At 40.2% G+C, this 57671-nt stretch carries 50 protein-coding genes and 4 pseudogenes (1 of these 54 running past the window's edge); 16 read left to right on the top strand and 38 right to left on the bottom strand.

What is annotated here, in order from left to right:
* From H6G08_RS21540 to H6G08_RS21520, 5 genes are all read left to right on the top strand, one after another.
* Positions 1-7146: the end of a DUF4347 domain-containing protein gene (locus tag H6G08_RS21540; RefSeq protein ID WP_190546595.1), read on the top strand. 16449 nt of this gene lie to the left of the window's left edge; 7146 of the gene's 23595 nt are visible here — the last part of the coding sequence; its start codon lies beyond the left edge, outside the window; its stop codon occupies positions 7144-7146.
* 633 nt (positions 7147-7779) lie between these two features.
* The gene (locus tag H6G08_RS21535) at positions 7780-8505 is read left to right on the top strand and encodes a helix-turn-helix domain-containing protein (protein ID WP_190546593.1); all 726 of its coding nucleotides are present in this window, start codon (positions 7780-7782) and stop codon (positions 8503-8505) included.
* Positions 8399-11149: a peptidase domain-containing ABC transporter gene (locus H6G08_RS21530; protein ID WP_190546590.1), complete on the top strand. Its 2751-nt coding sequence runs from the start codon at positions 8399-8401 to the stop codon at positions 11147-11149. Before H6G08_RS21535 ends, H6G08_RS21530 begins: the two co-directional genes overlap by 107 nt.
* Before the next feature lie 112 nt (positions 11150-11261).
* Entirely contained in the window at positions 11262-12785 is a 1524-nt protein-coding gene (locus H6G08_RS21525; RefSeq protein ID WP_190546588.1) for a beta-barrel domain-containing protein, read from the top strand.
* A gap of 64 nt (positions 12786-12849) precedes the next feature.
* The gene (locus H6G08_RS21520; protein ID WP_190546586.1) at positions 12850-13587 is read left to right on the top strand and encodes a peptidylprolyl isomerase; all 738 of its coding nucleotides are present in this window, start codon (positions 12850-12852) and stop codon (positions 13585-13587) included.
* 279 nt (positions 13588-13866) lie between these two features.
* Here the strand turns inward: H6G08_RS21520 and H6G08_RS21515 are convergent, their stop codons facing one another.
* The 13 genes from H6G08_RS21515 to H6G08_RS21455 all read right to left on the bottom strand — a co-directional run bounded on the left by H6G08_RS21515 (position 13867) and on the right by H6G08_RS21455 (position 20235).
* Complete coding sequence (locus tag H6G08_RS21515) at positions 13867-14028, bottom strand: hypothetical protein (protein ID WP_190546584.1); 162 nt, start codon at positions 14026-14028, stop codon at positions 13867-13869.
* 168 nt (positions 14029-14196) lie between these two features.
* Positions 14197-14361, bottom strand: a complete 165-nt coding sequence (locus H6G08_RS21510; RefSeq protein WP_190546582.1) for a hypothetical protein — start codon at positions 14359-14361, stop codon at positions 14197-14199.
* A 46-nt stretch (positions 14362-14407) separates the two neighbouring features.
* Entirely contained in the window at positions 14408-14560 is a 153-nt protein-coding gene (locus H6G08_RS21505; RefSeq protein WP_190546580.1) for a hypothetical protein, read from the bottom strand.
* 476 nt (positions 14561-15036) lie between these two features.
* Positions 15037-15195 (bottom strand): hypothetical protein, encoded by a 159-nt coding sequence (locus H6G08_RS21500; protein ID WP_190546578.1) that lies wholly within the window; start codon positions 15193-15195, stop codon positions 15037-15039.
* A gap of 43 nt (positions 15196-15238) precedes the next feature.
* Complete coding sequence (locus tag H6G08_RS21495; protein ID WP_190546576.1) at positions 15239-15394, bottom strand: hypothetical protein; 156 nt, start codon at positions 15392-15394, stop codon at positions 15239-15241.
* Positions 15395-15755: 361 nt separating this feature from the next.
* On the bottom strand, positions 15756-16370 hold the full coding sequence (locus H6G08_RS21490) for a PEP-CTERM sorting domain-containing protein (protein WP_190546574.1): 615 nt from the start codon (positions 16368-16370) through the stop codon (positions 15756-15758).
* 327 nt (positions 16371-16697) lie between these two features.
* Positions 16698-16889, bottom strand: a complete 192-nt coding sequence (locus H6G08_RS21485) for a hypothetical protein (protein ID WP_190546619.1) — start codon at positions 16887-16889, stop codon at positions 16698-16700.
* A gap of 14 nt (positions 16890-16903) precedes the next feature.
* Positions 16904-18160 carry a nif11-class peptide radical SAM maturase 3 gene (locus tag H6G08_RS21480; RefSeq protein ID WP_190546572.1) on the bottom strand — a complete coding sequence of 419 codons (1257 nt, stop codon included), beginning with the start codon at positions 18158-18160 and terminating at the stop codon, positions 16904-16906.
* Positions 18161-18335: 175 nt separating this feature from the next.
* Positions 18336-18686 (bottom strand): Nif11-like leader peptide family natural product precursor, encoded by a 351-nt coding sequence (locus H6G08_RS21475; RefSeq protein ID WP_190546570.1) that lies wholly within the window; start codon positions 18684-18686, stop codon positions 18336-18338.
* A 102-nt stretch (positions 18687-18788) separates the two neighbouring features.
* On the bottom strand, positions 18789-19094 hold the full coding sequence (locus H6G08_RS21470; protein ID WP_190546568.1) for a Nif11-like leader peptide family natural product precursor: 306 nt from the start codon (positions 19092-19094) through the stop codon (positions 18789-18791).
* Positions 19095-19114: 20 nt separating this feature from the next.
* Complete coding sequence (locus tag H6G08_RS21465; protein ID WP_190546567.1) at positions 19115-19435, bottom strand: Nif11-like leader peptide family natural product precursor; 321 nt, start codon at positions 19433-19435, stop codon at positions 19115-19117.
* 88 nt (positions 19436-19523) lie between these two features.
* Positions 19524-19961 carry a nitrogen fixation protein gene (locus tag H6G08_RS21460; RefSeq protein WP_190546565.1) on the bottom strand — a complete coding sequence of 146 codons (438 nt, stop codon included), beginning with the start codon at positions 19959-19961 and terminating at the stop codon, positions 19524-19526.
* Positions 19962-19992: 31 nt separating this feature from the next.
* Positions 19993-20235, bottom strand: a complete 243-nt coding sequence (locus H6G08_RS21455) for a hypothetical protein (RefSeq protein WP_190546563.1) — start codon at positions 20233-20235, stop codon at positions 19993-19995.
* Positions 20236-20945: 710 nt separating this feature from the next.
* Here H6G08_RS21455 and H6G08_RS21450 point away from each other — a divergent pair.
* From H6G08_RS21450 to H6G08_RS21440, 3 genes and pseudogenes are all read left to right on the top strand, one after another.
* Positions 20946-21833 (top strand): phosphate/phosphite/phosphonate ABC transporter substrate-binding protein, encoded by an 888-nt coding sequence (locus H6G08_RS21450; RefSeq protein ID WP_190546561.1) that lies wholly within the window; start codon positions 20946-20948, stop codon positions 21831-21833.
* Positions 21793-23709 carry a sensor histidine kinase gene (locus tag H6G08_RS21445; RefSeq protein ID WP_313942336.1) on the top strand — a complete coding sequence of 639 codons (1917 nt, stop codon included), beginning with the start codon at positions 21793-21795 and terminating at the stop codon, positions 23707-23709. The genes H6G08_RS21450 and H6G08_RS21445 overlap by 41 nt, the downstream gene beginning before the upstream one ends.
* A gap of 431 nt (positions 23710-24140) precedes the next feature.
* Positions 24141-24371, top strand: a pseudogene (locus H6G08_RS21440) (WD40 repeat domain-containing protein); the annotation flags it as partial.
* Between the two features lie 233 nt (positions 24372-24604).
* On the opposite strand, the gene H6G08_RS21435 reads toward H6G08_RS21440, so the two are convergent.
* From H6G08_RS21435 to phnG, 11 genes are all read right to left on the bottom strand, one after another.
* The gene (locus H6G08_RS21435) at positions 24605-25069 is read right to left on the bottom strand and encodes an AMP-binding protein (RefSeq protein WP_313942335.1); all 465 of its coding nucleotides are present in this window, start codon (positions 25067-25069) and stop codon (positions 24605-24607) included.
* Positions 25070-25167: 98 nt separating this feature from the next.
* Entirely contained in the window at positions 25168-26304 is a 1137-nt protein-coding gene (gene phnM, locus H6G08_RS21430) for a phosphonate metabolism protein PhnM (protein ID WP_190546559.1), read from the bottom strand.
* A gap of 443 nt (positions 26305-26747) precedes the next feature.
* Entirely contained in the window at positions 26748-27473 is a 726-nt protein-coding gene (phnL, locus tag H6G08_RS21425; RefSeq protein ID WP_190546615.1) for a phosphonate C-P lyase system protein PhnL, read from the bottom strand.
* Between the two features lie 69 nt (positions 27474-27542).
* Complete coding sequence (gene phnK, locus H6G08_RS21420; protein ID WP_190546557.1) at positions 27543-28316, bottom strand: phosphonate C-P lyase system protein PhnK; 774 nt, start codon at positions 28314-28316, stop codon at positions 27543-27545.
* Positions 28317-28375: 59 nt separating this feature from the next.
* The gene (locus tag H6G08_RS21415) at positions 28376-29230 is read right to left on the bottom strand and encodes an alpha-D-ribose 1-methylphosphonate 5-phosphate C-P-lyase PhnJ (RefSeq protein WP_190546555.1); all 855 of its coding nucleotides are present in this window, start codon (positions 29228-29230) and stop codon (positions 28376-28378) included.
* A gap of 66 nt (positions 29231-29296) precedes the next feature.
* Positions 29297-29857, bottom strand: a complete 561-nt coding sequence (locus H6G08_RS21410; RefSeq protein WP_190546553.1) for a phosphonate degradation HD-domain oxygenase — start codon at positions 29855-29857, stop codon at positions 29297-29299.
* 178 nt (positions 29858-30035) lie between these two features.
* The gene (locus H6G08_RS21405; protein ID WP_190546552.1) at positions 30036-31241 is read right to left on the bottom strand and encodes an alpha-D-ribose 1-methylphosphonate 5-triphosphate diphosphatase; all 1206 of its coding nucleotides are present in this window, start codon (positions 31239-31241) and stop codon (positions 30036-30038) included.
* A 133-nt stretch (positions 31242-31374) separates the two neighbouring features.
* Positions 31375-32631: a carbon-phosphorus lyase complex subunit gene (locus H6G08_RS21400; protein ID WP_190546613.1), complete on the bottom strand. Its 1257-nt coding sequence runs from the start codon at positions 32629-32631 to the stop codon at positions 31375-31377.
* A gap of 49 nt (positions 32632-32680) precedes the next feature.
* Complete coding sequence (locus H6G08_RS21395; RefSeq protein ID WP_190546550.1) at positions 32681-33142, bottom strand: GNAT family N-acetyltransferase; 462 nt, start codon at positions 33140-33142, stop codon at positions 32681-32683.
* Between the two features lie 57 nt (positions 33143-33199).
* Positions 33200-33805, bottom strand: coding sequence for a phosphonate C-P lyase system protein PhnH (gene phnH / locus H6G08_RS21390; protein ID WP_190546548.1), 606 nt, complete (start codon positions 33803-33805; stop codon positions 33200-33202).
* Positions 33806-33857: 52 nt separating this feature from the next.
* A complete protein-coding gene (phnG, locus tag H6G08_RS21385) occupies positions 33858-34313 on the bottom strand; it encodes a phosphonate C-P lyase system protein PhnG (protein ID WP_190546546.1) in 456 nt (151 codons plus the stop codon).
* Positions 34314-34546: 233 nt separating this feature from the next.
* Between phnG and phnF the strand changes: the two genes are divergently transcribed.
* The 3 genes from phnF to H6G08_RS21370 all read left to right on the top strand — a co-directional run bounded on the left by phnF (position 34547) and on the right by H6G08_RS21370 (position 36044).
* Complete coding sequence (phnF, locus tag H6G08_RS21380) at positions 34547-35275, top strand: phosphonate metabolism transcriptional regulator PhnF (RefSeq protein WP_190546544.1); 729 nt, start codon at positions 34547-34549, stop codon at positions 35273-35275.
* A 120-nt stretch (positions 35276-35395) separates the two neighbouring features.
* On the top strand, positions 35396-35764 hold the full coding sequence (locus H6G08_RS21375; RefSeq protein ID WP_190546542.1) for a four helix bundle protein: 369 nt from the start codon (positions 35396-35398) through the stop codon (positions 35762-35764).
* Positions 35721-36044: a hypothetical protein gene (locus tag H6G08_RS21370; protein WP_190546541.1), complete on the top strand. Its 324-nt coding sequence runs from the start codon at positions 35721-35723 to the stop codon at positions 36042-36044. The genes H6G08_RS21375 and H6G08_RS21370 overlap by 44 nt, the downstream gene beginning before the upstream one ends.
* Here the strand turns inward: H6G08_RS21370 and phnE are convergent.
* The 3 genes from phnE to phnC form a co-directional block, all read right to left on the bottom strand.
* Positions 35982-36755 (bottom strand): phosphonate ABC transporter, permease protein PhnE, encoded by a 774-nt coding sequence (phnE, locus tag H6G08_RS21365; RefSeq protein ID WP_190546611.1) that lies wholly within the window; start codon positions 36753-36755, stop codon positions 35982-35984. The two genes, H6G08_RS21370 and phnE, sit on opposite strands and share 63 nt — an antisense overlap.
* Before the next feature lie 205 nt (positions 36756-36960).
* Positions 36961-37983, bottom strand: coding sequence for a phosphonate ABC transporter substrate-binding protein (phnD, locus tag H6G08_RS21360; protein WP_190546539.1), 1023 nt, complete (start codon positions 37981-37983; stop codon positions 36961-36963).
* Positions 37984-38099: 116 nt separating this feature from the next.
* Positions 38100-38897: a phosphonate ABC transporter ATP-binding protein gene (gene phnC / locus H6G08_RS21355; protein WP_190546537.1), complete on the bottom strand. Its 798-nt coding sequence runs from the start codon at positions 38895-38897 to the stop codon at positions 38100-38102.
* A 678-nt stretch (positions 38898-39575) separates the two neighbouring features.
* Between phnC and H6G08_RS21350 the strand changes: the two genes are divergently transcribed.
* The 4 genes and pseudogenes from H6G08_RS21350 to pstB form a co-directional block, all read left to right on the top strand.
* Entirely contained in the window at positions 39576-41198 is a 1623-nt protein-coding gene (locus tag H6G08_RS21350) for an iron uptake porin (protein WP_190546535.1), read from the top strand.
* A 427-nt stretch (positions 41199-41625) separates the two neighbouring features.
* Positions 41626-42318: pseudogene (locus H6G08_RS37630) on the top strand (site-specific integrase); the annotation flags it as partial.
* 45 nt (positions 42319-42363) lie between these two features.
* A pseudogene (locus H6G08_RS37625) lies at positions 42364-42843 on the top strand (IS1634 family transposase); the annotation flags it as partial.
* Positions 42844-43077: 234 nt separating this feature from the next.
* Positions 43078-43782: pseudogene (pstB, locus tag H6G08_RS21340) on the top strand (phosphate ABC transporter ATP-binding protein PstB); the annotation flags it as partial.
* A gap of 514 nt (positions 43783-44296) precedes the next feature.
* Here pstB and H6G08_RS21335 read toward each other — a convergent pair.
* The 8 genes from H6G08_RS21335 to groES form a co-directional block, all read right to left on the bottom strand.
* Positions 44297-45175: a bile acid:sodium symporter family protein gene (locus H6G08_RS21335; RefSeq protein WP_190546533.1), complete on the bottom strand. Its 879-nt coding sequence runs from the start codon at positions 45173-45175 to the stop codon at positions 44297-44299.
* Positions 45176-45284: 109 nt separating this feature from the next.
* A complete protein-coding gene (locus H6G08_RS21330) occupies positions 45285-46586 on the bottom strand; it encodes a sulfatase-like hydrolase/transferase (RefSeq protein ID WP_242046225.1) in 1302 nt (433 codons plus the stop codon).
* Positions 46570-47103: an SUMF1/EgtB/PvdO family nonheme iron enzyme gene (locus H6G08_RS21325; RefSeq protein ID WP_242046224.1), complete on the bottom strand. Its 534-nt coding sequence runs from the start codon at positions 47101-47103 to the stop codon at positions 46570-46572. Before H6G08_RS21325 ends, H6G08_RS21330 begins: the two co-directional genes overlap by 17 nt.
* Before the next feature lie 510 nt (positions 47104-47613).
* Complete coding sequence (locus tag H6G08_RS21320) at positions 47614-48261, bottom strand: HAD-IA family hydrolase (RefSeq protein WP_190546531.1); 648 nt, start codon at positions 48259-48261, stop codon at positions 47614-47616.
* 214 nt (positions 48262-48475) lie between these two features.
* Entirely contained in the window at positions 48476-48817 is a 342-nt protein-coding gene (locus H6G08_RS21315; protein WP_190546529.1) for a 4Fe-4S binding protein, read from the bottom strand.
* Positions 48814-50511, bottom strand: a complete 1698-nt coding sequence (locus H6G08_RS21310; RefSeq protein WP_190546527.1) for an FAD-dependent oxidoreductase — start codon at positions 50509-50511, stop codon at positions 48814-48816. The genes H6G08_RS21315 and H6G08_RS21310 overlap by 4 nt, the downstream gene beginning before the upstream one ends.
* Positions 50512-50919: 408 nt before the next feature.
* Positions 50920-52560, bottom strand: coding sequence for a chaperonin GroEL (gene groL / locus H6G08_RS21305; RefSeq protein ID WP_190546524.1), 1641 nt, complete (start codon positions 52558-52560; stop codon positions 50920-50922).
* 112 nt (positions 52561-52672) lie between these two features.
* The gene (groES, locus tag H6G08_RS21300; RefSeq protein WP_190546522.1) at positions 52673-52984 is read right to left on the bottom strand and encodes a co-chaperone GroES; all 312 of its coding nucleotides are present in this window, start codon (positions 52982-52984) and stop codon (positions 52673-52675) included.
* A gap of 316 nt (positions 52985-53300) precedes the next feature.
* On the opposite strand from groES, the gene H6G08_RS21295 reads away from it, so the two are divergent.
* On the top strand, positions 53301-54068 hold the full coding sequence (locus H6G08_RS21295) for a sulfite exporter TauE/SafE family protein (protein ID WP_190546520.1): 768 nt from the start codon (positions 53301-53303) through the stop codon (positions 54066-54068).
* 720 nt (positions 54069-54788) lie between these two features.
* Here H6G08_RS21295 and H6G08_RS21290 read toward each other — a convergent pair.
* The 3 genes from H6G08_RS21290 to H6G08_RS21280 all read right to left on the bottom strand — a co-directional run.
* The gene (locus H6G08_RS21290) at positions 54789-55958 is read right to left on the bottom strand and encodes an LLM class flavin-dependent oxidoreductase (protein WP_190546518.1); all 1170 of its coding nucleotides are present in this window, start codon (positions 55956-55958) and stop codon (positions 54789-54791) included.
* Positions 55959-56050: 92 nt separating this feature from the next.
* A complete protein-coding gene (locus tag H6G08_RS38250) occupies positions 56051-56431 on the bottom strand; it encodes an LLM class flavin-dependent oxidoreductase (protein WP_313942352.1) in 381 nt (126 codons plus the stop codon).
* Positions 56432-56977: 546 nt separating this feature from the next.
* The coding region (locus tag H6G08_RS21280) for a class II aldolase/adducin family protein (RefSeq protein ID WP_190546516.1) at positions 56978-57671 on the bottom strand (694 nt) is incomplete at its 5' end.

Raw genomic sequence — 57671 nt, 5'->3', positions numbered from 1 at the left:
AAACAATTACTTTCCATCGCTACTGCTGAAGATGTAGCTGGTGTTACCTACCAAATTTATGAATACATTGGTAGCAACGCCACAGGTGTAGATATATCTCAAGGCAACTTCAGCAACAATAATTTATGGAAGAAACTGACACCTGACTTTATTACCCAAAGTACACGCACTTCTCCCCAATCTGTTCAAATTAGTAATGGCAAAACTGTTTTAGTACAGTACGCTGATCAAGACTACGGACTCTATAAATATATTGGTTCTACAGCGACTTTAGATTTAGCTAATCAAAGCTATGAAACACCTAGTTTGTGGCAAAAGGTAACTACAAGCCACGCCACTAACGATAACGGGACAGCTTTACAAGTAATTCCTAACACCACAGTTGTTAGAGATAGGAATTTTATTTACCGCTATGTAGGTGCAACTACTACAGGTGTTAATCTCTTGGGAAGAGATTACGCCAACGATAGTAATTGGCAAGATATTACCTTCAGCCAAAACGCCAATGAAAATCGTTTTGATAGTAGCTATACAACGGTTGTTGAAGTAATTCCTAACGTCACCTTGGTTCGAGATGGTAATACTATTTACCGCTATGTCGGCTCTAGTAAAGTCAATCTGAAACCATCAGCGGTGAACTATGCTAATAATCCTGATTGGCAAGTTGACAATACTTTTGAATTAATCGAAAACTTTGTTCAAAATACCAGCCAAAATCGCTTTGAAAGTAACTTCCGCAACCAGAATAAGACCTTGCTCACTGGTCAATTGGTAGAAGATAGATTTAACGTCACTCATTTAACAGTCCAACTCCGAGATGATGTCAACCTACAAGCTACTGATGCAGTTACCATTGATGCTGGTAAGGGTGTTGCTGTTGAAGCTACTGGGACATTGCAAATCAATCATGTTAAATCTGGCGGCGATGTCAGTTTACAAGTAGCTGGGGCAATTACTGACCTGAATACAGATGCTACTGCGGCAATTACTAGCTTTGGTGACTTGGTTCTCAAATCTGAGGGAGCAATTAATAGCACAACAACCAACCCCTTACGCATCCAAGTTGCCTCATCTGGTAGATTGAGTGCTGAAGCTGTGGGTGATATTAACATCCAACAGGTAGCTACAGATGCCACCATTAATAATCAATCTCAAACTATTTCTGACCTGTATGTATCGAGAGTGACTGCTGGTGGTAGTGTTTCTATTCAGGTAGCAGAAGGGGATATGACTGTTGGTAAGGTGTCTGCGGGTAATTCTGTAGACCTGAGAGCGCAGAGTGATATTTTCGATGCCTTTAATGATACCAATGCTACGGTAGTTAATATCTTTACTGGTAATGTAACTGCACCAGCAACGGGTAATGTTTACCTGCAAGCAGGCGGAGATATTGGTACTAGCGGTAACTTCCTTGATGTAGAAATTAAAGCTGGTAACTTTAGCGCATCCGTTGGTAACGATGTCTTCTTACACAGTGTTGCTTCTCTAAATGTTGCCGATATCGTCTCTACTGCTGGTGATGTCAACTTAGATGTGGATGGGGATGTGAAGATTGACCCAATTACAGCCACAAGCGGTACAGTCACAATTAATGCCGATGGCTCAATAATTGATGCCCTGGATGATGACAACAGCGAAATTAATGCTGTGAGTATCAAGTTGACGGCTGGTGGCGCGATCGCTAGTGCAGCTAACCCCTTTGATATTGATTCATCCAATGCTACACCGGGAACTGTTACAGCTACAGCCAACGGTGGAGTTTACTTAATTGAAACCGACGGCGATCTGCGAGTTGACTCGATCAAGTCCCAAACCGCAGATGTCACACTCTTAGCTAAGAATGGCTCAATTCTGGATGCTAACGGTGATGCAGTTAATATTGAGGGTGTCAACATCAACCTCACTGCTACAGCTGGCAGCATTGGCGAAGTCACCAACGATTTAGAAATCGATTCCGCAAAACCAACAGATGGTAAACTCAAAGCCACAGCAACCAACAATATCTACATCACGGAAATTGTTAGCGGACTGAATATTAACAGTGTAGATGCTGCCCAAGGTGATGTTCGTCTAACTGTCAAGGAAACCGCCGCCACAGGTGAAGACTTACTCCTTGATGGTACTGCCCAAGTCACCGCCGCCAATGGTTCTGTCATCCTGCGGGTTGGCGATAACATCACGACTGATGCTAATAGCCTGATTTCTGCCCAGCAAAATATCACTATCCTTGGTGATTACAGCAATGCTGACACAGTCGGAACTACTGTTAGCTTGAATGGTCAAATTATCGCTGCCAACGTCTTAATTCAAGGTGAAGCTAATGCAGATTCAATTACTCTGCGTCTCCAAGAATTAGTCGGTAATACTTCGGTACTTGGCGGTAACGGCAACGACCAGATAATTGTAGACCGCCTGCCATCCCTAGATAAAACCCGCCGCGATCAAAGCAGCCGAAACAACCTTACTCTGGATGGTCAAGCAGGCAGCGATAATTACACCGTCAACATTACAGGCAGTGATACCGACTACATTATTAATGTCTTCGACACTGGTGCTGATACGCTTGAGGATAAATTGACTGTCTTCGGTACCAGCGTTGCAGATAATTTCCTCCTGCGGGCGGCGGAAGATAGAGTAAATGGTGTTGCTTTTGTCGCCGCGCTCCACGGAAATCCATTTGTTGATGTGGAACGAATCAATTACACCCTGAAACTAGAAAAACTCAACGTTAACACCCAGGATGGCGATGATACCGTCACCTTAGATGATAACTGGGCAGAAACTACTATCAGTGGTGGTAGCGGTAACGACAACTTCCAAGTCGGACAAATCTTCAAGTCGCAACGAGATGCTGCCGCCGGAGTCGCTGCCAAAGATGTATTTGAGACAGTTCAAACAACTCGCGGCTACTTAAGTAACGGTGTCAGCTTTACTACTACCCTGGATGGGGATGCGGGTAATGATACATTTACTGTCTACCGCAACAAAGCAGTACTCAACCTCAATGGCGGCGATAATGATGACCTGTTTGTGATTCGCGCCTTTGCGGAAGAAGGTTCTAGTGATAATAATGTCACGGCTGGTCAGGGCGTAGACAATATTCAATACGTTGTCAATGCCCCAGTTAACCTCAACGGCGGTGATGGTAATGATACCCTGAAGGTTATCGGTACAGAATTTGCTGACAAATTTGTGGTAACAGCTAACGCTATCTCTGGCGCGGGACGGACAGTTAATTACACGAATATTGAGACGGTAATTATTGACGGTGCGGAAGGTGACGACGAATTCTATGTTCTGTCTACCAATACAGGAGTTGTCACCAAGCTATTCGGCGGACTGGGTAGCGATCGCTTCAGCTTGGGTGGCGATGCGCCAACAGTCGCGGCTGGAACTAACTCGTTACCAGCGCAAGAAGGTTCTCACAAAGTTGATGGTATCCAAGGTCAACTAATTATTGACGGCTACGGTGGCGAAGGGTCAACCTCCTTGGCTGAACCTGTACTGCTTCCCAATGAAACGAATTTACTCGCTTCTACAGGAAAGGTAATTGCTTACTCAGCCGCTAATAACACCATGACTGTGGCGACAGCAGATGTACTCAGTCTCCTGAATGACTTAATTGGCAAAACTTTAGAAATCAGCCGAGGTAATGGACTACGGCGATTCTGGCGGATTATTGGTGTAACTCAAAACAGCGATCAAACTGTACTAACGCTGCAAAACCCCTCACTACCTGACCCAAGTTGGGGAACACCCGATGCTAACACTGAATATGCCATCAACAATCTGTCACCTAATTTCTTCGTCAATGAAGATGAAACCTTGGATGTGGTGACTGCATTCAATGATGGCAGCACTGCCAATACTTCCGGCAACTTGACAGCAAATACCCTCACTGGACTGGGAATGGGTGCAACTGGAGTAACTTACAACAACTTTGAGGTTGTAGAAGTACTGCTTGGTCAAGGTAACGACCAATTAACAGTTGCGAAAACAGCAGACGGCGCAATGACCGCCATTCACGGTGGCGGTGGTGATGACACCATTACGGTGAGCGATCGCGGTGGACTCGATTCCAGAGGAAAGGATGCACCACTGGCTATCTTTGGCGATACCACTCAAGATGGTAGTCGTTACACCGACACAGCAAACCAAGTTAACCCAGGCTTTGCTTACAGTTTCAGCAACCCAGGTAACGATATTATCAACGCCTCAGTTTCCACAAAGAATGTCAGCATCTACGGTGGTGCAGGTAATGACAGCATTACAGGTAGTCAAGCAGGTGACCAAATTGCAGGCGGTTCCGGCGATGACAACATCAACGGCCAAGGCGGCGCTGACCACATCTACGGTGATGCTGGTTTCAACCTTGATACCGCCACCAGGGAATTAACTGTGCCAAACGTCAATTCTAGCGTTAACACCTCCCGCGATGCCCTCACAGTCGGCAATGACAGTATTGATGGCGGTAGCGGCGACAACATTATCTTGGGCGACTACGGTATTATTACTCAAACAACAGGAACATCCAGAATCCTTAATACTGGCAATGTCATCCAGGTAGAAACTGCTAATTCCGCCAGTGGTGGCAATGACACAATTGCTACAGGCACTGGTGAAGATATTGTTCTCGGCGGTAATGGTAACGACACCGTAAATGCTGGTGATGGTAATAACATCGTCATCGGTGACAGTGGGAAAGTAACAATTCCTGCTGGTAATGTCCATCGCATTGAAACTACTGATAGCAATCTTGGCGGCGGTGACACAATTACCACAGGAAGCGGTGAAGATATTGTTCTCGGCGGCTTTGCTAGCGACAACATTACCACAGGCACAGGTAATGATATTGTTCTTGGTGACAACGGCTACGTTAGCTACGTAGAAACTGATAATGACCCAGCCGATATAGACCGCATTAAGACAACCAATGTCAAGGATGGCGGTAACGATACCATTAACTCTGGTGCTGGCAATGATTTTGTCTTCGGTGGTGTTGGCAATGACCAAATTAATGCAGGCGATGACAACGACCTAATATTTGGTGATAACGGTGTGGTTGAAGGTGACGTTAACGCCAATTTCCTACCACTCTCCACACTGACTAAACCATTTACCTTTACTTCCATCGACACCGCCAACACAGATGCAGCCGGAAATTCCTTGGGTGGAAATGACAGCATCTTGGCTGGGGCTGGTAAGGATATTGCGATCGCTGGTCAAGGCAATGATACAGTCTCCGGTGAAGCAGGTGATGATGACATCATTGGCGGACACAATGTAGCTGGCGGAAATGATGGTAATGACATCCTAGATGGTGGTACAGGTAACGATGCGATCGCAGGTGATAACGCCTCAATTCTCCGCCGTGGTGATGCCCTCAGTCCGCGTATCCGCACCCTCAACGGTCAAGTCATCTATGATGCTAATGGTACAGCCCAAGTCAACGGCAGTTCACAAATCAACCCCACAGGTGTGGAAGAACGGACAATTACACTGTTTGATCACTCCGACACCCCAGTTGCCAACACCTTTGGTAATGACAGCATTGCAGGTGGCGCACAACATGATGTCATCTTCGGTCAACTGGGCGACGATACCATTCAAGGTGATGGTGCAGTTTCCCTGAACACAACTACCGCCTCTGTAGAAGATTTCGCTGGTGTTGGTACTGATGGCGACGACTACATCGAAGGTAATGGCGGTAAAGATTTAATCTTCGGTAACCTGGGTCAAGATGATATTGTCGGCGGCAGTTCTAACCTGTTTAGCTTGACTGCGCCAACCCAGCGACCAGATGACGCTGATACTATCTTTGGTGGTGCTGGTACTGACATTGCCCGCAATGACTTGGGCGATCAATCAGCCAACGGTCATGCCCGCGATGCAGATTACATCCTCGGTGATAACGGTAATATCCTGCGTTTAGTTGGCAATAACGGTCAATTCCTCACCTTCAGCTATGACTTCTATGGTTCCCTGAAGCTAATTCCCCGGGCGATACAATTGCTGGATTACACTCAAGGTGGTGCAACTAGCGATCGCGGTACGGCTGATGTGTTGCACGGTGAATCCGGTGATGATGTGATTCACGGTATGACGGGTAACGATGTCATCTTTGGTGAAGGACAAGATGATGATATCTACGGCGGTACAGGAAGCGATCGCATTTATGGCGGTGCTGGCGAAGACGGTATCCTCGGTGATGATGGCAAAATCTTTACCAGCCGCAATGGATTAACCGAAACTCTCTACGGTATTAACACCATCAACGCCCAAACCAACATCAGCATTTCTGGACAATTCACAGGTGCTTGGGTTTACATCACTGGTCGCTTACATAAGACAGTTGATTTAGCGGCGGAGACTTTAGGCGGTAATGATACTATCTACGGTGGTTTAGGTGATGACTTCCTCCACGGTGGTGCAGGGGACGATGGTATTTCTGGTGCAGAAGCACAAGCTGCTTTCTACAACAGCAATCCAGTTACCAATACCAATACACTAGGCTACGATCCAGTAACCCGGAAACTGGCTGCTTATGATGCCAACAATCCAGTGGCGAAAATTGCTAACTTCTTCCTCAACTTTGATGCTGTTGATGCTGCGGGTAACAAAATTAACGACGGTAAAGACAACATCTTTGGCGATTGGGGCAATGACTGGTTAGTCAGTGGCACTCAAAATGACCGTCTCTTCGGTGGTTTGGGTGATGATGTCATCAACGCCGATGACAATCTTGATACAAATGGTGGTTTAAACGATCAACCTGATGCGCCAGCATTTGCCGATCGCGACTTTGCCTTTGGTGGTGGCGGATTAGATGTACTGATTGCTAACACAGGCGGCGATCGCTTGTTTGATTGGAATGGCGAATACAATAGCTACTGGGTACCATTTAAAAACTTTGGTAATCCTACCGTTGTGCGATCGCCGTCTCCCGCTATCCAGCAATTCCTGCTCGCTTTGGGTAAATCAAGCGGTGCCGATCAAACTTTAACTGAGCCAAATGGTGAACTTGGTTTAACCACCTCAGGCGAAAATGGTTCTCCACGCGATCCCCAAAATATTAAGTTCAATGGGCAACAGGACACCCAAGGCGCACCAGAAGACGATCGCGCTACAGGTCTTCCCTTAACCTAAGACCATTCCTCGCATCACCGCAGCAATTGCAGCAAAAATGTATTATTTTTTGGAGGTAGCAACAAGGCTGACAAAATTTAAATAGACTACGAAGCCAGGGGCACAAGATTTTGTGCCCCTAAAATTATCTGTTAAAAGTGCAAAGCAATTTTCCCGAATTTCTCACATGTGAGAAATCCGGGAACAGCCTCTTCAAATTTCACAATTATTTTATAATTCCTTTTAAAGATATCTTAAAAAATACTGAACATTTAGGATTATTAACTATTTTTTATATTCATTGATTTAAATATAAAAACAAATTTTTAAACACGCAACAACTAGTTTTTAACCATATCTTTACTTTATCGTAGTTCTAATTATTCATATATTAAGAATCTTATATATGACAGGAGTGCATAGTTAAATGGCTTTTATGATGAACTGTCAATGCTGGATTTATACGTTCCTTAAAAGTAATGCTTGAAAGATGTAAATTAAGATTGTCATCAATATGCAATAATCTGGATTTAGCTAGTAATTATCAAACAATTTTGCCAGAATAAGGCTCTTTTAAATCTTGATTGATTTATGAATGGACGATAATCGAACTCGATTAACTCACCGAGAAACTTAGAAGATAGCTAGTTAGATATGATGTACTACCAAACAGAAACTGGCACTAAATATTCAAGTAAAGTTGATGGTAAATGTTTAACAGCTTTTCAGCGCAAAATTCTGCAAAAGAGTTTACAAGAAAATCTAGCTGAATCTTACCGTCAGCGCATTGAAATTATGTTGCTGACAGATGAAGGAAAATCTCAAACCACAATTTGTCAGACATTGGGGTGCTGTCCAGCAACCGCTAGGCATTGGATGCACATAGCACGTACTGGGATGGCTCATCAATGGCAAGATTGTGCAATTGGTCGTCCTAAAGCAGTAAATGAAGAATTTTTAGAACGTTTAAAAGAACTTGTCGGTAACAGTCCTCGTGATTACGGCTATTCTTTTCGGCGTTGGACAGGTAACTGGTTGAGTCAACAGTTAGCGAAAGAATTAGGAATTAAAGTTAGCGGTCATCACATCAATCGACTGCTGAAGCAAATGGGGCTATCGATTAGAGGAAAAGCCATAACTGTTGAAGAAAAAACCTTAGAAAAAGCTAATGGTGCGCAAATTTTAATTAGCGACCTTAAATCAAGCAATACGTTAGATAATAATGAATTTTTGCCGATTCATTTAGCAAAATTAGGAACAGACTCAGGGATTCATGGTGCAAAATCTATCAGATCTGTTAGTGTCTCTGGAACAATTCAGCAATATTTTGGGGTACTCACTTTCCGAGACAGAATTTCAACAATGTTTGCAACAAGTTAAATTTCTCAACCCCAAAGTTGGTAAGTTTTGGCAAGGAACTGACGCTGAACCAGGTATCTATATTGTGATTGCCGGTAAGGTGAGGTTGCTTGACAATGTAGGTGAGTTAATCACCACTTTGGAGTCCGGAAATTCATTTGGGGAATTTACTTTGTTTCCGGAGGCTGAGTTAAAACCTTATGCTGCTAGGGCTTCGATAAATTTGCAGTTGTGCTTTATTCCTGGTGAGTTGTTGCAACCATTGATGGCTAATTATCCTGAAATTAGGCAGCATTTGTGGCAAACAGCGTTATCTCGCAATTCTCTTCAAGAAGACACAGATAACTCACCTGTAACTGCGATGTCCACGACTGGCTACGCCTACCCATCAACTCCAAATCATCAAACAGCTATTTCTGCAATCTCTACTCCAGAACCACCACAAAAAAAGATTAGTAAAGCCTATTTTCCCAAACCTACTCAGCAAGTTGGGCATTTATGGCAAAGAGTGACTCGCCGCTATCCATTTTTTGCCCAGCAAAGTGCATCAGACTGCGGTGCAGCTTGTTTAGTGATGGTGTCTCGCTATTGGGGTAAACGCTTTAGCGTCAATCGGTTGCGGGATATCGCCAATGTAGACCGTAATGGCGCATCATTGCGGGGTTTGTTAACGACGGCGGAAAGTTTAGGTTTTGCAACCAGACCTGTCAAGGCGAGTCTGAATCAGTTAGCCAAGCAAAAATTACCTGCAATTGTCCATTGGGAAGGCAAACATTACATTGTAGTCTACGAAATTACCCAGAAACATGTCATAGTTGCCGACCCTGGTATTGGACAACGCACCCTCACTCATGCAGAGTTCCAAGCAGGCTGGACTGGTTATACATTGCTGCTGCAACCTACAGCTATGCTTAAAGATGCCAAAGAAACCTCTACCCCCTTTTGGCAATTCTTTGAGTTACTCAAGCCTCACGGTTTGGTAATGCTGGAAGTATTGATTGCTTCGGTATTTATCCAGATATTTGGGCTGATTACACCCCTATTTACCCAGTTAATTTTAGACCGAGTAGTTGTACAGCGATCGCAACTCACCTTAACTGCTGTTGGTATCGGATTGCTGATTTTTAGCCTGTTTCGAGTAGCAATGACAGGTTTGCGGCAATATCTGCTAGACCACACAGCCAATCGTATAGACTTGGCACTAATCGTTGGTTTTATCCGCCATACCTTACGTTTACCCTTGAGTTTTTTTGAGTCCCGTTATGTAGGGGATATAATCTCGCGCGTTCAAGAAAACCGTAAAATTCAACGCTTCCTTTCCGGTGAAGCATTATCTATCCTCCTAGATTTACTCACAGTATTTATCTATGTAGGATTAATGTTTTGGTACAGTTGGAAAATGGCGTTGCTAGTGTTGGTAATTGTACCGCCGTTTGCTTTATTAGCATTAATTGCCACGCCTTTTTTACAAAGAATTTCCCGCGAAATCTTTAATGCTGTAGCCAATGAAAGCAGTTACTTAATCGAAGCTCTAACTGGTGTTAGAACTGTGAAAGCTACAGCAGTAGAGCATACAGTTCGTTGGCATTGGGAAGAGTTATTAAATAAAGAAATAAAAACTAACTTTTCTGGACAAGTTATCAGTAATCGCCTGCAAATTTTCAGCAATGCCATTGAAGCAATAGTTACAACCGCCTTGCTATGGTTTGGGGCACATTTGGTAATTGAAAACCAGCTAACTATTGGGCAGTTGGTAGCTTTTAATATGCTTTTAGGCAATATTATTACCCCTTTCCAACGCTTAATTGTCTTGTGGAATCAATTGCAAGAAGTAGTGATTGCTGTAGAACGGATTAATGATGTTCTGGATACAGAACCAGAGGAAGATTTACAACACCAAGCACGACAGAATTTACCATATATTCAAGGCAATATTCGCTTTGAAAATGTTACATTCCGCTATCACCCAGAAAGTGATATTAATATCTTAGAAAATCTCACTTTTGAAATCAAAACTGGACAAATGGTAGCACTGGTAGGGCGTAGCGGCTCTGGAAAAACTACTATTTCTAAGCTAGTTTTAGGCTTATATCCCCCTACAGATGGCAAAGTCTTCATTGATGGACAAGATATTACTAGTATTTCCCTGCGTTCCTTACGCCAAGAAGTAGGCGTAGTTGACCAAGATACATTTTTATTTGGTGGAACCATTCGCGAAAATATTAGCTTAGGACATCCCGGCGCACCTTTAAGCGAAGTGATCGAAGCAGCAAAATTAGCGGGTGCTGATGAGTTTATTAAAAAATTACCAATGGGATATGAAACCCAAATTGGTGAAGGTGGTGGGTTATTATCTGGCGGACAACGACAGCGCATAGCTATAGCTAGAGCCTTATTAGGTAATCCTCGCTTGCTTATTTTAGATGAGGCTACTTCCCACTTAGACACAGAGTCAGAAAAAATTATTCAGCAAAACTTAAACACTATTCTTAAGGGAAGAACTACCTTAGTGATTGCTCATCGACTCTCTACTGTACAAAATGCCGATATGATTTTGGTACTAGACAAAGGCGTATTGATCGAGAGTGGAACCCATGCAGAATTAATGGTGAAACGCGGGCATTATTTTTACCTCAATCAACAGCAATTTCAAGGATTAAACTAGATTAAATTAGGGTGGGAGATACTCACCCTAGATGTTTTGCCCCAATTAAATCTGAATTTAATTTCATCTTGTAATTAAGAGCTTAATTTAAAATTAAAATCAAGGAAGATTCATGACAGATGTATTAAATGGTAGGGTCAAAAATTCCATAATAACAGATAAACCCCATACAGAAACTTTAGTAACACCATCTCCAGTAATCAAAAGAGATGACTGGGCTGAAATTACAAAAGAATCTCTCGAAAGCCTTCCCCAAGTTTGGACAAGAGGATTGTTATATTTTTTAGTCATTTTTGTCTCAATAATTTTACCTTGGGCAGTATTATCTAAAGTTGATGAAACTGGCACAGCTAGAGGGCGTATTGAGCCTCAAGATCAGACAATTAAACTCGATGCTCCTGTGGCTGGAACTGTTGCCGAAATTCGAGTTAAAGAGGGTGAATTAGTTAAATCTGGACAAACTTTATTATTATTAGAATCAGAATTAGTTAAAGCTGAACTACGCCAGGTTCAAGATAAATTAGAAGGACAATTAAATCGACTTTCGCAGTTAAATTCTGCTAAACATCAGTTAATTGTATCTTTAACAACTCAACAACAACAAAACCAATCGCAACAGTTAGAAAAACAAGCTCAAGTTGACCAAGCAAGACAAAATATTCTTACATTAAAAAATGCCTATACATTACAGAAAGACGAGAGATTAGCTCAAGTTAATCAAGCGCGACAAACTCTTGAACACAGCCGAATTGTAAGTAATTTGATGGAGAGTACTTTATCTAGTACTCAGCGAGAGGTGGAACGTTATAACAAGCTAAAACAACAAGGAATTATTCCCGAAATTAACCTTGTAGAAAAGCAAGATTTAGCAAAAGACAAGCAAAAATTATACGAACAAAGTAAATCAGATATCGCACAAGCTAAGTTACGTTTAACAGAACAGCAGAGTAGCTATGAGCGCAATATTCGCCAAATTAGTGCAGATATTGAACAAGCAGAATTGCGACTCAAAGAACAAGAAAGAGGTTATCAAACCTTAATGCGTTCCGGTAAGTTAGCTGTGTTAAAAATTACAGAACAGCAAAAGAACTTAGATACAGAAATTGCTTCTCTCCAAGCAGAAATTGCTCAAACCAAAAGTCAGATTACATCATTAAAATTTCAATTAGGACAACGAGAAATTAAAGCAACTGTGAATGGTAAACTGTTTCAGTTGCCAATTCAAAAAGCTGGCTCTGTAGTGCAATCAGGAACAATGATGGCAGAAATTGCACCTTTAGATTCACCTTTAATTATCCGGGCACAAATGGCAACTACCGAAAGTGGTTTTTTACAAAAAGGATTGCCAGTTAAATTAAAATTTGATGCTTACCCATTTCAGGATTATGGTGTTGTATCGGGGGAATTAATTAAAATTTCGCCTACTACTACAGAGGTGGATACACCTAATGGTAAAGTTGCAGCCTATAACTTAGAAATTAGTTTAAAACAAAATTGTATTTCTTCTGGTAATAAATGTATTCCCTTAAATCCAGGAGATACAGCAACAGCCGAAGTTATTGTCCGCCAACGCCGGATTAGTGATTTTCTACTCGATCCGTTTAAAAAATTGCAACAAGGTGGCTTAAAACTATAGTAGTTTTAGGTTGTAAGTTTCTTGTAATTATGCAGTTATAAATTTATCATTGAGGAGCGCTTAAATGTCACAAAATATCACCATTATCAAGGAAGATATTCTGCGTGAAATTAAGTTATCATGCAAGATTCCTGAAGTAATTGAGCAAATTATTAGTCGGAAAGTAATTATATCTAGCGCAGTAGAAGCTGGTATTACAATTGAACCAAAAGAACTTCAGCACGCAGCAGATCAAATACGTTTAGTTAATAACCTTGATAGCGCTGATGATACATGGAAGTGGTTAGAAAAACATAGTTTATCTTTAGAAGATTTTGAAAACATAGTTTACAGCAGCCTCATTTCTGGAAAGTTAGCTGCTCATTTATTTAGCGAGCAAGTGGAGCCTTACTTTTTTGAACATCAATTAGATTATTCTGCCGCAGTTATGTACCAAGTCATCTTGGATAGTGAAGATTTAGCACTGGAACTTTTTTACGCCATTAAAGAAGATGAAATTAGCTTCCATGATGTAGCTCACAAATATATCCAAGATGTTGAATTAAAACGCTCTGGCGGATATCAAGGAATAGTCAGACGGAAGGACATGAAACCGGAAATTTCTGCTGCTGTTTTTGCTGCTAATCCACCACAAATCCTCAAGCCAATTGTCAATTCTCAGGGATACCACTTAATTCTTGTAGAAGAAATTATTCAACCAATTTTAGATGATAAGTTGCGTTACAAGATTATTACAGAGTTGTTTGCAGAATGGCTCAAGAAACAAATTGACCAATTTGAAATTGAACTAATATTAGACTAAATTATAGAAAACCTCTGAAATCTTCAGAGGTTTTTTATCAGATAATGAATGTTGAGCTAATACCAATTTTTTATGAGGCTGCATAGAATTCGATCCCCCCTAGCCCCCCTTAAAAAAGGGGGAAAAAGAATCAAAGTCCACGGCAGTTGCTTCAAGTCGGGAAACCCGCCCAACGCACTGCCTCCCCTTTTTAAGGGGGATTTAGGGGAATCTAGATATATGCAACTTCATATTAAATTGGTATAAAAGCGAAAACTGCTTAATTGTAATTTCAGACTACTATCTTTTGAGCAGTGTTGCAATTTCTTTACCTATTTCATAACCAAGCCAAAGCGCTGCAATTGCTTGGATGAAACCACCACGAGTTGCATCAGTTTCGTTATCTGTTAAATCAACCAGATAGTTAGCACGGTTGATATCGCTAATGGTAATTAATGTCATGGTAAATCCTCCATTCAAAAATGGTAATAGATAAGTTCAGAATTATTGCTTAAGAAAATAGCAAGCAACTAGACCAACGGCAAATAATAGAGGAATACAGATTGAATAAATACCCTTAAATTCCTCTAGTTGATTGTTATTTAATTCAAAAATTATTGCCAGACAGCACTATCTTCTTTTAGTCAGAATTGCAATTTCTCTGCCTATTTCATAACCCAGCCAAACAGCTGCAACAAATTGTATAAAACCCCCACGAGTTGCATCAGTTTCGTTATCTGTTAAATCAACCAGATAATTGGCACGGTTGATATCGTTAATGGTAATTACTGTCATGGTAAGTCCTACAATTCAAAAATGGTAGTAGATCAGTTCAGAATTATCAGTTAAGAAGATAACCAGCAGCTAGACCAATACCAAATAATAGAGGAATACAGATAGGACAACCGCCCTTAACTTCGTTCAGTTGATTGTTATCCAATTCAACAATTGATAGGTTCTGAGCATCTAGGTTTTGAATTGTGATATTAGCCATTTGTAATTTCTCCTTCTTGGGTTAAATTCTTTGTCGAAGATGATATTTTGTTCATCCGTATGTATTATTCTCTTAGTTGTTTTATCTGGTCAATATTTTAGGTAATACATCATGGAACAAAATAGGTACAGTTATTAATTTAATGTTTTTATGGCTGATACTAATTCTCTGTGAGGCTGCACATTAAGCCTTTTTTCTGCAAGCCACTGGCTCTAATTATAAAGCCTTCCTTTGCCGACTAGATGATATGCACCAGTGGCATAAGCCCTAATTTTGTATATTCCGCTTTCAACTTATCTACAATACTGCATAATCATTGTTTCGCAGCTTTTCATATTAAAACAAACTTAATTCTTCATGAAAAAACCCTCGAAAATTTTCAGAGGGTTTTATTAATTTAGACAATGAAAGTAGACCTAAAAGCAAAAAAGCTTAGTAATACTGGCAACTTTACTATGTCTGTATTTAATTTAATATTACTCAGTTAATCGGGCAATTTCTTTGCCTATTTTATAACCCAGCCAAAAAGCAGCAACAAATTGTATAAAGCCACCACGGGTTGCATCAGTCTCGTTATCTGTTAAATCAACCAGATAATTGCTACGGTTGATGTCGTTAATGGTAATTACTGTCATGGTAAGTCCTACAATTCAAAAATGGTAGTAGATAAGTTCAGAATTATCTGTTGAGAAGATAGCCAGCAGCTAGACCAATACCAAATAATACAGGAATACAGATAGGACAACCGCCCTTAACTTCGTTAAGTTGATTGTTATCCAATTCAACAATTGCCAGATTCTGAGCATCTAGGTTTTGAATTGTGATGTTAGCCATTTGTAATTTCTCCTTCTTGCGTTAATTTCTTGGTCGAAGATGATAGTTTTTTCATCCGTATGTATTATTCTCTTAGCTGTTTTATCTGGTCAATATCTTAGTGATATGTGATTGAACAAAATAGGTACAGTTATTAATGTATTAGCTATTCTGCTGTTTAGTTGCAGTTGACTGTTGACTGTTGACTGTTGACAGCTATTATTAGTAGTTCTAGAATTTAGGCACACATTAGGTTATTTGCTGAATCGATATTTTTGATAACTAATTTATAAGTTATCGTCATTAAATTAGTAAAAAGTCCCGAAGGAAGAAAAACTTCATTCGGAACTTTGTTTGAGAGTGGTGAATTTTAATTACCTACTTATCTAGCTGATTTATACTTTCTTAAGCAGCTTCCTAGCCCAAAAACTAAAGCTGTACTCAGAATAGTTGATGGTTCAGGTACTTGTTTAGCAATGTCGTAAGCACCACCTATTACCAAAGGCCCATTGTCTCCTGGTTGCGCTGGTCTTAAATCTGGTTTTGTAATAAATTGAACGGCAAAGGAATTCCCGTTGAAAATTGATCCTCCGGTCATATTCAAGCGTGGCGCACGGAAATTTTCAACTAGAAAATCGGGAGAAATAGTAATGTTGGAAAAGATGTTAGAGAAACCAACTTTACCATCTCCATCTACATCTCCCCAGATTACATCATCAGCCAGAGTATCAAAATCAGGAAATACTAAGAAAGAAAATTGATTGATAGTAAAGCCTGTATCATTAACGAAATTTTGTTCTCCAGTAGTGTCAGGGGCGTTCCAAAATCTTAATTCACTTGGTTTCAGCGCATCTGTGACTTTTATGCCATCAGGAAAATTGGTGATAGGTGTTGTCACGATTGGTTCGACTAATGTAACAGCACTAGCGGGGGATAATGAGAGCAAAAATCCACCTAATGTACTTGAAATTAACGAGCCTATAGTTGTAGCTTTCATGGCTTAAATAAGGTAATCATTCCTGATGATTATTCTTACCATTATTAACATCTGTATTTTTACGGCTTTGGGAAAACTTCAAGAAAACTTTATATATTTTACCTTATATAAAGCAGCAAACAATAAAACTTTTAAATTCAAAAAAATTCGTTTTTATTTTTAGATTTAAAAGTACATAAACTTAGCTAAAAATACTGCATTACAAGGCTTGTGGGGTATGCGATCGCTCTACATACCCTCAAGTTTTTAAATCAAAAGTTAACCCATCCTTTATCTGGAATTAACTAATTTTTGATGTTTATTGAATTTAGAGTATTCATTTAAAAATTAGTTAGATATTGGCGTAAAACCTGCTTCTTTTTCAATACGGTCTAAAGCTTTTTTGGCTTTGAAGATTACTCGCAAATAAGCTATTTGACTATTCCAAGCTAAACGAGGTAACAACGGTTCTTGAGAGTCTAACTCAATTGGAGATTGATTAATAGATGATTCTACTGGAGGTATATAATCACTGGGCATATTATGCTGATAAATCAAATTTTTACTAAAGATGGAACGAGTTCTAATTCTGCTTGCCAACCTTCTGGCCATTGAATGCAGTCAGCAGTAAAGTGGAGGGGATCGTTTTCTGGCCAAGGTGCATTAATCGGTTCCTCAATCAATGCAAACTCCCCATTATCAAAAGGCTCGCCATTGGCTTGACGTTGCAAAAATACTCGTTCGCGGATGCCTTGTTTTTCTTGAGTCAGGGCGCGATGATGACAGTAGGGATTGTTACCTCGTTTGTCAAAAAAGACATGTGCAGTCCAACTGCAACCACCTCGACATAGTTCTGCAAATTCGCAAGTTTTGCAGAAACCCCACAAATGTTCTGTACCTTTGGGTGTACCAGCGCCGAGATTAAACCGCAGTTCTTCGGTTTCTTCGATGATACTGCGCAAAGAGCGATCGCGGATATTTCCACCGGTGTATGCTGTAGTTGGCAATGAAGGACAACCTTTAATCGCGCCATCAGCTTCAATTCCTAAAGCCGCCAATCCTGCACTGCAACCTTGCCAAAAAGACCAAGCATCGCCACCCCGTAAAAAGCGTTCATAAGGGCCGTAGTAGCCGATGTTATTTCCTGGCTGTAAGTGTACGCCTTCTTGTTTAGCTCGTTGCGCAACACGCGCTATCATCGGGTATACATCTAGGAGTTCATAAGGTTGCAGCAGAATCTCGCTATTATCGGCTGCATTCCCCATCGGTACAGTCAATTGAATTTGCCAAGCAAAGATTCCCGCGTCGCGTAGATGCTCATAAATTAGGGGAAATTCTGGTGCAGATAGGCGATTAATTTGGGTATTGCAGCCAAAGGGAATTCCGGCTTGTTTAAGATGGCTCATGGTTTTAAATGCCCATTGCCATGAACCTTGTTTACCACGAATGCGATCGTGGGTTGCTTCTAAGCCATCAACAGACACAGAAACTACATTAATTCCAGCTTCCTTCATTTTGTGGGCTGTGTCTAGAGTGATACCATAGCCCCCAGTAGTCATACCACAAAGCATTCCCGCTTTGGTAATTGCTTGGGCTATCTCTAGCCAATCGGGACGCAGAAAAGCCTCACCACCAATTATTGTTACTTCTGTAATTCCAACTTCCGCCATTTGTTTGACTAAATCTAGGGCTTCGGCGGTGGATAGTTCTTTAGTTCTTGTATGACCGGCGCGAGAACCACAGTGCTGACAAGCAAGATTACATTTTAAAGTGATTTCCCAAACCGCATAACTAATTCTGCGATAGGTCATTAGCGTTAACTCCCTCAATCAATTTCTCTAAAGGGGAAATAAATATAGCAATCCTATTTTTGTTGTGATTGTTGACTGTTAACTGTTGACTGTCAAAGCTGGCAAAATTTCAAAAATTATTTAGGATTGCTATATTTTTTCTTTTCGGTAAATATCAGCTTTTTATTTAGCCTTGTTAAATTTCATCATTTATGACAACTCCATATAAGGGCTGAGGATAAATAGGGGGCCATTTAATAGGAGGCCAGACAACAACTCCATATAGAGGGCGGATTATAGGCTTGCCTAAAAAGCCACCAAAAACTGCTTCTAGTTCTTTTTCTCCTAAATCTTGGAGTTCACTGTCAGCATTGGATTCTAGTAATTGAGTTGTATATTCTTCAAATTCTTCTTGAGTGAAATTCAAGCCAGCACTTTTGACAACTTGGCTACATTCATCCTTGGTTTCAACAGCTTGCATTTGATTACGGAAAGCCTCATCATTTGCTAGCTTTTGGTAAAATTCTTTTACATGTTCTAAGGACATAAAATAACTCCTGGATTGTTGACGGTTGACGGTTGACTGTTGACTGTCAGCAAGATTTATAAGTGATTGTCTCAGTCGAATGTGTAATAACTGAACTCTTGATTAGAAGAGGTTTGTGTGATCCCAAAGAGGACTTGGCGCTCCATAAATCAAGTAAAGTCTGGGATAAAATCCAACTAATCCACCAACTACAGATGCTAGTTCTGCTGCATCTATATCTTGAAGTTCATTCTCAGAATCTAATAATTGAGCAGTATATTCTTCAAATTCTTCTTTGGTGAAGTTAAAACCTGCATTTTGCAGAATTTCTCTACCTGCATCTTGGGTATCAAAGCTTTGAAGAAGCACGCGGAAAGCGTCATCAGATGCTAGCCTTTCGTAGAAAGCTCTGACGTTTTCTAATGACATAATCTGCTCCTAATAAAAAATTAGAAAGTTAACCCAATTCTGCTGATGACAACTCCATACATCAAAATTGGCAGTATACCAGGGAAAATCACAGGTATAGCTCCACCAAATACAGCTTCTAATTCGTTGGCATCTAAGTCTTTTAAATCTTCATCAGTAGCCGCATTTGTTTCTAACAAATATTCTGTATATTCTTCAAATTCTGCTTGGCTAAAATTAAGACCGGAGTTCTGCAAAAGTTCTCTGCCTGCTTCTTTGCTGTCAATACCTTGAATTTGGCTACGGAAAGCTTCATCAGATGCTAGTCTTTCGTAGAAAGCTCTAACATTTTCTAATGACATAATCTGCTCCTAAAATCACTGAATTACTATTTCTATGAGGATGAGGACATTTTTGTTGCAAAAGTCAAACTCATACCTATAGATTTGCTTAACTAACAGTTGGTGTTGCTACTTCAATTGCTAGCTCAGAGGGATTATAGTTATCTGTAATTACTTGAGGACAACGCATACAAGCTGCTTTACCTTCCTGCTTCCACCAGCGACAATCTCGGCGGATAGCACAAGGGGGTAATTCTTGGGCGATCGCAGGTAATTTTTGGACAATGCGTGTAGCTAAACGACAATCTTGTCCATCAAAATGCTGACAACCTTTTGTAGCACAAGGTGCAGCTGTACGAAAAATTTCAGCTGGTGTAATGGGGCTAGCTTTAGCTATCAGTTCATTTGTGAGTTTTTGTGGCTGTTTTAAATAAGCCACACGGGGTTCTGCCACTGTTCCACTGATGATGCCGAAAATTACACTATCCTCAGATTCAGGTCTAGCACTGGGGCAAAGTGTAGTTTTTTCAGCAGCAATATTTTCCATGCATTAAGCCTCGGCAAAGAGAATCTTACGGCTAAATAGTTTCAATTGGGGCAATGATGATGCCAACAATAATAGGAGGTTTAAAAATTAAACCTGTTGTTTTCACAGATGCTAGACCCCCTGCGATATTTCTAGCTTCTGTATCAGATACATCTAACAAAGCATCTTCAGAATCTAACTCTTGATTCCGGCGAGCGATCGCATTATTGACAGCATCATCAATTAAGCTGTTAATTTCTAAATGACTGTCGTAATTGCTTTTTCGCTTTTCCATGTAATTTTTCCTTGGAAGCATCATTAACTAATCAGCTAAAACACATATTCCTTGCATTATAAATTGTATAATTTGTTAACCGTTAACAGTCAACAATCAACAAAATCAACAATATTATCCAAGTTTTATGTGGAACAGCTTATCTGTTGATTTTAGAGTATAAGCCAAGTATTGCAGCGTTAGTTGTCGCTTTTTATTGAACAATAATAAAATATTTATGTTCTAAAATTTTTATATTTCCAGCTTAAAAATTGGATGAAAAGTACTGATGTTTAGCTAATTTAATCTCTTGATTACCTAAATTTAAACTAAGTCATCCCTTAACCTAACCTTTAATTAGTAAAAAAGTTGATAGGTAAGACATATTTCTCAGTTGACACAATTTTACATAATATTTGTCTCTAATTCATTATCAAAGGTTAGTTGTGTGAAGTTATTCTCGTTCGCTAAGTAGTAACAGGTGCTTTACTGTTTTTTACTTTTTTATTTATGGAAATTTAAGTATTCACTGAATAACCTTTCCTTAATCTTGCAAAGTTATATAAATACATAAACCGAATAATAAAAGCATTTTTTATATTTAGAACATTTCTACAAAAATATAATTAATTTGCGTATATCTACAGAAGTTATAGCTATAAAAAAACAATATACTTAACGAGTGAAATGCTTGATATTATTTTCCTTCATTATAATAGTTTTCAAAATATATGAAACGGCGAAATATACTTTGGTATTCGCTATTATTTATTGCTGGCTGTACAACAGGTACTAATCCAAAAAATAACTCAGATAAATTGGCAATATCATCACCTAAAAAATTAAATTTTACAGTTACCGATGTTGCTGGAATTGAAGATTTACAACAAGATTATGGAGCATTTCGGGCTGTACTAGAAGAAATATTAGGCATAAAAATTGATTTTTTTCCTGTAGAAAATCCTACGGCGGCAGCGCCTGCATTACTTTCAGGAAAGGTAGACATTGTATTTGCAGGCCCTTCAGAATACTTAATTTTAAATTCTAGAGCTAAGGCTATCCCTATAATTGCTATCAGGCGTAGTAACTATCATTCCATTTTTGTCGTTCGTGCAGATAGCAAAATTAAATCATTAGCTCAATTGAGAGGTAAAACAATTGCTATGCGAAAAATTGGCTCAACCTCTGGCCATATTGCTCCTACAAAACTACTAATAGATGCTGGGTTGAATCCAAATACTGACTTAAAAATTATCATGTTGGACGATCAAGGAGCAAAAGCTTTAAAAAAAGGTGAGGTGGATGCTTGGGCAACCTCATTTGATCGATACCATAATATCTTAGAAGCTGAAGGGTTGTTGGAAAAGGATTTTTCTATCATCTTAAAAGGCCCATTACTCCCAAATGATATATTTGTTGCTAGTAACCTACTGGCATCTAGCTTTGTAGAAGATGTACGAGCGCGTATGTTTGAGCATCAAGATAAACTAATCCAAAGCCTTTTAACAGCTAAAGCGAACCAAAAGTATAAAGATGGTAAATTTATTTCAGCAAATGATTCTGACTATAATATGATTCGTGAAGTTTATCAAAAAATTGGACAAGGAAGCTTTTTATAAGAGTATTGATGCTAAATTAATGGCAGTTATTAAAAGAAAGCCTGTTAAAAGAATTTTTCTCTGGTTTAGTAATTTAAGTAATAGCTGGGATATTGCTCAAAAGATTAGTTATGGTTATACTGTAGCTATTAGCATTGCTTTTGTTGGAACAATAATTGGTTTGTTACATGCAACACAATATGAAACAAATGCCCAAAAGCAGTTAAATTTATCCTATCAGCAGCAATATTTACTCAAAGATTTAGAAAATGCAGTAACGAGAATCAGATTACATCCGCAAAGATTAGTTACTGTATTAGATAATTCTGTCTGGTTAGAATTTGAAAAAAATAAGTTTCTCGATGAACTTAGTCAAGTTAATCAACAGTTATTGGAGATAGAAAAGTTTATCAATGCTTATCCTAATGACTTAGCATTAAACAGTGCAGAAATTTTAAATTTATTGAAGAATTATCAGAAAAACATAGAGATATACAATCAGATAGTCCAGTTTTACTGGCAGCAAATTGAAAAAAAACAATTATCGCCGAAAGCAAAATCTGATTACCAAGAACAATTATTTTTTTTATTTAAAGAGGAGAAAAAAGTTAACCTCTCTGTAAAATTTGAGCAACTTTCAGACGAGTTGATTCGGCTTATAGGACAAGCTGAAATTCAAAAACAGGAAGCCAATACTAGCTTTGAGAATGTTAAAAACCTGCGGATGAAAGTTATTTTTGGCAGTATGATTTTGTCATCTGCGATCGCAGCGGCACTTGCAATATATACTAGTAAGTTAATTGCCCATCCTTTAGAAGTAGTTACTAAAGTTGCTAGAAAAATTATCCAAGAGTCTAATTTTCAACTAAGAGCTAATGTCACTAGCAAAGATGAAGTAGGAACATTAGCTACCTCACTTAATCAATTAGTAGAATGGGTAGGAGATTACACTCAGGAATTAGAGCTAGCTCGTCAACATTTAGAGCAAAGAGTAAAAGAACGAACTCAAGAACTTCAACATTCATACCAAACTTTAGAACAAAGAGTAGAAGAACGAACTCAGGAATTAAAACAAGCTCTCCAAGACTTAAAAGCAACTCAGGCACAATTAATTCAAACAGAAAAGATGTCTTCTTTGGGACAAATGGTTGCAGGTATAGCACATGAAATTAATAATCCCATTAATTTTATTTATGGAAATATTCGATGTGCAGATGAGTATATTCAAGACTTACTCAATCTCATAAATTTATACGAGCAACAATATCCAGAATCCAACTGCATTATAGAAGAGAGAATAGAAGATATTGATTTTAATTTCCTCAAAAAAGACTTACTGAAGTTACTAGATTCTATGAAAATAGGTGCTGAACGTATTCGAGAAATTGTCTTATCTTTGCGTAATTTTTCTCGATTAGATGAAGCCGATATTAAAGAAGTAGATATTCATGAAGGTATTGACAATACACTATTAATTTTGTCTCACAGAATTAAATCAGATATTACAGTTTTAACAAACTATAGAGATTTACCTTTAGTTGAATGCTATCCTGCTCAAATAAATCAGGTATTTATGAATATTTTGAGTAATGCAATAGATGCTTTATTAGAATTAGAATCTCAAACTACTAAACAAATTTTTATAGAAACATCGAAGTTAGATGATACTTATATTAAGGTAGGGATTAGAGATAATGGACCTGGAATACCGCCAGAGATTAGAAATAAGTTATTTGACCCTTTCTTCACAACTAAACCAGTCGGTAAAGGTACCGGTCTAGGTCTAAGCATCTGCTATCAAATAATCGACAAGCATAAAGGTAGAATAGAATTAGCTTCAGAAGTTGGGAAAGGAACAGAGTTTGCAATTTTGTTACCGATTAAAACACAAATTTAAAAACTCATCTGTAGACTCTTTGACGGAGATCATAGCCATACAGTTTCTGCAACTGCAACATCTACTCATCAACCCAATCAGCTTTTTGTAAAAACAATCAACACATTTCAAAATATCTAAAACTGTAAGAAACTGGAAATTGGTGAATCAGAAAGTTAGTAGAAATGTGAATTTTAACTAAAATTTTTCAAAAAAATTAATAATTGAAAATTATCTCAAAAATTATATCGCAGGGAGGAGATAATTAAATTTTGTTAATTATTAAGATAAACTATGCTACATAAAGCATAGCTGGAATCTGACATAGAACTTACTGAGTAGTTAGAATGGATAACCAAAAGGAAAATTGGTTGAAGCTCTGCTACAATCTCTTGCCAAGCGTCGTTAACTTGAGCGATCGCGCCTTTGTTATTTTCATAAAACAGGATTGCACTTTTACAGAAGATTTAGGCGAAATTTCTTCTGTGGCGATTAGTTACGATGGAAATTTTCTCGCCGTTGGTAGCTGTCAACATCCTAGAGGTAATGTCAAAGTCTGGAATCTCAATTCTGGTAAACTCATCCATACATTGTTAGGAAATCAAAAACCAGTTAATTGTATAGCAATCAGTCCTGATGGCAAAATTCTCGCCAGTGGTAGTAATAAAATCAAAATATGGAACTATGTTATTTACTCGCTTGTTTAAATCAACTTTATGTTTTAATTAAATGAATAAATAAAATCAGCAATATAATGTTAGTTTGCGTCTTGAGTCATCCTAGTCAATAGACTACACACCAGAGTTTTCTAATTTAGTAGCCTAAGGAATGTTATTTTATCCCAGGAAATAAAGCTTCTAAATTGTGAGCAATCACTTGCTCGATGCCAACACCTGTGCAATAATTTTATTGGCCATTATTTGGCTATAATTTCTGGGGTAAGGAAATCAAACGAATCGATATCTACTTCCACAAGGCGATCAACAGGATCTGGAAGTGTTTCTGAGGTGAGAATAAATCGTAAATTGTGTTCAGTAGCGATCGCTCGCAATATTGCTTCAAAATTGGGATGAGCAACAATAATCGATGCTCCGGAATTTGTAATTACATACTCTAATTCTGGTCGTGGGTGAGAAATACAAAGCGGTACAGCTATTCCACCAGCACGCCAAATCCCCCATTGAGTAGCGACATACTCAAACCCAGGCGGTATCAGAAAAGCAACTCGCACCTCCTGTAAATCTTCTGCATCTTGAAGCAAATTTGCTGCTATTCGACTGGAAGTTTGCAGCAAATCTCTGTAGGTAAATGCTTTATCAGTTGTAACAATTGCTATTTTCTCGTTATGCTCTTGAGCAAGAGTAATTAAAGGGAGATTCACTGTTATTTACCAACTTGGTGACTGGTGACGGTTGACTGTTGACTGGTGACTGTGAACAATATAGCAATCTGCAATGGTATTTTTTTAACTTCCATAGATTAAGCAACGCGATCGCCTTGGCAGATAGTTGTAGTTAAACGAGGTACTATCCCATCATCATAAACAGTGATAAAATCGGCTCTTTTGCCGATTTCTAAACTACCGCGATCGCTAAATACATTAATGGCTTTGGCTGGGTTACTGGTAAATAATTGCATCGCTTCGTAAATTGGCTTTTCTGTTTTCTGTGCAATCATAAAAATTGATTGCAATAAGCTTTGAGGAACGTAATCAGAAGAAATTACATCCACTAGATTTTGCAATACTAATTCCATTGCAGAAACATTACCAGAATGAGAACCACCCAACACTAAATTAGGCGCACCCATTAATACTTGTAATCCTAAACTATGCGCTGCTTTAGCTGCTTCTAAGGTAGTGGGGAACTCAGCTAATACTGCACCATCTTGCACTGCTTCTTTAACGTGTTCCACAGTAGCATCATCATGGCTTGCTAAGGAAATACCTTGATTTTTGGCGAGTTCTACTAAAGCTGTACGATTTTTCTGTGCATATATTTCTTGTTTTTGCTGACGAGTTGAAATAAATTCATCCATTTGATCAGCAGTCACGCCATGTTTACCCATGTAATATTCTTTAAATTTATCCAACCGAATAAACTGGCGTTGTCCTGGGGTGTGATCCATCAATGAAATCATCGATAACAGAGGATGATTGATATATTGTGCTGTAATTTCATAGACCTGTTCATAAGCTAATTCACAACGTAAATGCAGGCGATGTTCCACACAAAAGCGTCCGGCTATTTGTCCTTGAGAAACAACATCAATCATCGGTGCATAGTTAATTAAGCGCGGAGAACCAGCTGCTACATCACCAATTGCGATCGCATCACATACTGTTGTGACTCCAGCGCTGGCTAAATCGCGATCGTGATACACTGCTGCGGCTTCTAAAGGCCAGCGAATACCAGGACGAGGAGACATACAGCGTTCTAAATTGTCGGTGTGTAACTCAATCAATCCTGGTAAAAGATAATCTCCCTCACCATTTTGTCCCTGACTCACAACTCCTGGTTGAATATCAGCAATCAATCCCTCTCTGACTACTAAAGTACCTAGTATTTCTTGATTTGGTAGTTGCAGACGATAGTTAGTGTAAATCTGCTCGTTCATAATAATTTGTTGACTGATGACTGATGACTGGTGACTGGTGACTGGTGACTGGTGACTGGTGACTGGTGACTGATGACTGGTGACTGATGACTGATGACTGATGACTGGTGACTGGTGACTGGTGACTGGTGACTGGTGACTGATGACTGGTGACTGATGACTGATGACTGATGACTGGTGACTGATGACTGGTGACTGGTGACTGGTGACTGGTGACTGATGACTGATGACTGGTGACTGGTGACTGGTGACTGGTGACTGATGACTGATGACTGGTGACTGGTGACTGATGACTGGTGACTGGTGACTGATGACTGATGACTGGTGACTGATGACTGGTGACTGGGAATGGTAAATGCTTTGTTGGGATAGTTAAGAAATCAACTGTTAACTGTCAACTGTCAACCGTCAACTGTTAACTGTTAACCGTCAACCGTCAACCGTCAACTATTAAAAATTAATTCGCGGTTGCAGAGTTGCGATCGCACTTCTTCATCATGAAAAATTCCAATTAATGAACAGCCTTGATTTTTGCGTTCTTGTAATAGTTCAATCACTACTTGACGATTACTAGCATCTAGGGCTGAGGTTGGTTCATCTAGTAGTAAAATTGGATAATCAACTACTAATGCTCTGGCAATATTTACCCGTTGTTTTTCACCACCAGAAAAAGTTGTAGGGGAAAGCTGCCATAATCTTTCTGCAAGATTGAGGCAACGAAATAAGTATTTAACTTTGTTATATGCAATATCTATATTTACGCCTAATTCTAATAGTGGTTCGGCAGCTACATCTAACGCTGGTACTCTAGGAATTACTCTTAGAAATTGGCTGACATATCCCATAGTTTTCTGGCGAACTGCTAAAATTTCGTGGGGTGCGAGTTGGCATAAATCAAGCCAGGATTCTTCATGTTTCACCCAAACTGAACCACTATCAACGCGATAATTTGCATATAAACAGCGCATAAATGTAGATTTCCCAGTACCAGATGCTCCAGAAAGAGCGATACATTCTCCTGCATTAACTGTCAAAGAAACTCCTTCTAAAACAGAAAGTTGCATTCCTCCTTGCTGATGCAAAGTAAAACTTTTGCGTAAGTTTTCTACTTGCAAAAGTACTTGGCTAGGAAATTCTACTGATCGATGGTTAAGAGTTAATGATTGCATGGTTAAAAAGTGCCAATAAAGAACAGTCATCAGTCATCAGTCAACCGTCAACCGTCAACCGTCAACAAATCATGGTGTTAAAGCCGCGCTGACTAATAGTTGGGTGTAAGGATGTTGTGGATCATCAAGTACTTGATCGGTTAAGCCTGATTCCACTACTTGTCCTTGTTGCATGACTAGTAATCTGTGCGCTAGTAGCCTGACTACGCCGATATCGTGAGTCACTATAATGACGCTAAGACGAAAATTGCGGACAAGCGATCGCAATAAATCCAATAACCTCGCTTGTACCGAAACATCCAACCCACCTGTCGGTTCATCCATCAAAATCAACCGAGGACGTGTCACCAACACACGGGCTAGTTGTAATCTTTGTTGCATCCCTCCAGAAAATTGCACTGGTAAATCATCTATCCTTGTTGGGTCAATTTCTACTTGTCGTAGCCAATGTGCAGCTTCATCTCGAATATTACCGTAGTGTCGCACTCCCACATCTAGAAGGCGTTCACCGATATTTGCTCCCGCACTCACCCGCATTCGCAACCCATCACGAGGATTTTGCTGAACAAAACCCCATTCAGTTCGCATTAATAACCGTCGTTTAGCTTCCGCAAGTTGAAAAAGTTCTATGTCTTCATCATTACGGTTTTTATACGTAACATTACCTTGGTCAACAGTGATGTGATGGGCAATTGCACTCAGCAAAGTAGACTTACCCGAACCAGATTCACCTACAATTCCGAGAACTTGGCCAGGATAAAGATTAAAGGAGATGCGATCGCAAGCCTTAATCGCACCGTAAGATTTACTCAAATGATGAACTTGTAAAAGAGGTTTAGTCATTGGTCATTTGTCATTTGTCATTGGTCATTTGTTATTAGTCAACAGTCAACCGTCAACAGTCAACCATCAACACTTCTTTTATTACAAAAATCCGTATCTGAACAAATCCACATTCGTCCGCCTTGGTCATCAATCACAACTTCATCTAAATAGCTTTCTGTGGAACCGCATAACTCACAGGCTTTATCCCATTTTTCTACGGTGAAAGGATGGTCTTCAAAATCTAGGCTTTTGACTTTGGTGTAGGGTGGAATTGCATATATACGTTTTTCTCTCCCTGCGCCAAATAATTGCAATGCGGGACTCATATTCATTTTGGGATTATCAAAGCGGGGGATTGGGCTAGGACTCATCAAATAACGTTCATGCACCATTACTGGGTAATCGTAGGATGTGGCAATGTGTCCATGTGTGGTGATATCTTCGTAAAGTTTGACGTACATCGCCCCATATTCTTCTAAAGCGTGCATTTTACCTGTTTCTACAGACGAGGGTTCTAACCAGCGTAAGGGTTCGGGAATTGGTACTTGGTAAACTAAAATCTGTCCGTCTTTGAGTGGTGTTTCGGGTATGCGATGGCGCGTCTGAATCAGAGTGGCTTCTTGGGTGTGTTCTGTTGTTTCTACACCACAAACTTTTTTGAAAAACCGACGAATATTCACAGCGTTTGTCGTATCATCTGCACCTTGATCGATGACTTTCAGGACATCAGTTTGACCAATTACAGCAGCCGTTACCTGAATTCCCCCAGTACCCCAACCGTAAGACATGGGCATTTCTCTCGAAGAAAAGGGTATTTGATGTCCGGGAATCGCCACAGCTTTCAGCAAAGCACGGCGAATGGAACGTTTTGTTTGTTCGTCTAGGTAGGCGAAGTTAAATCCAGTTTCTGGGGATGGGGGAGGAATATTCATTTGATTGTTGACGGTTGACTGATGACTGATGACGGTTGACGGTTGACTGTCAAAAAACTGTACAACTTAGAGCAAGGTCAGTTTATTTAGAGAGGCGATCGCAAATTGGGTGAAGTGGTTTAAATCGGGTGTGGGTAGATTTTGGATTTTGGCTTTGTCGTCGTAAATTCTTAGCTGTACTGCATCTTTGGCGTAGGGTTGCTGAATAAATTGCTCTGCTTGTTCTGGGGAAAATATGCCTCCTTGCAGTTCTAAGCTGCGTTTGGAAGCAGCTGAGAGACTATCCCAGTATTCAGGATTGATTGAGCAAAGATAACGTTTGGCGACGACATGCAGCCTAATTGGTTCTGTGACTGCTGAACTGAAAATCTGCTTTAGTAAAGGTATAGCGCGATGTTCGTGATGATCGTCTATACCTTGGCTGGCGGGATCGTTGCCTAAATCATGGATTAAATGTCCTAAATCATGGAGTAAACAAGCGGTAATTAATTCATGGCTTTGACCTGATTGTTCAGCGAGGCTAGCACATTGCAAGGCGTGTTCTAATTGGCTGACAGCTTCTGCACCATACAATTGAGAACCTTTTTCGGTGAATAGGTTAATGATGTTTTCGATGGTAGGGTTCATAGATAAATGTTGACGGTTGACGGTTGACGGTTGACTGAGTATTTAGGGACTTCCAGAAATTAAATTATTCAATCAGTATGGGGGAAGATATTGAGCAGATTCTTTGTCTCCCTCTGCTCCCCTGCTTCCACTGCTCCCTCTGCTATCCCCAGCGATAAGATATTTTGGAAGTCCCCGATTAAATTTGGTAGCGGGCGACTTCTTGTCCGGCTATGTATACAGATGAAATCGCAGTAATTGCTGATGGTAAGGAATTATTAGGAGATATTAAGAGAAAATCTGCGTCTAAACCTGGGGCGATTTTGCCTTTGCGATCGCTAATTCCTGCGGCTTCTGCTGGTAGGCTAGAAACTAATGACCATGCTTTTTCAAATGACATTAAGCCTAATTCTTGCAGTTTGAAGGGAGCATAAAATAAGGAAGGATAATGATAATCTGAGCAAAGACAATCAATAACCTTATTTTTTACCGCCTCAGCTACACTCATTAAACCTAAGTGGGAACCACCACGGACTAAGTTAGGCGCACCCATGAGGACGGCTGCACCATATTCACGACACTTTGCTGCTAAATCTACAGTCGCGGGAAATTCTGCGATCGCAACTTGGCGCTGTTGACTAAGTAAGACTTTTTCGAGGCTATCATCATCATGGGACGCAAGCGGAATACTATATTTATGAGCTAATTCCACCAGTTCTTGTATTTGTGCGTCGCCTTCATGTCGTTTTGCTGTCACCTGATTGATTAACTTTTCAATCTCTTCTAGAGACATGGACGATCTCTGCTTCACGCTATTGATATAGCGGTTAAATCTTTTTTGATTACCTGGGGGTGGTAGGTGATCGTTGATAGATAAAAGATGTACTTTACCAGATACCATCCAATCACATAACTCTTGATGTCCTGCTATATTTGCCTCTTCATGCCTAATATGAATGCGATGATTGCAGTGTAAAACTTTTTTACCTACCCCTAAGATGAAGTCAATTAAAGCACGAGCAGAATCACGACTACGTAACCCTGGTTCGTAAGAGTCGGTAATTGAGCAGTAAAAAGTAGTGATACCAGATGCTAAGAGGTTACGGTCATTATCTGCGATCGCTATTGGTAGAGGAAAATTAACTCCCGGACGAGGACAAATCATCCTCTCAAAAGCATCACCATGTAAGTCAATAATTCCTGGTAGCATTTGGAGACTTTGAGCATTTACCAGATAAAATCCATTAGGGCTTGTTGCCTGATCGATACTAATAAATTGCCCATCTTCAATTAAAACTGTCGCATCTTTCACCCAACCATCAGGAGTTAATACATCTACTCCTTGAATCGCAATTTTTGTATTATTTATTTTCGACAATGATTGAATAGGTTGTGTTGTTGTCACTGACTTACACCAATTTGTGACTGATTAATAAAATACATATAGCAATCCTATTTCAGTTGTAAAAAATATCGGTTTTGGTTGTTGACTGTTGACTGTTGACTGTCAACAAACCTACATACGAATATTTCTCAAATCATTTAGGACTGCTATAAACTTGACTAACAGCAAAAGTTTCTTTGTTGAATTCCTGACTTTCTGAAACCTGTGATTCTTCCGGCATAACTGTTAAATCTGATGATTGATTATTTACTTGTTGCTGCCGAATTTTTCTTACTAAATTTAACTCTGATTGAAAGTCAATATAGTGTGGAAGTTTAAGATGTTGTACAAAACCTTGAGCTTCCACATTATCGGAGTGTAAAAGCACAAATTCAACATTTTGCGCTGGCCCTTGAATTGTTTCTCCTAATTCTTCAGCGCGCATTGCTCTATCTACCAACGCCATTGACATAGCTTTACGTTCGTTATAACCAAAGGTAAGGCCATAACCACGGGTAAATTGTGCAGGTAATTCTTTACTACCTTTAAATTGATTAACCATTTGCACTTCGGTGACAGTAATATCTGCGATCGCAATTTCAAATCCCAATTCTTCAGGACAAATCACTACCTCTACTTCCCCCATACGAATCTCACCCGCAAACGGATGGTTTCTGCCATAACCCCGTTGTGTAGAATAAGCCAGAGATAGCAAAAAACCTTCATCTGCACGCGCTAAATTTTGCAGTCTCGCATCTCTTCCAGCTGGAAAGGTTAATGGTTGGCGAGTTAAATCAAAGGGTTGTTGATGGTTAACGGTTGACTGTTGACTGTTGACTGTTGACTGTTGACTGTTGACTGTTGACTGAAGGTTAAGAAATTCTTCTTCTGCTCCCCTGCTCTGTTCTGGTTGCATCAATCCTTCTCGATCTAGGGTGTCAATTACACGGGGAATTGGTTCTGTAATGGCTTCTGCTTCTGGTGCTGGTGGTACTTGTCCTTCTGCTATTAATTTAAAATCTAGTAGACGGTGAATATAGTCAAAAGTAGGGCCTAACTTTTGCCCTCCTGGAACATCTTTAAAAATGGCAGAAATGCGGCGTTGAATCTGCATTTTGCTGGTGTCTAAAGGTTGACTATAGTAAAAACGGGGGAGTGTTGTCCGATAGGCGCGTAATAAGAAAACTGCTTCGACTAAATCACCCCAAGATTGTTTAATAGCTAGAGATGCTAACTCTCGGTCATATAAACTACCTTCACACATTACCCTTTCTACTGCTAGCGTTAACTGTTGTTCAATCTGGTCTAATGTCAATTCTGGGATTGTCAGATCACCTCTGCGCCTACTTTTGAGAAGTGCTTCTGCATTTTGAATTGCTTGTTCTCCACCTTTGACTGCAACGTATGGCATATACTTTTTGTTGACTGTTGACTGATGACGGTTGACTGTTGATTGGGGATTATGCAAAATTTTGGGTTGGTTGGAGTATGCATTTAAAGCTCCAACCGTGTTGCTCGAAACCTAGTGATTGATAGAATTGATGGGCGCGATCGCGTTTTAAATTAGAAGAGAGCATCATTTTATAACACCCAGCTTCAGCACTAAGTTTGAGCGCTGCTTTTACCATTTCGCTACCTATTCCTTGTCCCCGCATAGAAGAAATGACTGTCACTGAATCTAGGACTGCAAATTTGTGATATCCCTGATGCATCATTGTTGGTGCATAAAGAAGGCTAAAAGTCCCTACAGTTTGCTCATTTAAATCAGCAATATAAATGTGATAATTAGGAACTTGTGTGATTTCTGCAAAGATTTTTTCTAAATCATCTTTGGGTATGGGTGGCTGACCATCCATGTCAGCATATAACTGATTTAAGAGAGGTAAATCTTCTCGGTTCGCAATACGAATATCAATATTCATAAGTAAGCGCAATTAAAAATAATTGGTAATGGCTCTCATTGGTCATTTGTAAATTGTTCAAGAATGTGCTTTATTTTTGAATTTTAAATTTGTCGTTCTTGGTAGTCCTATTACTGCATTTTCTGTAAATAAAAATACGTCTACACCTTGCGGATAGGCTTGGTGATTCTGTCTCCAGAAATTCCAGAAATCATGAGGAATTGTAGGTGCAATAACACGTTCTTCTAAAATTCCCGGCCCTGTTAAAATTACAGGTTCTCCCATTTCAAAACTTTCTACCTGTACTAATAATGTTGTTGAAGCTTCTGGTTTTTCAGCCGTTCCCCAATTAAAAATAGGTAATTCTGGTAACGCTGCTAAATCTTGAATTAAAGCAAAGTCAGCTTCCTCTGGGTACTGCGTAAAGCGACAGCCACTATGAAACAACAACCAAGCTTTAACTTGAGCATCAAAACTAGGTTGTAACCAAACCACAACATCCAAATCCAACAAAGTTAAACAAGCAGCCCCACAAGCAGCCGTTAAACCTGCAGGTATGCTCATTTGTGCTGTTATCTGATAAGCTATCCCCGGACGAGCATGAGCATCCAACAACGCCCGAAACGTCCTTTGTGCATCATGAATCGAATCTTGTAACCCTGGTAATTGTGTAACTTTAGTCATTTGTCATTTGTCATTTATTAACTGTCATCAGTCAACCGTCAACCGTCATCATTTATTCCCCTCTCACCATTGTGAAGAAATTAACCTTTGTCGCTTCTGTTTGGCGTTGTTGAAGTTCTTGCTGCTTTTGGCTTTCTATTTGCAAGGGTTGAATGACTTCAGCTTGAATGCGATCGCGCCAATGTGGAGTTTGTAGTAATGCATCACATATAGCTGCTAATTCTGCATGAAGGTGCGATCGCCCGGCGACATATCCAAATCCAGCGATCGCTTCTTCTCCTGCATTCTCTAATTGCACAACGCAGCGAGTCATGGTGATTTCGCCTAAATTAAACGCCTCCCCTGTACCGCCAGCACGTCCCCGCACCATCGCCAGTCCAATCTCTGGAGAGCGTAAAAAGCTATATTCAGGCAAATTATCTAACTTATTGACCAATTTTTCTAATAGATCTAACTCAGCCTTTGCTAATGTTCCCATCCATGCTTGTCGCTCGCTCACAGTAGGCATAGGGTTGGTTTAGGGTATTTTGTTTTAAACTATTCTTAACTTGTCTAGACATCTAGATGAAAGTACATTAACGCAATTCGGACAACTTGACAATCTAACTTAGGAAAAATTTGTTGACGGTTGACTGTTAACAGTTCACCGTCAACCATCATCAGTCAACCGTCATCAGTCAACCATCATCAGTCAACCGTCATCAGTCAACCGTCAACCGTCAACCATCAACAAAAAAAATAATGCCTGTATATATTCAAATTGCTGACCAAATCAGACAAAATATTCATCAAGGAGTTTATCGAGTTGGTGAAAAATTACCAACGGAAACCAAGTTAGCGGAACAGTTTGCAGTCAATCGCCATACTATTAGACAAGCGATCGCACTCTTAAAAAATGAGGGATTATTACGAGTTGATAGGGGAAGAGGGACTTTTGTCGCCGCTAAAACTATCCGCTATGCCATTGGTAAGCGTGTGCGTTATAACCAAACCTTAAAAGCGCAGGGTTGGCAAGCGAGGTTTCAATTATTGCGTATATTAGAAGTACCTGCGGATGATGCGATCGCCAAAGGATTAGAGATTACTTATGGCGAACCTGTAGCGTTAATTGAACGTTTAGGTTTTGCTGATGAAGAACCCATTAGTGTAGGAACTGGGTATTTTCCCCTGAAGCGATTTCCTGATTTTCTAGAGCCAAAAAATATCAAAATTTTGCAAGAACAACAATCAATTTCTCAGCTTTTACAACAGATATATGGATGCGATCATATTCGTAGAAGTACCTGCGTTTCTGCTCGTTTAGTTCAGCCGCAAGATGCTAAATGGTTACAGCTACCCCTCAATCAACCCATTCTTTTAGCCGAATCAGTAAATGTTGATCAAACAGGTAATGTAATTGAATATGGCGTAACGCGATTGCGAGGCGATCGCATGGAATTGTTTTTTGAAAATGAATTATTTGTTGACTGATGACTGATGACTGGTGACTGATGACTGATGACTGATGACTGGTGACTGATTACTGGTGACGGTAAAGACCTTGTTGAGTTAGTTTAGCAGTTAACTGTCAACCGTCAACCGTCAACTATTATGGAAACCTTTCAAAATTTGCGAGTTTATCAATTATCCGAAAATCTCGCAAATGGAATTTGGTTTATTGTAGATAAATGGGATAGCTTTGCAAAAGATACAATTGGTAAACAGATTGTCAAATCAGCAGATAGTATAGATGCTAATATCGCTGAAGGAAATGGTCGTTATAATTTACAGGATAATCAAAGATTCATAAAAATTGCTAGAGGTTCTTTAAATGAGACAAGACATTGGTTAAGACTAGCTTTTAAGCGTAAACTATTAACCCAAGAACAAATAGATAAAATTAAACCAATCATAGATGAATTATCACCTAAATTAAATGCCTATCTCAACTCCCTTAAACGCAAATCCAATAACATTTAACAGCCACCAGTCATCAGTCAACCGTTATCAGTCAACCGTCATCAGTCAACCGTTATCAGTCAACCGTCATCAGTCAACCGTCATCAGTCAACCGTCATCAGTCAACCGTCATCAGTCAACCGTCATCAGTCAACCGTTATCAGTCAACCGTCATCAGTCAACCGTCATCAGTCAACCGTCATCAGTCACCCGTCATCAGTCACCCGTCAACCGTCAACTAAACCAACCATTCCCTAACTTTTGCAGATACTACATCAATCGTACCAGTAGCAACAATTAAAATAATCAAAATTGCACAGACTTTTTGGTATTGAAATGCGCCAAAACTTTGATATAAAGAAACACCAATACCACCAGCACCGACAATTCCTAACACAGAAGCAGAACGCACATTTGCCTCAAATCTGTAGAGAGTGAAAGAAGTCCATAAAGGCATAACTTGGGGAATTACGCCATAAATTACTTCTTGAATTTGACTTGCACCTGTGGCTCTAATCCCTTCAACTGGGCCAGGTTCAATTGATTCTACTGCTTCCGAAAATAGCTTACCTAAAGTGCCTGTAGTATGAACAAATAAAGCCAAAACTCCAGCAAATGGGCCTAAACCTACAGCGACTACAAATATTAATGCAAAGACGATTTCATTAATAGCACGCATAGCATCTAAAATACGGCGTGTGGGTTGGACAATCCACACAGGACACATATTATTAGATGCTAAAATTGAGAGAGGAACAGCTGCGATCGCGGCCATTAAAGTTCCCCAAATTCCCATTGATATAGTAATCAATGTTTCGGATAAATAATACTGCCAATCATTAAAGTCTGGAGGGAAATATGAACGTATATATTCCGCCATATTATCCCCCCGTTGTAGAAGTACAGGGAAATTCATTTCGCTTTGATGATAAGCAAAAATTAATACAGCAGCAATTAATATAAAAAACAAAACTCTTTGAATACTCACAAGCTTTGCTTCTTTCTCTAACATTTCTACTACTGCAGGAGATATGTTAGTAATTCTTTGATGTTGCGATCGCACTTTGTTTTACCTAAATATGCTTACAAAAAGCTGCTTTTGGAAAAAAGATATTTGTAGTATATATCTGGTGTGTTACGCTGTCGCCAACACACCCTACAAACTCGATAAAATATCCATTGTGACAGTCAACAGTCAACCGTCAACTATCAACCATTTAATTCAATTGAATTTCTTTGAGTTGCTGATTAAGTTCTGCTATTTTTTGCTGTTTTTCCTTCTCGCTCAGATTATCTTTAGCTTGAGTCTCTTGAATCTTTTTCGCAATCTCCAGTTCTCGAATTGTATGCCAAGTTTTATCTTCAGCCTTAACAAAACCAGAAATTCCAAACGGTTCTATAATTTTAGCGTCTTTATAGTTATAGAAAAAGTTTTGCAACTTCTGCTTGATATCTGCTGGTAAGTCTTGACGATAAACAATTGGATCGCTGGGAATTAAAGGTGATTGCCAAATAATTTCAATCTTCTGTCTAGCAGTAGGATTGGTTTTTTCCAAACGATTTAATGCTTCATTACTAACAGTAGCTACATCTACTTGTTTATTTGCTACCGCCAAAGCGCAAGCTTCATGATTACCTGCAAACACCAAGCGTTTAAAAGCTGTTTTCGGGTCTACATTATTTTTGGTAAAAATATAGTAGCTGGGAACTAAGAAGCCAGAGGTAGAATTAGGCTCATTAAAAGCAAAGGTAAGATTTGCAGCATTTTTAATCACATATTGATCGCCACCTACTGCTTTAGCTTCTGCAGTAATCGGATTATCTTTATTAGCAATTAAATGAGAATAGTAACCCCTGGTACCATCTTTACTCACAACTTGAGCAAAAGCTTCTGCTTCAGCAACTTTTGCGGCTTCAATATAGGATTTACCACCTAACCAAGCTGCTTGAACTTTACCGAAGCGCATGGCTTCTATAACTGCTGCATATTGTGTGACATAAAAGGGTTTAATAGGAATCCCAACTTCCTTTGACATAGCAGCAGCAAAAGGTTCCCAAATTGGTTTTTGATTAGCTTGGGATTCTGTAGACAGTACACCAAAGTTAATTTCTTTAATCGCTGAATTACTAGCTGAATTACTATTATCAGCATTAGTAGAACTACAAGCTGAAAGTATTTTGGCGCTTGCCAAAGTTATAGTAAACAAAGAAGCCTGCTGAATAAATAATCTGCGGTTCATGATTGATTCCTCTGTTCCTTAAATGTTTGCGGCTAATATAAAAGCTGTAAACATCCAGAATTTTTATTCCGGAGTCATACTTTTTAAGTATTTATTCATGGGAAAATAGGTAAGAATTATACGAGCAGTTCGCCATGTCCTCGCATGACTAGTTCTTCTGCAGCTGCGCCGTAAATTTCATTGAGTTTCTTGTCATCTAGTTCTACAGTTGCGCCATCAAACATGACTTCGCCATCTCTAAGCGCGATCGCTCGATCAAAATAGCATCGCACCATCTGAATTTGGTGTAGGGAAACAACTACAGTAATTCCGCTTTGGCGATTCAATTGCACCAGTAATTCCATGACTTTGCGCGCCGATTCGGGATCTAGCGAGGCGATTGGTTCGTCTGCAAGGATAATTTTGGCTCCTTGTACTAAACAACGCGCGATCGCCACTCGTTGTTGCTGCCCTCCAGAAAGCTGAGAGGCGCGTTTGTAAGCTTGTTCTAGAATCCCTACTCTTTCTAGTGCCGCGAGAGCTTGAAATTTTTCTTCTTTGGTAAATAAATGTAATATTGAATGCAAAATAGATAATTTTGCTAAGTTACCAACGAGAACATTTTCAATAACTGTCAGCCGATTTACCAAGTTAAACTGTTGGAAAATGCAGCCGATTTGGCTGCGTAAGATTCTAATTCTAGAGTGTAATTTACCCTTACTTTGGAGAACAGTGCCAAAAGTATAAACTGTGCCCACATCTCCAAGATGCAAGCCATTCATGTGCCGTAAGAGCGTAGATTTGCCTGAGCCAGATGCACCGATAAGGGCAACCATTTCCCCATCATTAATTGTGCAGCTTACGTTTTTAAGCGCTATTTTACCCTTGAAACTCTTCGAGAGTTTACTAACTTCGATTGCCACTTTACTTGTCATCTTTTGACAGTTAAATCTCTCTAACTAAGATTTAATAATCTTGTTTGTTTAAGAATCAATTAACGCAAGGATAATTTATAGTTTTTTTATTTAATTATCAGTCTAATGAGCGAGTTCATCATAAATATATATCAATATAATAGAGATTTTTCATGTATTTCTACTGCTGCATTATTTGGTTAAAAATTAATTAAATAAAATCTAAATTATTCTTATTACGATAAATGTGTTTTCTTGAAATAGCCATCAGTTTAAGATTTATGAAATATTACATCTAGCTTTGTTGACATTCAACCGTCAACAGTCAACAGTCAACAGTCAACATGAATATTAGCCATTATTTTCGTCCGTGTAAAATCAGAAATACTTTAACGAAAAATATCTATCTAATTAAGAATAGGTAAACAAATAACAATTATTTTGCTTTTTAGACAATCTCTGGATTGTGTTACGTAATTATGCTTTGATACTGTTAAAGTCGATTTAGCAAAACCTTCTGCCTAAAGATTGACTTTTTTACTGCCTAACATTTAATTCTTGAAATTACTGGGAATTGAAAGCTTAATTCCCAACTGGCATTAGTTAGTAAGTTAATCTTGCTTACTTCTATAAAGGTGCGATTACCAGACAATTGAAGATTATTTTTCACTAATCCCTACCAGGTGTGAGGTTAAATCCGTGCATAAGTTTTGGTGGCATTCTTTGTTATTTAGCCCAGTGATTTTAGACTTATTGATGGTTGCAGTACCAGCAATAGCATCTGAAGTACCTGTCAATCAAGCATCCAGTTTGAGTAGCCCTGAGGATATGGGACAAGTAACCTCAGTTTCTCAGCTATCAGATGTTAAGCCTACAGACTGGGCTTTTGCAGCATTGCAATCTTTAGTTGAGCGCTACGGCTGTATTGCTGGCTATCCTAACCAAACCTATCGAGGGAATCGGGCTTTGACTCGTTATGAGTTTGCTGCTGGTTTGAATGCTTGTTTAAATCAGATAAATCAACTAATAGCTAGCGGTACAGCCGATTTAGTCAATAAAGAAGACCTAATAACATTACAAAAGCTACAAGAAGAATATACAGCCGAGTTACAAACTCTGCGGGGTCGAGTTGATAGTCTAGAAGCTCGTACTGCGACTATAGAATCACAGCAATTTGCCACAACTACGAAACTGCGAGGAGAAGCGATTTTTGCCTTGGCTAGTGTGTTTGGCTCCGATAGAGCAATCAATACCGATGCCCAAAATCGTGGTAGTAGCAGACCAAAACTCGAAGAAAATGCAATTTTTGCCGATCGCGTCCGATTGAACTTTGATACTAGCTTCACTGGTAAAGACCGCCTAAGAGTGAGGTTACAAGGTAGAAACATAACCTCGTTCAATAGTGCTGTAACTGGTACTAACCAAACTCGTTTAGGGTTTGATGGTAATGAATCCAACAATGTCAGCGTCTCAGCTTTGTTTTACCGTTTCCCCATAGGTAACTCCACAATAGCCAGCATAGCCACAGAAGGCTTGGAATACATTGATGAAGTACCTCCTCTCAGCCGCAATTTCGATTCTAGTGGTTCAGGTGCTCTATCTCGCTTTGGGCGCTATAACCCAATTTATCGAGCAGCAGAAGGGCCTGGTATTATCATTAGTCATCAGTTTAATAAAGCTCTGACCCTAACGGCTGGCTACGTTGTGCCATCTGGTGTTGGTAATGACCCCAGTAATGGTCGAGGTATGTTTAATGGTACGTACTCTGCATTAGGGCAAATTACTTTTCAGCCAGCCTCACAATTAAGCTTGGCTTTTACCTATGTCAACGCTTATTACACCGATGGTAGTGGAGTTACAGGTAGCACTGGTACTGGTTTTGCCAACAATCCATTCAACGGTGCGCGAACTTCTGTAAATAACTATAGTGTGACTGCCAATTATAAATTCAGTCCTCAGTTTACCCTTACTGCTTGGGGCGGCTATACCAATGCCAAAGCTGAAAATACAGCCGTCGCTAGAAGCGATGCAGAGATTTGGAATTGGGCGGTTCAGCTAGGCTTTCCTGACTTAGGAAAGAAAGGCAATTTTGCAGGTTTTGTGTTTGGTGTACCGCCTTACGCAGCTAGCAATGAATATGTTAGTGGTACTAATCGTCGCCAAGATGATGATGTCACCTATCATTTAGAGGCCTTTTATAGATATAAGCTCAATGACAACATTGCTATTACCCCAGGATTCATCACCCTCTTAAATCCTGAAGGTAACAGCAGTAACCCAAATATCTATGTGGGAGTAGTGCGTACTACTTTTACGTTCTAAACTCATCTGCCGATGCGATCGCTTCTTGAATGATAGAGGCGATCGCACTGTCCAACTCTAGCCAATTTGCTATCTTGTAGAAAGGATCAATGGGCAAGTCCAGCAAATAAAAATACTTTAATAATTATTTGATTTTCAAGAGTTCGTATCAGCTAACGCTTGTGGAAAATTTTCAACAAGCGTTTAAAGCAGAATTTTGTACTGTATACGAAAATATCTTGCAAAAACTCTGATACAAAAAATTATTTGATAATACCAATTCAAAAAATGTTTGCGGCAGATAGGGCATCCAAAATGAAATCATAGCCAGTCACAGAAGCAGCAATATCTGGGGTCAGTTGGGCAAGAAGTTGAGCAACTTTGGTTTGTTAATTCTCTAAGCTATCGAACAGTTACCATATTAATCTCCCTGTGAAGTCGGTTGCGGATGCGATACTCCTATCGGAGTCACTTCGTGAACGCAATTCGGGATTGGTTAATTGCTAATAAAACTCCAAATTCCTGCAAACGGATTTTGACCCAAATATCGGCTTGTTGCGATTGGGCTGTGAAGTCTGGGTTAATCAAAGAAAACCCATTTGAGGATATGGCAGGTGATATCAAGATTCCCAAAGGTGAAAGGGAAGATACGGATATTAACGCATTTACTCAAGAAGAACGCGATACTCCTTCGGAGTCACTTCGTGAACGCATTATTCAAGCATTCAAGGAAAGTCGTTATTACAAATATTACGCCTCATTAATTGAATTTTTGTTTATGACAGGTTGTAGACCATCTGAAGCTGTTGCTTTGGAATGGAAGCACATTTCTTTGGACTTTAGTAGTATCCGTTTTGAACAAGCTGTGGTGGTGTCGGAGTCTGGGTTAGTTTGCAAGAGGGGTTTGAAAACTCAGAAGAAGCGGAGTTTTCCGATCAACACTCGTCTGGCAACCCTACTGAAATCGATTAAACCTGTGACTGTTTCTGATGATGCAAAAGTGTTTCCTTCAAAAGAAGGAATGTGGATTGATGTTCACAATTTGACGAATCGAGGTTGGAAAGCAACCCTGGCAAAGATAGATGGAATTGAATACCGCAAGCTTTATCAGACTCGACATACCTTTATTACCCTGGCATTGAAGAGTGGGATGGACGTGAAGGATGTAGCGAAATTAGTGGGTAATGAAAAACCAGAAGAGATAGAAATACAAAGAAAATCAGCCGGAAGATTTATTTTAGCTACTAATTTAGTTGATGATGAAAAGTTAGAACCATCAGAAATTATTAAAAATTATAAAAATCAACAGTCCTGTGAGAGAGGATTTAGATTTTTGAAAGACCCTTGATTTTTTGCTGATAGTTTCTTTGTTGAAAACCTTGAGAGAATAGAAACGATGTTATTTTTAATGTCGCTGTGCTTGTTAGTTTACAATCTCGGTCAGAGGGAACTGAGGAATAGCTTAAAAAGAATCAAAATCGGAATCAAAAATCAATTAGGAAAGTTAACGTTATCTCCTACGTTAAGATGGGTATTTCAATGTTTACAAGGAATTCATCTTTTGAGTTTAAATGGGGTTAATCAAATTATTAATTTAACTTCAGAACGCCATTTTATTTTGAATTGCCTGCCATTCTCTTGCCAAAAATATTATCTGCTTTCTTAATCTAAACAACGTTAGGAGAGTGAATCACAATTTATTAATATCTGGAGGCACAGTAATTGCACCTCAAATTTTTATTGCTTACATAACCTATTTTATAGGTCAAATATTTTCTGTTGGATTATTTATCTTCATGCCGCAGATTCCTTCATTACTATGAGTCTTAATTAGCCTGATTTTTTGCTTTTATCTTGGCTGTAATCTCTTTGTACTTCAATTTGAAGTGCGGAATGTAGGTTACAAATTCCTGAGAGACAAATCGTGGCTTTTATTGGCCCTTCAGGATGCGGTAAAAGTACCCTATTACGCTGCTTCAACCGGATGAATGATTTAATTCCTGGTGCTAAAGTAGAAGGAAGGTTAAATTACCGCGATCGCAATATTTACGATCCTCGGATTAATTCTGTAAAATTGCGCCGTCAAGTCGGGATGGTATTTCAACGTCCGAATCCTTTTCCCAAATCAATTTACGAAAATATTGCGTTTGGCCCCCGTTCTAACGGCTATAAAGGTAATCTCGATGAATTAGTTGAAGATTCCCTGAGACGCGCAGCGATTTGGAGCGAGGTGAAAGACAAACTCAAAGAAAAGGGTACAGCCTTATCGGGGGGACAACAGCAAAGACTCTGCATTGCGAGAGCGATCGCCATGAAGCCCGATGTATTATTAATGGATGAACCATGCTCGGCTCTCGATCCTATTTCTAGCCGCCAAGTAGAAGAACTCTGCTTAGAATTGAAGGAACAATACACCATTATTATGGTAACTCCTAATATGCAACAAGCTGCTAGAGTTGACGATTGGACAGCTTTCTTTAATACAGAAATAGACGAACACAGCAAACGTCGCGGAAAATTAGTCGAGTTTAGTCCAACAGAGCAAATGTTCAACTCGCCGCAAACCAAAGAAGCCGAAGACTATATTAGCGGACGCTTCGGTTAGGGACTTCCAACTAATAAAATATAGGCGTTGCATAAATGGGGGATGATTTATTTCACGCAGAGACGCAGCGAAAAGTCTGAGCGGAGGCTTCCTCCGATCAGAACTTTTCAAGACAGAGGCGCAGAGAGAATAAGGAGTTTTAAATTTTAAGCTGTTAAATTTCATCCCATAATTCAGCAATGCCAAAATATACTATCACTGTGTAGGCAGAGGGGCAGGGGGAAAAATAATATCTTCTTTCGGAAATTGGATAATTTATTTTCTGGAAGTCGGTTAAGCAAGTTCACCTCCTAATTTTAATTTTTAGCCTTTCACCCTACTTTCTGCCCTCGCTAGCGTCACCGAACATATCACCCGATCTATAACAATTGACAAAGCTGGCGCATATCGTCATTTATAAAACTCAAAAAAACTCTGCGTACCTTTGCGTTCAAAAAAATATAATTTTGAGCAGCATCATGAATAAATAAAATTAATTATATATTATTCTTTATTTATGAGCAGATGTGTTTGTTCATCCTAGTGTCTCTAACTGTTTGATGTCTCCATCCTTTGGTAGGTCTAATTCTATAAACCTTGGCCCGATAATCAAAACTGTCACCATCATTAATAAACTTGTCACCATGATAATGCTGACCACGTTGGGGTCGTCAAAATTACTTGTTCCTACTAATAATGCTGCGGCAAAATTGCGTTGCGCTGTTCCTACTCCTAACACTCTTTGAGTATCAATACCAGGCCCGCCTAAAAGATAACCAACGCTAAAGGAAAAAATAATAAATACTGCACAAACAAAGATTGCACCTGTTTTTAATAAGCCAATAATATCGTTGGTGTGAATTATTAATCGGACTACTAAACCTAACAATAATCCATTACTAGATAATTTAAAGAAAATAGGCTGGAGAACAGGAGCGATCGCAGGAAATTTGGCTTTGATAAATAGTCCAATTACTAATGGGCTAATCATCATCAATAACAAAGGTTTACCAATATCCCAAGAATTGATTTGTACCCCTTGCACAACTAAAGGTAGTAGTAATGGCATATAAAAAATCGTGCCAAACATCAGCAACATCATTAATCCCACAGAAAAGGCTATATTGCCCTTAACTATTTGAGCAAGTTTAGGCAAAGCTGGGGGGCCTGATGCTAGTGCCATGATTAATAAACCATCTTTTAATGCCTCACTTAGAGGCACTATTTGTACTAGCAGATAGATAAAACTTGGCACCAATACAAAATTTGTCAGCAAAGATAAAATCACAAGTCTAGGGCTGCGGAGTGGTTCCCAAATTTGTTTGATAGTTAAACCTAAACCTGCACCTAACATAGTAAACACAATGAATGTGAATAGGGCAAGTTTGTCGATTATTACTAATATTTCATTCATGATTTATAGGGCATGGGGCATGGGGCATTGGGCATTGGGCATGGGGCATTGGGCATTGGGCATAGTTATTTCTCCTATGCTTCCTCTGCTTCCTCTGCCCCAATATTGATTACTTCAACTCCAGGCTGACTTGTTGTAAGTTACCAGTGAAGTTAAAAGGTACTTGGTAGGTGTCAACTACAGGAGTACCTGTATCTCTGCCTACATCAAAGGTTTCGTCTAGGGCTAAACGGTAAGCAATGGTTTTATCAACTCGACCTTCAGCTACTTGTTGATCGTTAATAAATAATTTGCCGATGCCACCTGCACCTACACCACCGTCATAATCAAAGTTGAACCGGATTGTAGATTTACCAGAGGGTAATTTTTCTGGTGATTGAATGGTATAGCGGGCGGTGTTGGCATAGTTGTAGATATATGTAGGCTTACCATCCTCTAAGAAAAAGCTCCAACCCGCAAAGCGACCGCCTTGGGTTAAAATTACACCTTCTGCCCCATTTTCCGGAACTTCTACATTAGCTGTAATCGTGAAGGAGCGATTTTTCAAATTTGGGGCGCTACCTTCTGGAATGCCAACTGTACCTGGATAGTAGGTGAATGTTGTGCGTCCTCTGGTGAGGCTGGGACGAATTTTAACATCAAATCTTTCAGCAATGCGATCGTCTAGTGGTAAGACGTTATGCTTCTTAGCTTCTTTTAAAAACAACTTTTGCAGTTTTTCTAACTTTTCTGGGTTTTTCTTGGCTAGATTATTCGCCTCGCTGAAATCTTCGGCAATGTTGTACAGTTCCCACTCATCTGTATCAAAGCTACCTTTTACAGTTCGTTCCCAAGGTAGACGACCATGACGCGCCGCAGCTACCCAACCTTCATCGTAAATAGCTCGGTTACCCAGCATCTCGAAATACTGCGTTTCCCGATGTGAGGATGCATTAGGATTATTGAATGTATAAGCGAGGCTAGTACCTTCAATTGGTTGTTGCTTCACACCATTTACTTCTTTCGGTACAGTAATTCCCGCTACTTCTAAAATTGTAGGTGTAATATCAATTACATGATGGAATTGACTGCGAATGCTGCCTTGGTCTTTGATATTTGCGCCCCAGGAAATTACTAAGGGATTGCGAGTACCGCCAAAGTGAGAGGCGATTTGCTTTGTCCACTGGAAGGGAGTGTTGACTGCCCATGCCCAAGCAGCTGGAAAATGGTTGAAGGTTTTGGGGCTACCTAAATCATCATAAGCAGCTAGCAGTTGTTGGAGATTTTCGGGTACGGCGTTGAAAACTTGCAGTTCATTGACGCTACCTGTTAAACCGCCTTCGGCACTAGCACCGTTATCTCCCACCACATATATGACTAAGGTGTTATCCAGTTCACCAAGTTGGTCAACGGCATTAATAAGTTGCAGCATCTAACCCACCACGGGCAGCATATTCCCATTGGGCTTCGGTGGGTAGTGATTTTCCTACCCATTGGGCGTAAGCTACAGCATCTTCGTAAGCAATATGAACAACTGGATAGTTATCTTGATGGGCAATTCCGCTTTCTTTGCCAAATGGATGTCGCCAATTCGCCCCAGTTTGCCAATGCCACCAACTCAGTGGTTTTGCTCCTGGTTGTACTATTGCAAACACTAAAGAACCGGGTAATCTCTGCTCATCTGGTAAGTCGGGAAACTGTTCTTTTGATAAAGGACGCTCTGCAACTGTGACATAACCCGTCGCTTTGACAAATTCTGCAAACTGGGAATTTGTGACCTCGTATTTATCGATACAAAATGAACTAACTTTTACTTCTTGTGCTGAGAGTTCTTCTATATAACCAGAATTATCCGATCCCATCGTAAATGTTCCACCAGGAATCATTACCATTTCTGGAGGACAGGGATTAGCGGTAGCAGCAAAAGCGGGAGGAATCGCCGTAGACATTGCTACTCCTATAACCAATAACAGCGCTAAAAAACTTTTCCTTAACACAGTGGTGTTGACTGTTAACAAGAAGAAATCAAAATTCAGACTCAATATTGCTAATAATTAATACAGCATATTTCAGGTAAATGAGGTACGCGCTTCGGGGCATGGCAGTGCCAGTGCCCCTACAATCAACGATCGTTTGTACCTCACCAGATGACAATCTGCTGTATGCAAAAAATTAGCAATTCTTTATTCATCAAAAATTGCCATGAATTTGCACTAATTTAAAAAAGTTTATATTGTTTTAAATTTGCATCATACTATATATTGATAGATTTACCGGATTTAAGACAATATTGATAACCTACCTCTTAAGCAAAAATAAGTCAAGAACTTTGTTTGCTGGCATTGATATAGCCTGACAACTCATCGACTATTGCAATAGAAGGATTCCTGATTCAGGCAACTGTTCTCGATATGCCCTATCGCCAAAAGTCATTAAATTATTAGATATCTTGTGCTGTTTTATGAGCGATCGCATTTCAGCGCATAAATATTATCCAGCCGTTTTGCAAGAGATTTCATATTAGAAAACACATTATTTTGTGTCTCTGCTTTCTCCTCTGTTGAATATTTCAAAGCATAAATTCCAGATGAATGTGCAGCTTGAATTCCGACATCGCTATCTTCTATAACAACACAAGATTCGGGTGGAAATCCCATTTTATTAGCTGCGTATAAAAATAAATCTGGGTCGGGTTTCCACGAGCCTACATCATAAGAACTAAACAAGCGTTCGCCAAAATAATGCGATAGATTTGTGACATTTAAAGCCTTACGAATTTTAGCGATAGGAGCACTTGAGGCAACACAAACAGGATATTCTAGCTTTTGTAGCATCTCTGGAACGCCTGTTACTGGCTGCAAATAAAATTCAAATAATTCATTCACTTTTTGACGATATATTGTTTCAAAATCCATAGGCAGCTTTTCACCATATCTTATTTCTATATCCGCTAAGATTAAAGCTAATTTTCTGCCACGATATCGACAAATTAGACTGTCAACTGATTCATTGATAAAAGGTAGCAAATCTATAAATGCTTGGTTACAAAGCTTTTCACTATCAACTAAAGTTCCATCCAAATCAAAAATGACACAAAGATGCTTCATTTATGAAAAACGACAAAAGAAATTAGGCATTGCTGAATCAGAGGATAAATTTCGATGTATTAAAATCTTAAACTCCTTATTCTCTCTGCGTCTTTGCGCCTCTGCGTGAGCTAAATCATTCCGCAATTGTGCAACGCCAGAAATTGTTCCGTTTCAAATCGTTGACGGTTAACAGTTAACAGTCAACCGTCAACCGTCAACCGTCAACAGTAAACTAACTTTGATAAGGGCGTGGTAGTTGGCGCAATTTATGAGCAGTATCTAATTCACTGTTATTTTTTCTACCATATCCCCAACCTAAGATGCGACGATATTCACCCATAATCCCACTATCAATTAAATCATCCTCGTTGACGGCAACATTTGTATGAGATTGGGGTGCAACATAAAGCGCATCTGCTGGACAGTATGCTTCACACATAAAGCAAGTTTGACAGTCTTCCTGACGCGCGATCGCAGGTGGTTGGTTAGGAACTGCGTCAAAGACATTGGTAGGGCATACTTGAACGCAGACATTACAATTAATGCAGAGTTGATGGCTGACAAGCTCGATCATGATACTGAGGCTGTAGTTTGAGTTGTTAATACTGGTGATGTCGTAGTCTCATCTGTAATCCAATCCCGTCTTACCCACAGCTTATTTAAACCGCCTGTGGCTTGGTAATAACGCTGATTGGGATCAGTTTCGGGATAGTCTATGCGAATATGTTCGCTGCGGCTTTCTTTGCGATGTAAAGCGCTAAAATATCCCCATCTTGCTACAGCAGTCAGCGCAGCAGCTCTGCGAGAAAATTCGATATCGCGCACGGTATCTTGTTTCGGGTTCTCTTGTACTTGCTGCCACAAAGTTTCTAATTTGGCGAGAGAATCCAGAAGTTTCTGCTCAGAACGCAGGTAATTCTTCTCTAAGGGGAATACCTCAGCTTGAACACCACGCACGATCGCGTTACTATCGAATGTTTCAGATGTGGGGGATTGGGAACGCATTCCCGCTTGTCCAGCAGGATACACAACCCTTTCATGAGCATGAGCGCCCAAACTTTTCGCAAAAGCTGCTGCACCTTCTCCCGCCCATTGTCCTGTAGAAATTGCCCAAGCAGCATTAGGACCACCACCCCCAGAAGCTAAACCTGCTAAAAATTCCCGTGATGCAGCATCACCAGCAGCGTAGAGTCCAGGTACTTTTGTTCCGCAACTATCATTGATAATCCGAATTCCACCAGTACCTCGAACTGTACCTTCTAAAACTAGTGTTACAGGTACTCGTTCTGTATAGGGGTCAATACCAGCCTTTTTATAGGGTAAATACGCGATGAAATGAGACTTTTCAATTACTGCTTTAACTTCAGGTGTAGCTCGATCCAAACGAGCATAAACGGGGCCTTTTAAGAGGGCGTTGGGAAGGAATGCGGGATCGCGACGACCATTGATATAGCCACCTAAATCATTACCTGCTTCATCGGTGTAACTAGCCCAGCCAAAGGGAACTCCTCTTGTCACTGTGGCATTAAAAGCCGTCGAAATAGCATAGTGATTAGAAGCTTCCATACTAGAAAGTTCACCGCCAGCTTCCACAGCCATCAGCAATCCATCACCTGTATTGGTATTGCAACCTAAAGCTTTACTCAAGTATGCACAACCGCCATTTGCTAGAACTACTGCACCAGCGCGAACGGTATAAGTGCGATTATTTTGCCGTTGTACACCTCTAGCGCCAGCCACAGAACCATCTTCAGCTAATAACAGTTCTAAAGCGGGGCTTTGGTCAAGAATTTGCACGCCCACACGCAACAGGTGTTTGCGGAGTACTCGCATATATTCCGGGCCATAATAACTTTGACGCACAGATTCCCCATTTTCTTTAGGGAAACGATAGCCCCAATCTTCCACTAAGGGCAAACTTAGCCAAGTTTTTTCAATGACACGTTCAATCCAACGTAAGTTAGCGAGGTTTTTTCCAATGCGGTAACGTTCCGATACAACTTTCTCCCAATTGTCTGGAGAAGGGGCCATGATGCCATTCCCACTAGCTGCTGCGGCTCCACTCGTACCCAAATAGCCTTTATCTGCAATGATGACTTTTACACCTTGGGCGGCTGCTGCTGATGCGGCCCATGCTGCGGCGGGCCCGCCACCAATTACCAGCACATCGGCGGTTAGTTGTAGTTCTGTTTCGCTATCGACTGTGAGCAATTGTTTTTCCTCCTTGTTGGTAGTTGCACCCTGTTTGGGGCATTGGGCATTGGGCATTGGTATGTTCTTTCCCATGACGGCAGTTTGCACAACACTGGAAACCAGCAACGCACTGCCTCCCCCATGCTCGATTCCCCATGCCCAAAAACTCCATCCCCGTTCGGCTGACGCTGACGGCGTAACCCTTGTGGGTGGAGTTTTTCATCTTGTTTGGTTGCGTAAGTCGGCAAGCAAGTTCAAAGAGTATTGATAAATATATGATTTCAGATAATATGATACCCTAATTATTAGCTTTTCAAAATTAAATATTGCAAATTAATTTGATGGATAAAAAAACGAACCGCAAAGACGCGAAGAGCGCTAAGGAAGAGAAATTGTAATCTTCAGAGGCGATCGCAATATTTGACGATCGCCTCTGAAGATTACAAAAGACCCAAAACCTATTGTTTTACAACCAATTCAGGATTAGTAATCGAAATCGCCACCTAAGCCGCCGCCACCGGGTGCAGCAGGTGTAGCATCCTTGGGTTCTGGCTTGTCAACTACAATGGCTTCGGTGGTTAGTACCATACCTGCAATTGATGCAGCATTCTGTACTGCGGAACGGGTTACTTTGGCGGGATCGACAATCCCAGCTTCAAACAAATCCACAAATTCACCAGTGGTTGCATCGTAACCAACGTTGAATTCTTTTTCTTTGACTCGTTCTGCAATTACTGCACCGTTTTGACCGGCGTTTTCAGCAATTCTCTTGAGAGGTGCAGACAGTGCGCGAGATACTATCAATGCGCCTGTTAATTCTTCATTCACTAGGTTAGACTTTGCCCATTCTTGCAAGCCAGGGGCTAAATGTGCCAGTGTTGTACCACCACCGGGAACAATACCCTCTTCGACAGCAGCTTTAGTGGCGTTGATAGCGTCTTCCAGACGTAGCTTGCGGTCTTTGAGTTCGGTTTCTGTAGCCGCACCCACTTTCACGACTGCAACCCCACCTGCGAGTTTTGCTAAACGTTCTTGCAGTTTTTCTTTATCGTAGGAAGATTCTGTTTCTTCGATTTGGCGACGGATTTGCTCTACCCGTGCTTTGACAGCTTGCTCGTTACCTTCAGCTACGAGGGTGGTGCTATCTTTGGTGATGGTGATGCGGCGGGCTTTACCGAGTTGGTCAAGCTTGGTAGCATCTAGTCTTAGACCAGCATCTTCGGTAATTAACTGTCCGCCTGTGAGGATGGCAATGTCTTCTAAGATAGCTTTGCGGCGATCGCCAAATCCAGGTGCTTTGACAGCAGCTACATTCAGTACGCCACGCAGGCGGTTAACTACCAGAGTTGCTAAAGCTTCTTTTTCAATATCTTCGGCAATAATTACCAAGGGACGACCAGCACGCGCTACTTGCTCTAGTACGGGTACGAGGTCTTGTACTAATGCGATTTTCTTGTCGGTTAACAGCAGAAAAGGCTCATCGAATACAGCTTCCAAGCGCTCGGCATCGGTGGCAAAATAGGGAGAAATGTAACCCTTGTCGAAGTTCAAGCCTTCTGTAACTTCTAGTTCGGTGGTGACTGACTTACCTTCTTCTAGGGAAATTACGCCTTCACGACCAACTTTATCTAAGGCTTCAGCAATTAAAGCACCTACGACTTCATCGTTACCGGCAGAAATAGCCGCAACCTGTGCGATCGCTTTAGAATCTTCTACAGGACGGGCGTGTTCTTTAATTTTGTCTACGAGAAAACCTGTGGCTTTGTCGATACCGCGTTTGATTTCAATAGCATTTGCACCAGCCGCTACGTTCCGCAATCCTTCTTTCACGATGGCGTGAGCCAACACAGTTGCAGTTGTAGTACCGTCTCCGGCAGCATCGTTAGTTTTAGAAGCTGCTTGGCGAATTAGAGATACACCTGTGTTTTCAACGTGATCTTCTAATTCAATTTCTTTCGCGATGGTAACGCCATCATTCACAATTTGAGGTGCGCCAAATTTCTTTTCTAAAACAACATTACGACCTTTGGGGCCGAGGGTAACTGCTACTGCTTCAGCGAGAATATCAATTCCTTTTTCCAAGGCGCGACGAGCATTTTCGTTGTAAATGATGCGTTTAGCCATAGTGATGCAAGTTCTCTCTAAATATTGTGTAAGTGAATCAATTTTGTTGACTGTTGACCGTTGACTGTTGACTGTCAACAAAATGTTTAAACGGGTAACTAATGGCAATCAACTATGCAACAACTGCCAAGATGTCTTTTTCAGACAATAGAACGTATTCTTCTGTACCTAGTTTGATATCAGTACCTGCATACTTGGAGAACAGAACCTTATTACCAACGGCAACATCTATAGTTTGAAGAGTACCGTTATCATTGCGTTTACCAGGGCCGACGGCAACAATTTCACCTACCTGTGGCTTTTCTTTAGCGCTATCAGGTAGAAGAATACCTCCTGCTGTTTTCTCTTCGGATTCACTAACCTTGATGAAAACGCGATCGCCTAGAGGCTTAACAGTAGATACGCTTAATGCTATAGCTGCCATACAAAATTCTCTAAACTAACTTTTTGAAGGTGAACAAATGGGTGTAATTCAGTTATGAACTGATCGAGGAAGATGTTTGCTCAATTGCACAGATTTAATTGAGAGGACAATTCATCATGCATGGTGTTTGTCAAATTAAACAGTAGGCATGAAAGGTTTCCCAATCAAACTAATCCAATGAATAGTGAGCAAAATGAGAAATTGCTAGTAGTGGAGGTTAAACTACTAAAATTTTATCGGATTATCGTAGTTTGTATTATATTAAGTATGATGTCATAAGACTAAAAAAAATCAAGCAGTGATTTCCTTGATGGATATGACACTTATACAAGCTAGCTTTCTCTTTCTCGCTGCTCTCTCCAGTGGAGTGTTAAATTCAGTGGCGGGTGGTGGTGGATTGATCGTGTTTCCAGCACTACTAATCACGGGTATGTCACCTGTTGTTGCTAACGCCACCAGCACTGTCGCAGCGTTACCAGGATTAATTGCTAGTGTCAAAGCTTATCAAGCAGATTTACAAGATAGCAGACGTTTGTGCGTGGTATTCAGTAGTGTTAGTCTTGTGGGTGGCATTATTGGTGCGCTATTAGTGCTTTGGATTTCTGGCGAAATTCTTAAGGAACTAGTTCCCTATCTATTGCTGTTAGCCACACTTTTATTTACTTTCAGTGATTCGTTATTGTCCTGGTTGTCTACCGTTCTTCCTAAAGCGGATCAAAATAGCAGATCGTCCCCACATACATCCTCTTTGGTTCTATTTTTCGTTGCTATCTATGGAGGGTTTTACGGTTTAGGCATTAGCTTTCTACTCTTAGCTGTACTTAGACTGCTTGGTTTGGAGCAAATTCACCAAATTAATGGGCTGAAGGTACTGTTGATGAGTTGTAATACTATTGCTGCAACTATAACTTTTATACCTGTTGGAGTTATTAACTGGAATCAAGCATTTTTCATCATGCTGGGATCAACTATCGGTGGATATGTAGGTGCCTATTATGCTCGAAAGCTTAATCCTCAGTTAGTTAAGTATCTGATTGTTGTGACTGGTTTTGGGATGACTAGTTATTTCTTTATCCATACATAATAACTTGAGTGTTTTTGCGATTTTAAGTAATCTTAACGAACCATAGGCGCTCGCATTCAGGTTTTAGAAAAGGGAAATTTTAGCTACCGTTGTATCAATTGCGCTATCCCAATTTGGCTGCTGTTTGATCAGTCCTAGACGAGTGAGTAATTATATTTAAAAAACTAATTACCCAGTGGTAAAGTAATATTAAGCAAATTATTTTATTTGGTAAAATATATTGCAAATATTTCTTTACAGATGATGCACGAAAAGCTATGCCTTCCGCCAGATAAATCGTCTATAAATGAATTTTAGATAGTAATTCATTAAATAAGATGGTAGTCAAATTTCTTTCTAATTTAACTACCATAAGCGAGTAGATTTAATGGTATTAAAAATTATGATTGCATATATACCAACCAAAATCAAAATATTTTTGATTGAATATTTACCTCTATCAAGCATTAGGGAACATGGCAAAAATTTGATAATTATTTTTCTATCAAAATTAAATAGAAAAATAATTATTAAATTAAAATCCTGATTGGCTAGTACAAAAATTACTAACTTCGATGAGGATAATAAGGGAACTCCAAAAAATAAATTATGCCAAATTGTAGGGGCGGGGTAACCCCGCCCCTACCAGTTGCGGATTTGGTAAGTAATGATTGGAATATTTTTTTATTTGGAAGTCCCTAAAGGTAAAATTTTCAGTTGCAAATGTCAATTTTTAGGTAATCAGGACTTACGCAACTGGCACAGGCGATCGCCAAAAAATTCCAAATCAGGCTTAAAGTCATAAAAGCTCAACTGCAAGCCATCAATACCAGCCTCTTTCAACTGGACAAACTGCTCGACTACCTGCTCAGGTGTACCAATGACCTCGATGTTCCCACCAATAGCCCGCCGCTTTGGTTCATCTCTACCGACACGACCTTTCCAAGCGTGCGCGTCACTATCAAATCTGCTAAAGCCTAAAGGCGCAGCTGGGTCAGCATGAGCAACGATCGCATCGTGGTATTCCCAAGTTTCGCGCTCAGTTTCGCGGCTAATTACCATCGGGTTGAGAAGTGTGCGTACTTCGCGCCCGATATCTCGTGCAGCTTGCTTGACTCTTTTAGTATGTGGGGGTAATGCTGCGATCGCACTCTGGAAATCTAAACCTGCTGGGCTGGTGATAAACACAATGTCAGAATAGCGTGCAGCAAAGGAAATACCCGCATCTGAGCCTGTAGCATTAACTAGCACCGGACGGCCATATTTCGGCTTAGGTGTGACGTAAGCACCATTGAGTTTCCACGAAGACTTACCCTCAAATGAGAAGTTTTCATTATCACCCCATAAACGTTGCAGCACTTCGATAAACTCAGCTGCAAGTTCATAACGATGATCATGCTCAATCCGATTCCAACCAAACATTTCATGTTCAACTGCGCGGTGTCCAGTCACCACGTTAATACCCCAGCGCCCCCCTGATATATGGTCGAGTGTTGCGCCATATTTAGCTAAGTGCAAGGGATGAATCGGCCCGTACAACACATGGATTGTAGAGATGAGCATAATCTTCTGTGTGACGCTGGTGAGTGCAGCTGTAGTCACAAAAGAATCCAGTGCTTGACCGTTGAACACACCACCATAGCCGCCTTTGGGTAACCACTGTGACAGCGCAAATACTAAATCAAAGCCCAGCGCCTCAGTTTTCAGCACCAAATCCTTGTTATATTCAAAGCTCCAGTCAGTAGTGCGTGGTAATGTAGAAGCACTCCAACCGCCTGCTTGGATGGGGAGAAATAACCCCAACAATACAGGCTGTTGCAACGCTTGAGAGAGGGGGCTGTCGGGGAAATCTGTCGGAGCCAAAAAGCGATCGCTTCCGACAATTGAACCAGGGTAATGGCTAAGAATCATCGCTCAAATGGGGTAGATAACTAATCTATTGGATCTGCACCGATCGCACTTAATGCGGCTTTGGCGATGTCTATCGACAAGCCGCTTCGCGTCTACGCAATATCCTGTTCAACAATACCACCGCCAACACCAATGGCTCCTACATGGACACCACCGAAGCGGATAGGTAAACCTCCACCGAGATTTGTTAATAAATTCCCAGAAGCTAGAGGTAACGCCACAGCCAGATGATCGGCAAAGTTTCCTGTAGGGCGACGAATCGAAGCTGCTGTTTGCGCTTTGCGTGCTGCTAAAGTTGGTGCAACAAAGCCTGGGCGATGAGCAATCAAAAAGCCTAAGCGTTCTGTAAACGCAGCTGCATGGGTAGCAATGGTAAAACCATCAGGACTACTAGAGCTATAGCCGATTAGTACCTTATCAAAATCCCCTTGTTCATGAGCTTGGGCAAACTCACGCACATAGGCGGGGTCAATAATATCATCCGCTAGTAGTCTGACAAGGGAACTATGCTAGGTGCATGAAATTTTCTAGTTCTCTTCTTTTCCTCTTTCTTTGATTACTTCGTGCCTTCGTGGTTCGTTTTTTCACCCAGCAAAGTTGACTTGCCAGACCACTAGACTACCCGGTAAACTGTTTAACTCCGAAGCAGGTTTGGTGCGGATTAACCCAATAAACTCTACTGGCATGAAAAATTCTCCTGAACAAATACCCTGTTTTGTGTTCCCTTTTATGCCATTTCAACTCTGATATATATAGATTTCGCTTCAGGGCATGGCGTGTCAACTTAAGCTAAAAGCTATATACGGCGCGTGTTGTACAAAAACTCTCGCCCTCATCCCCTAACCCCTTCTCCCGCAGGAGAAGGGGAACTAAATCTCTTGCTCCCCTCTCCTGGTGGGAGAGGAGCTGGGGGTGAGGGCGAAACCTTCCAACCAAGCGGGTTTCACGTTAAGTTGACACCACTGGGCAATGCCATGCCTCTACCAGCGTCTTTGTATCATAATTAACGTGAAAGGGTATTACTCCAATAAATCTGGTTGATCGCGGGTAATTTCATCCCACAAATATTGGAATGCACGCCAACCTGCTTCATGAGTACCATTGCGTTGTTGAATACTCAAAGCGAGATCATGCTCAATAGGAATGGGTTTACCTACGGATTCTGCTAGCAACTGGGATTTAGTCGCATCTTCTAGACGAATGAACCACCAAGCCGCCTCGTCTACAGTATGTCCTACTGTTAATAATCCATGATTGCGGAGGATTGCCGCTTTTTTATTACCTAATCCTTCCGCAATGCGTTTTCCTTCACTGGTATCCAACACAATGCCTTTGTAATCATCAAATAAAGCATGATCTTGATAGAACACAGCAGAATCTTGAGTAATCGGATCGATTAAGCGACCTAGTGCTGACCAAGTTTTGCCATAGAAGGAATGAGCATGAGCCGCCGCTACTACATCTGGACGGGCTTCGTGAATTTGGGAGTGAATAGCATAAGCTGCTTGATTGAGTGCGCCATTACCTTGAACAACTTCACCTTGAGCATTCACCAAGATTAAGTCAGAAACACGCACGCGGCTGAAATGAATCCCAAAAGGATTAAGGGACTTCCAGAGAATAAAATATACAGTAATTAAAATGATAATCATTTTAAGTGTGAGAAAGCAGTTGCCGATAACAATCGCTTTCTCACCCCAATAAATTGTTAAT

Source organism: Calothrix anomala FACHB-343 (assembly GCF_014696435.1).
Taxonomy (GTDB): domain Bacteria; phylum Cyanobacteriota; class Cyanobacteriia; order Cyanobacteriales; family Nostocaceae; genus Aulosira; species Aulosira anomala_A.
Note: the sequence above shows the minus strand (reverse complement) of the source record. Positions and strands in the feature narration are given on the sequence as shown.

What these genes read in the sequence shown, in the direction of transcription:
- H6G08_RS21535 (WP_190546593.1), top strand. Translation starts at nt 7,780, where the DNA reads ATGATGTACTACCAAACAGAAACTGGCACTAAATATTCAAGTAAAGTT.
- H6G08_RS21530 (WP_190546590.1), top strand. Translation starts at nt 8,399, where the DNA reads ATGGTGCAAAATCTATCAGATCTGTTAGTGTCTCTGGAACAATTCAGC.
- H6G08_RS21525 (WP_190546588.1), top strand. Translation starts at nt 11,262, where the DNA reads ATGACAGATGTATTAAATGGTAGGGTCAAAAATTCCATAATAACAGAT.
- H6G08_RS21520 (WP_190546586.1), top strand. Translation starts at nt 12,850, where the DNA reads ATGTCACAAAATATCACCATTATCAAGGAAGATATTCTGCGTGAAATT.
- H6G08_RS21515 (WP_190546584.1), bottom strand. Translation starts at nt 14,028, where the DNA reads ATGACATTAATTACCATTAGCGATATCAACCGTGCTAACTATCTGGTT.
- H6G08_RS21510 (WP_190546582.1), bottom strand. Translation starts at nt 14,361, where the DNA reads ATGACAGTAATTACCATTAACGATATCAACCGTGCCAATTATCTGGTT.
- H6G08_RS21505 (WP_190546580.1), bottom strand. Translation starts at nt 14,560, where the DNA reads ATGGCTAATATCACAATTCAAAACCTAGATGCTCAGAACCTATCAATT.
- H6G08_RS21500 (WP_190546578.1), bottom strand. Translation starts at nt 15,195, where the DNA reads ATGACAGTAATTACCATTAACGACATCAACCGTAGCAATTATCTGGTT.
- H6G08_RS21495 (WP_190546576.1), bottom strand. Translation starts at nt 15,394, where the DNA reads ATGGCTAACATCACAATTCAAAACCTAGATGCTCAGAATCTGGCAATT.
- H6G08_RS21490 (WP_190546574.1), bottom strand. Translation starts at nt 16,370, where the DNA reads ATGAAAGCTACAACTATAGGCTCGTTAATTTCAAGTACATTAGGTGGA.
- H6G08_RS21485 (WP_190546619.1), bottom strand. Translation starts at nt 16,889, where the DNA reads ATGCCCAGTGATTATATACCTCCAGTAGAATCATCTATTAATCAATCT.
- H6G08_RS21480 (WP_190546572.1), bottom strand. Translation starts at nt 18,160, where the DNA reads ATGACCTATCGCAGAATTAGTTATGCGGTTTGGGAAATCACTTTAAAA.
- H6G08_RS21475 (WP_190546570.1), bottom strand. Translation starts at nt 18,686, where the DNA reads ATGTCCTTAGAACATGTAAAAGAATTTTACCAAAAGCTAGCAAATGAT.
- H6G08_RS21470 (WP_190546568.1), bottom strand. Translation starts at nt 19,094, where the DNA reads ATGTCATTAGAAAACGTCAGAGCTTTCTACGAAAGGCTAGCATCTGAT.
- H6G08_RS21465 (WP_190546567.1), bottom strand. Translation starts at nt 19,435, where the DNA reads ATGTCATTAGAAAATGTTAGAGCTTTCTACGAAAGACTAGCATCTGAT.
- H6G08_RS21460 (WP_190546565.1), bottom strand. Translation starts at nt 19,961, where the DNA reads ATGGAAAATATTGCTGCTGAAAAAACTACACTTTGCCCCAGTGCTAGA.
- H6G08_RS21455 (WP_190546563.1), bottom strand. Translation starts at nt 20,235, where the DNA reads ATGGAAAAGCGAAAAAGCAATTACGACAGTCATTTAGAAATTAACAGC.
- H6G08_RS21450 (WP_190546561.1), top strand. Translation starts at nt 20,946, where the DNA reads ATGAAACGGCGAAATATACTTTGGTATTCGCTATTATTTATTGCTGGC.
- phnM (WP_190546559.1), bottom strand. Translation starts at nt 26,304, where the DNA reads ATGAACGAGCAGATTTACACTAACTATCGTCTGCAACTACCAAATCAA.
- phnL (WP_190546615.1), bottom strand. Translation starts at nt 27,473, where the DNA reads ATGCAATCATTAACTCTTAACCATCGATCAGTAGAATTTCCTAGCCAA.
- phnK (WP_190546557.1), bottom strand. Translation starts at nt 28,316, where the DNA reads ATGACTAAACCTCTTTTACAAGTTCATCATTTGAGTAAATCTTACGGT.
- H6G08_RS21415 (WP_190546555.1), bottom strand. Translation starts at nt 29,230, where the DNA reads ATGAATATTCCTCCCCCATCCCCAGAAACTGGATTTAACTTCGCCTAC.
- H6G08_RS21410 (WP_190546553.1), bottom strand. Translation starts at nt 29,857, where the DNA reads ATGAACCCTACCATCGAAAACATCATTAACCTATTCACCGAAAAAGGT.
- H6G08_RS21400 (WP_190546613.1), bottom strand. Translation starts at nt 32,631, where the DNA reads ATGCCATACGTTGCAGTCAAAGGTGGAGAACAAGCAATTCAAAATGCA.
- H6G08_RS21395 (WP_190546550.1), bottom strand. Translation starts at nt 33,142, where the DNA reads ATGAATATTGATATTCGTATTGCGAACCGAGAAGATTTACCTCTCTTA.
- phnH (WP_190546548.1), bottom strand. Translation starts at nt 33,805, where the DNA reads ATGACTAAAGTTACACAATTACCAGGGTTACAAGATTCGATTCATGAT.
- phnG (WP_190546546.1), bottom strand. Translation starts at nt 34,313, where the DNA reads ATGCCTACTGTGAGCGAGCGACAAGCATGGATGGGAACATTAGCAAAG.
- phnF (WP_190546544.1), top strand. Translation starts at nt 34,547, where the DNA reads ATGCCTGTATATATTCAAATTGCTGACCAAATCAGACAAAATATTCAT.
- H6G08_RS21375 (WP_190546542.1), top strand. Translation starts at nt 35,396, where the DNA reads ATGGAAACCTTTCAAAATTTGCGAGTTTATCAATTATCCGAAAATCTC.
- H6G08_RS21370 (WP_190546541.1), top strand. Translation starts at nt 35,721, where the DNA reads ATGCCTATCTCAACTCCCTTAAACGCAAATCCAATAACATTTAACAGC.
- phnE (WP_190546611.1), bottom strand. Translation starts at nt 36,755, where the DNA reads ATGTTAGAGAAAGAAGCAAAGCTTGTGAGTATTCAAAGAGTTTTGTTT.
- phnD (WP_190546539.1), bottom strand. Translation starts at nt 37,983, where the DNA reads ATGAACCGCAGATTATTTATTCAGCAGGCTTCTTTGTTTACTATAACT.
- phnC (WP_190546537.1), bottom strand. Translation starts at nt 38,897, where the DNA reads ATGACAAGTAAAGTGGCAATCGAAGTTAGTAAACTCTCGAAGAGTTTC.
- H6G08_RS21335 (WP_190546533.1), bottom strand. Translation starts at nt 45,175, where the DNA reads ATGAATGAAATATTAGTAATAATCGACAAACTTGCCCTATTCACATTC.
- H6G08_RS21330 (WP_242046225.1), bottom strand. Translation starts at nt 46,586, where the DNA reads ATGCTGCAACTTATTAATGCCGTTGACCAACTTGGTGAACTGGATAAC.
- H6G08_RS21325 (WP_242046224.1), bottom strand. Translation starts at nt 47,103, where the DNA reads ATGTCTACGGCGATTCCTCCCGCTTTTGCTGCTACCGCTAATCCCTGT.
- H6G08_RS21320 (WP_190546531.1), bottom strand. Translation starts at nt 48,261, where the DNA reads ATGAAGCATCTTTGTGTCATTTTTGATTTGGATGGAACTTTAGTTGAT.
- H6G08_RS21315 (WP_190546529.1), bottom strand. Translation starts at nt 48,817, where the DNA reads ATGATCGAGCTTGTCAGCCATCAACTCTGCATTAATTGTAATGTCTGC.
- H6G08_RS21310 (WP_190546527.1), bottom strand. Translation starts at nt 50,511, where the DNA reads ATGCCCAATGCCCAATGCCCCAAACAGGGTGCAACTACCAACAAGGAG.
- groL (WP_190546524.1), bottom strand. Translation starts at nt 52,560, where the DNA reads ATGGCTAAACGCATCATTTACAACGAAAATGCTCGTCGCGCCTTGGAA.
- groES (WP_190546522.1), bottom strand. Translation starts at nt 52,984, where the DNA reads ATGGCAGCTATAGCATTAAGCGTATCTACTGTTAAGCCTCTAGGCGAT.
- H6G08_RS21295 (WP_190546520.1), top strand. Translation starts at nt 53,301, where the DNA reads ATGACACTTATACAAGCTAGCTTTCTCTTTCTCGCTGCTCTCTCCAGT.
- H6G08_RS21290 (WP_190546518.1), bottom strand. Translation starts at nt 55,958, where the DNA reads ATGATTCTTAGCCATTACCCTGGTTCAATTGTCGGAAGCGATCGCTTT.